61 protein-coding genes (2 of these 61 cut by a window edge) are annotated in these 57,671 nt (G+C 39.2%); 53 read left to right on the forward strand and 8 right to left on the reverse strand.

The features are described from left to right. From thiI to mbcS, 3 genes are all read left to right on the forward strand, one after another. Positions 1–1,191, forward strand: partial view of a tRNA uracil 4-sulfurtransferase ThiI gene (gene thiI, locus IQ283_RS06350; protein WP_276511810.1) — the 3' portion only. 12 nt of this gene lie to the left of the window's left edge; the window shows 1,191 of its 1,203 coding nt (coding positions 13–1,203); its start codon lies off the left edge, out of view; it ends in the stop codon at positions 1,189–1,191. 89 nt (positions 1,192–1,280) lie between these two features. Continuing rightward, positions 1,281–1,481 (forward strand): alpha/beta-type small acid-soluble spore protein, encoded by a 201-nt coding sequence (locus IQ283_RS06355; RefSeq protein ID WP_098444548.1) that lies wholly within the window; start codon positions 1,281–1,283, stop codon positions 1,479–1,481. A 115-nt stretch (positions 1,482–1,596) separates the two neighbouring features. Next, positions 1,597–3,180, forward strand: coding sequence for an acyl-CoA synthetase MbcS (mbcS, locus tag IQ283_RS06360; RefSeq protein ID WP_194219634.1), 1,584 nt, complete (start codon positions 1,597–1,599; stop codon positions 3,178–3,180). A 49-nt stretch (positions 3,181–3,229) separates the two neighbouring features. Here mbcS and IQ283_RS06365 read toward each other — a convergent pair whose 3' ends face one another. Further along, entirely contained in the window at positions 3,230–4,300 is a 1,071-nt protein-coding gene (locus IQ283_RS06365; protein ID WP_194219264.1) for an undecaprenyldiphospho-muramoylpentapeptide beta-N-acetylglucosaminyltransferase, read from the reverse strand. Positions 4,301–4,471: 171 nt separating this feature from the next. Between IQ283_RS06365 and IQ283_RS06370 the strand changes: the two genes are divergently transcribed. Further along, positions 4,472–6,079, forward strand: a complete 1,608-nt coding sequence (locus IQ283_RS06370) for an amidohydrolase (protein WP_194219265.1) — start codon at positions 4,472–4,474, stop codon at positions 6,077–6,079. Between the two features lie 170 nt (positions 6,080–6,249). Here IQ283_RS06370 and IQ283_RS06375 read toward each other — a convergent pair whose 3' ends face one another. Then, positions 6,250–7,047: an NAD kinase gene (locus IQ283_RS06375; RefSeq protein WP_194219266.1), complete on the reverse strand. Its 798-nt coding sequence runs from the start codon at positions 7,045–7,047 to the stop codon at positions 6,250–6,252. A 284-nt stretch (positions 7,048–7,331) separates the two neighbouring features. Between IQ283_RS06375 and sppA the strand changes: the two genes are divergently transcribed. The 10 genes from sppA (at position 7,332) to IQ283_RS06425 (ending at position 15,154) form a co-directional block, all read left to right on the forward strand. Next, positions 7,332–8,327, forward strand: a complete 996-nt coding sequence (gene sppA / locus IQ283_RS06380; RefSeq protein WP_194219267.1) for a signal peptide peptidase SppA — start codon at positions 7,332–7,334, stop codon at positions 8,325–8,327. Positions 8,328–8,340: 13 nt separating this feature from the next. Beyond that, positions 8,341–8,814, forward strand: a complete 474-nt coding sequence (locus tag IQ283_RS06385; RefSeq protein WP_194219268.1) for an RDD family protein — start codon at positions 8,341–8,343, stop codon at positions 8,812–8,814. 107 nt (positions 8,815–8,921) lie between these two features. Then, positions 8,922–9,521 (forward strand): DUF2953 domain-containing protein, encoded by a 600-nt coding sequence (locus IQ283_RS06390; RefSeq protein WP_194219269.1) that lies wholly within the window; start codon positions 8,922–8,924, stop codon positions 9,519–9,521. A gap of 31 nt (positions 9,522–9,552) precedes the next feature. Next, positions 9,553–10,086, forward strand: coding sequence for a GerW family sporulation protein (ytfJ, locus tag IQ283_RS06395; RefSeq protein WP_194219270.1), 534 nt, complete (start codon positions 9,553–9,555; stop codon positions 10,084–10,086). Between the two features lie 220 nt (positions 10,087–10,306). Further along, positions 10,307–10,804 (forward strand): thiol peroxidase, encoded by a 498-nt coding sequence (tpx, locus tag IQ283_RS06400; RefSeq protein ID WP_194219271.1) that lies wholly within the window; start codon positions 10,307–10,309, stop codon positions 10,802–10,804. Positions 10,805–11,028: 224 nt separating this feature from the next. Then, the gene (locus IQ283_RS06405; protein WP_194219272.1) at positions 11,029–12,021 is read left to right on the forward strand and encodes a class I SAM-dependent methyltransferase; all 993 of its coding nucleotides are present in this window, start codon (positions 11,029–11,031) and stop codon (positions 12,019–12,021) included. Positions 12,022–12,196: 175 nt separating this feature from the next. Beyond that, positions 12,197–13,384 (forward strand): acetate kinase, encoded by a 1,188-nt coding sequence (locus tag IQ283_RS06410; protein WP_194219273.1) that lies wholly within the window; start codon positions 12,197–12,199, stop codon positions 13,382–13,384. Between the two features lie 127 nt (positions 13,385–13,511). Then, positions 13,512–14,360 (forward strand): EcsC family protein, encoded by an 849-nt coding sequence (locus IQ283_RS06415; protein WP_194219274.1) that lies wholly within the window; start codon positions 13,512–13,514, stop codon positions 14,358–14,360. Then, the gene (locus tag IQ283_RS06420; protein WP_194219275.1) at positions 14,357–14,860 is read left to right on the forward strand and encodes a MogA/MoaB family molybdenum cofactor biosynthesis protein; all 504 of its coding nucleotides are present in this window, start codon (positions 14,357–14,359) and stop codon (positions 14,858–14,860) included. The genes IQ283_RS06415 and IQ283_RS06420 overlap by 4 nt, the downstream gene beginning before the upstream one ends. A gap of 135 nt (positions 14,861–14,995) precedes the next feature. Beyond that, positions 14,996–15,154: a hypothetical protein gene (locus tag IQ283_RS06425; RefSeq protein ID WP_194219276.1), complete on the forward strand. Its 159-nt coding sequence runs from the start codon at positions 14,996–14,998 to the stop codon at positions 15,152–15,154. An 84-nt stretch (positions 15,155–15,238) separates the two neighbouring features. Here the strand turns inward: IQ283_RS06425 and IQ283_RS06430 are convergent, their stop codons facing one another. After that, entirely contained in the window at positions 15,239–16,564 is a 1,326-nt protein-coding gene (locus tag IQ283_RS06430) for a purine-cytosine permease family protein (RefSeq protein ID WP_194219277.1), read from the reverse strand. A gap of 127 nt (positions 16,565–16,691) precedes the next feature. On the opposite strand from IQ283_RS06430, the gene IQ283_RS06435 reads away from it, so the two are divergent. The 13 genes from IQ283_RS06435 (at position 16,692) to IQ283_RS06495 (ending at position 26,046) form a co-directional block, all read left to right on the forward strand. After that, positions 16,692–17,066, forward strand: a complete 375-nt coding sequence (locus IQ283_RS06435) for a hypothetical protein (RefSeq protein WP_194219278.1) — start codon at positions 16,692–16,694, stop codon at positions 17,064–17,066. A 56-nt stretch (positions 17,067–17,122) separates the two neighbouring features. Beyond that, positions 17,123–17,494 (forward strand): fluoride efflux transporter FluC, encoded by a 372-nt coding sequence (locus tag IQ283_RS06440; protein ID WP_194219279.1) that lies wholly within the window; start codon positions 17,123–17,125, stop codon positions 17,492–17,494. Next, positions 17,494–17,832, forward strand: a complete 339-nt coding sequence (locus IQ283_RS06445) for a fluoride efflux transporter FluC (protein WP_194219280.1) — start codon at positions 17,494–17,496, stop codon at positions 17,830–17,832. The genes IQ283_RS06440 and IQ283_RS06445 overlap by 1 nt, the downstream gene beginning before the upstream one ends. Before the next feature lie 135 nt (positions 17,833–17,967). After that, on the forward strand, positions 17,968–19,086 hold the full coding sequence (gene ald / locus IQ283_RS06450; protein WP_194219281.1) for an alanine dehydrogenase: 1,119 nt from the start codon (positions 17,968–17,970) through the stop codon (positions 19,084–19,086). Positions 19,087–19,218: 132 nt separating this feature from the next. Then, complete coding sequence (locus IQ283_RS06455) at positions 19,219–19,686, forward strand: DUF3939 domain-containing protein (RefSeq protein WP_194219282.1); 468 nt, start codon at positions 19,219–19,221, stop codon at positions 19,684–19,686. 53 nt (positions 19,687–19,739) lie between these two features. Beyond that, positions 19,740–20,246: a DUF4178 domain-containing protein gene (locus IQ283_RS06460; protein ID WP_194219283.1), complete on the forward strand. Its 507-nt coding sequence runs from the start codon at positions 19,740–19,742 to the stop codon at positions 20,244–20,246. 14 nt (positions 20,247–20,260) lie between these two features. Further along, positions 20,261–20,932: a PspA/IM30 family protein gene (locus tag IQ283_RS06465; protein WP_194219284.1), complete on the forward strand. Its 672-nt coding sequence runs from the start codon at positions 20,261–20,263 to the stop codon at positions 20,930–20,932. A 26-nt stretch (positions 20,933–20,958) separates the two neighbouring features. Beyond that, positions 20,959–21,519, forward strand: coding sequence for a DUF4247 domain-containing protein (locus tag IQ283_RS06470; protein WP_194219285.1), 561 nt, complete (start codon positions 20,959–20,961; stop codon positions 21,517–21,519). Positions 21,520–21,537: 18 nt separating this feature from the next. Beyond that, the gene (locus tag IQ283_RS06475) at positions 21,538–21,933 is read left to right on the forward strand and encodes a DUF350 domain-containing protein (protein WP_194219286.1); all 396 of its coding nucleotides are present in this window, start codon (positions 21,538–21,540) and stop codon (positions 21,931–21,933) included. 29 nt (positions 21,934–21,962) lie between these two features. Then, positions 21,963–23,507: a polyamine aminopropyltransferase gene (locus tag IQ283_RS06480; protein WP_194219287.1), complete on the forward strand. Its 1,545-nt coding sequence runs from the start codon at positions 21,963–21,965 to the stop codon at positions 23,505–23,507. 99 nt (positions 23,508–23,606) lie between these two features. Further along, positions 23,607–24,287, forward strand: a complete 681-nt coding sequence (locus IQ283_RS06485) for a metal-dependent hydrolase (protein WP_194219288.1) — start codon at positions 23,607–23,609, stop codon at positions 24,285–24,287. 104 nt (positions 24,288–24,391) lie between these two features. Next, a complete protein-coding gene (locus IQ283_RS06490) occupies positions 24,392–24,628 on the forward strand; it encodes a hypothetical protein (RefSeq protein WP_194219289.1) in 237 nt (78 codons plus the stop codon). A gap of 107 nt (positions 24,629–24,735) precedes the next feature. Next, positions 24,736–26,046, forward strand: a complete 1,311-nt coding sequence (locus tag IQ283_RS06495; RefSeq protein WP_194219290.1) for a DRTGG domain-containing protein — start codon at positions 24,736–24,738, stop codon at positions 26,044–26,046. Between the two features lie 54 nt (positions 26,047–26,100). Here the strand turns inward: IQ283_RS06495 and IQ283_RS06500 are convergent, their stop codons facing one another. Further along, positions 26,101–26,406 carry a YtpI family protein gene (locus IQ283_RS06500; protein ID WP_194219291.1) on the reverse strand — a complete coding sequence of 102 codons (306 nt, stop codon included), beginning with the start codon at positions 26,404–26,406 and terminating at the stop codon, positions 26,101–26,103. Positions 26,407–26,514: 108 nt separating this feature from the next. Between IQ283_RS06500 and IQ283_RS06505 the strand changes: the two genes are divergently transcribed. Next, positions 26,515–27,453: a DHH family phosphoesterase gene (locus IQ283_RS06505; protein ID WP_194219292.1), complete on the forward strand. Its 939-nt coding sequence runs from the start codon at positions 26,515–26,517 to the stop codon at positions 27,451–27,453. A 64-nt stretch (positions 27,454–27,517) separates the two neighbouring features. Here IQ283_RS06505 and IQ283_RS06510 read toward each other — a convergent pair whose 3' ends face one another. From IQ283_RS06510 to IQ283_RS06520, 3 genes are all read right to left on the reverse strand, one after another. Further along, positions 27,518–27,709 (reverse strand): hypothetical protein, encoded by a 192-nt coding sequence (locus tag IQ283_RS06510; RefSeq protein ID WP_098444518.1) that lies wholly within the window; start codon positions 27,707–27,709, stop codon positions 27,518–27,520. 96 nt (positions 27,710–27,805) lie between these two features. Further along, positions 27,806–28,312: a sporulation membrane protein YtrI gene (gene ytrI, locus IQ283_RS06515; RefSeq protein WP_194219293.1), complete on the reverse strand. Its 507-nt coding sequence runs from the start codon at positions 28,310–28,312 to the stop codon at positions 27,806–27,808. Continuing rightward, a complete protein-coding gene (locus IQ283_RS06520) occupies positions 28,309–28,644 on the reverse strand; it encodes a YtrH family sporulation protein (RefSeq protein ID WP_194219635.1) in 336 nt (111 codons plus the stop codon). Before IQ283_RS06520 ends, ytrI begins: the two co-directional genes overlap by 4 nt. A 216-nt stretch (positions 28,645–28,860) precedes the next feature. On the opposite strand from IQ283_RS06520, the gene IQ283_RS06525 reads away from it, so the two are divergent. The 11 genes from IQ283_RS06525 (at position 28,861) to IQ283_RS06575 (ending at position 41,479) form a co-directional block, all read left to right on the forward strand. Continuing rightward, positions 28,861–32,214, forward strand: a complete 3,354-nt coding sequence (locus IQ283_RS06525) for a DNA polymerase III subunit alpha (RefSeq protein WP_194219294.1) — start codon at positions 28,861–28,863, stop codon at positions 32,212–32,214. A gap of 130 nt (positions 32,215–32,344) precedes the next feature. After that, positions 32,345–33,583: an NAD(P)-dependent malic enzyme gene (locus tag IQ283_RS06530; protein WP_408962578.1), complete on the forward strand. Its 1,239-nt coding sequence runs from the start codon at positions 32,345–32,347 to the stop codon at positions 33,581–33,583. Positions 33,584–33,756: 173 nt separating this feature from the next. Continuing rightward, positions 33,757–34,401 (forward strand): FadR/GntR family transcriptional regulator, encoded by a 645-nt coding sequence (locus tag IQ283_RS06535; RefSeq protein ID WP_194219296.1) that lies wholly within the window; start codon positions 33,757–33,759, stop codon positions 34,399–34,401. A gap of 36 nt (positions 34,402–34,437) precedes the next feature. Then, positions 34,438–35,295 (forward strand): acetyl-CoA carboxylase, carboxyltransferase subunit beta, encoded by an 858-nt coding sequence (accD, locus tag IQ283_RS06540; RefSeq protein WP_194219297.1) that lies wholly within the window; start codon positions 34,438–34,440, stop codon positions 35,293–35,295. Further along, complete coding sequence (accA, locus tag IQ283_RS06545; protein WP_194219298.1) at positions 35,295–36,272, forward strand: acetyl-CoA carboxylase carboxyl transferase subunit alpha; 978 nt, start codon at positions 35,295–35,297, stop codon at positions 36,270–36,272. The genes accD and accA overlap by 1 nt, the downstream gene beginning before the upstream one ends. A gap of 115 nt (positions 36,273–36,387) precedes the next feature. Beyond that, positions 36,388–37,347 (forward strand): 6-phosphofructokinase, encoded by a 960-nt coding sequence (gene pfkA / locus IQ283_RS06550; protein ID WP_194219299.1) that lies wholly within the window; start codon positions 36,388–36,390, stop codon positions 37,345–37,347. 124 nt (positions 37,348–37,471) lie between these two features. Further along, complete coding sequence (gene pyk / locus IQ283_RS06555) at positions 37,472–39,226, forward strand: pyruvate kinase (RefSeq protein ID WP_194219300.1); 1,755 nt, start codon at positions 37,472–37,474, stop codon at positions 39,224–39,226. Between the two features lie 180 nt (positions 39,227–39,406). Beyond that, on the forward strand, positions 39,407–39,799 hold the full coding sequence (locus IQ283_RS06560; protein WP_194219301.1) for an FxsA family protein: 393 nt from the start codon (positions 39,407–39,409) through the stop codon (positions 39,797–39,799). Between the two features lie 248 nt (positions 39,800–40,047). After that, on the forward strand, positions 40,048–40,482 hold the full coding sequence (locus IQ283_RS06565; RefSeq protein ID WP_194219302.1) for a MarR family winged helix-turn-helix transcriptional regulator: 435 nt from the start codon (positions 40,048–40,050) through the stop codon (positions 40,480–40,482). 27 nt (positions 40,483–40,509) lie between these two features. After that, the gene (locus tag IQ283_RS06570) at positions 40,510–41,145 is read left to right on the forward strand and encodes a nitroreductase family protein (RefSeq protein ID WP_194219303.1); all 636 of its coding nucleotides are present in this window, start codon (positions 40,510–40,512) and stop codon (positions 41,143–41,145) included. 37 nt (positions 41,146–41,182) lie between these two features. Beyond that, positions 41,183–41,479: a putative quinol monooxygenase gene (locus IQ283_RS06575; RefSeq protein ID WP_194219304.1), complete on the forward strand. Its 297-nt coding sequence runs from the start codon at positions 41,183–41,185 to the stop codon at positions 41,477–41,479. Positions 41,480–41,679: 200 nt separating this feature from the next. Here IQ283_RS06575 and ytvI read toward each other — a convergent pair whose 3' ends face one another. After that, complete coding sequence (gene ytvI, locus IQ283_RS06580) at positions 41,680–42,789, reverse strand: sporulation integral membrane protein YtvI (protein WP_194219305.1); 1,110 nt, start codon at positions 42,787–42,789, stop codon at positions 41,680–41,682. Positions 42,790–42,926: 137 nt separating this feature from the next. Between ytvI and IQ283_RS06585 the strand changes: the two genes are divergently transcribed. The 14 genes from IQ283_RS06585 to IQ283_RS06650 form a co-directional block, all read left to right on the forward strand. Further along, the gene (locus IQ283_RS06585) at positions 42,927–43,394 is read left to right on the forward strand and encodes a DUF441 domain-containing protein (RefSeq protein WP_408962568.1); all 468 of its coding nucleotides are present in this window, start codon (positions 42,927–42,929) and stop codon (positions 43,392–43,394) included. A 254-nt stretch (positions 43,395–43,648) separates the two neighbouring features. After that, on the forward strand, positions 43,649–44,764 hold the full coding sequence (gene citZ, locus IQ283_RS06590; protein ID WP_194219306.1) for a citrate synthase: 1,116 nt from the start codon (positions 43,649–43,651) through the stop codon (positions 44,762–44,764). 73 nt (positions 44,765–44,837) lie between these two features. After that, a complete protein-coding gene (gene icd / locus IQ283_RS06595) occupies positions 44,838–46,109 on the forward strand; it encodes an NADP-dependent isocitrate dehydrogenase (RefSeq protein WP_194219307.1) in 1,272 nt (423 codons plus the stop codon). Between the two features lie 47 nt (positions 46,110–46,156). Next, positions 46,157–47,095 carry a malate dehydrogenase gene (gene mdh / locus IQ283_RS06600; RefSeq protein WP_194219308.1) on the forward strand — a complete coding sequence of 313 codons (939 nt, stop codon included), beginning with the start codon at positions 46,157–46,159 and terminating at the stop codon, positions 47,093–47,095. 87 nt (positions 47,096–47,182) lie between these two features. Then, positions 47,183–47,662: a MaoC family dehydratase gene (locus IQ283_RS06605; RefSeq protein WP_194219309.1), complete on the forward strand. Its 480-nt coding sequence runs from the start codon at positions 47,183–47,185 to the stop codon at positions 47,660–47,662. A 196-nt stretch (positions 47,663–47,858) separates the two neighbouring features. Beyond that, on the forward strand, positions 47,859–48,575 hold the full coding sequence (locus tag IQ283_RS06610; RefSeq protein WP_194219310.1) for a response regulator transcription factor: 717 nt from the start codon (positions 47,859–47,861) through the stop codon (positions 48,573–48,575). Next, on the forward strand, positions 48,575–49,993 hold the full coding sequence (gene pnpS / locus IQ283_RS06615; RefSeq protein ID WP_194219311.1) for a two-component system histidine kinase PnpS: 1,419 nt from the start codon (positions 48,575–48,577) through the stop codon (positions 49,991–49,993). The genes IQ283_RS06610 and pnpS overlap by 1 nt, the downstream gene beginning before the upstream one ends. A gap of 325 nt (positions 49,994–50,318) precedes the next feature. Then, positions 50,319–52,946: a DNA polymerase I gene (gene polA / locus IQ283_RS06620; RefSeq protein WP_194219312.1), complete on the forward strand. Its 2,628-nt coding sequence runs from the start codon at positions 50,319–50,321 to the stop codon at positions 52,944–52,946. A 20-nt stretch (positions 52,947–52,966) separates the two neighbouring features. Continuing rightward, positions 52,967–53,797, forward strand: a complete 831-nt coding sequence (gene mutM / locus IQ283_RS06625) for a DNA-formamidopyrimidine glycosylase (protein WP_194219313.1) — start codon at positions 52,967–52,969, stop codon at positions 53,795–53,797. Between the two features lie 65 nt (positions 53,798–53,862). Next, positions 53,863–54,495 (forward strand): sporulation membrane protein YtaF, encoded by a 633-nt coding sequence (ytaF, locus tag IQ283_RS06630; protein WP_194219314.1) that lies wholly within the window; start codon positions 53,863–53,865, stop codon positions 54,493–54,495. A 16-nt stretch (positions 54,496–54,511) separates the two neighbouring features. Then, complete coding sequence (coaE, locus tag IQ283_RS06635; RefSeq protein WP_194219315.1) at positions 54,512–55,105, forward strand: dephospho-CoA kinase; 594 nt, start codon at positions 54,512–54,514, stop codon at positions 55,103–55,105. A 172-nt stretch (positions 55,106–55,277) separates the two neighbouring features. Beyond that, a complete protein-coding gene (locus IQ283_RS06640; protein WP_194219316.1) occupies positions 55,278–56,306 on the forward strand; it encodes a glyceraldehyde-3-phosphate dehydrogenase in 1,029 nt (342 codons plus the stop codon). A gap of 505 nt (positions 56,307–56,811) precedes the next feature. Next, entirely contained in the window at positions 56,812–57,201 is a 390-nt protein-coding gene (gene speD, locus IQ283_RS06645) for an adenosylmethionine decarboxylase (RefSeq protein WP_194219317.1), read from the forward strand. A gap of 152 nt (positions 57,202–57,353) precedes the next feature. Next, positions 57,354–57,671 carry the 5' portion of a cytosolic protein gene (locus tag IQ283_RS06650; RefSeq protein WP_194219318.1) on the forward strand. It continues 72 nt past the right edge of the window, so only the first 318 of its 390 coding nucleotides appear in the window; the start codon lies at positions 57,354–57,356; its stop codon lies off the right edge, out of view.

The raw sequence follows: 57,671 nt of genomic DNA on the forward strand, positions 1-57,671 counted from the left end.
GATCATATCATTCTTCGCTACGGGGAAATTTCACTTAAAGGTAAAAACAGAAAAGGATTTATCACTGCTTTGAAAAAAAGAGTGAAGCAGGTATTGTCTGACTATCCATCCATTGAGGTTCATCAATCTTTTGACCGAATGATTGTGAAGTTGAATGGAGAGGATCCAGATCCGATAATTATGAAGCTAAAAACGATTTTTGGCATTCACTCCCTTAGTGTCGCCATCAAGACAGAACACGATCTCGATCTTATTAAAGAAAAGGCATTACAGCTTGTTAAGGATCAAATGGGTAATGAAAGTATGACTTTCAAAGTAACAGTTAGGAGACCTTTCAAGCAATTTCCACACCGATCACAAGATATGAATCGCGATATAGGCGGTTATGTTCTTACTAACACAGAAAAATTAACGGTGGATGTCCACAATCCTGACATGGAATTGAAGGTAGAAGTGAAGCAAGATGGTGCTTATCTTAGTTGCGATAATTCAGAAGGTGCTGGAGGTCTTCCAACTGCTCAAGATAATAAGGTAATGTTGATGTTATCAGGTGGTATCGATAGTCCAGTCGCAGGTTATTTAACGATGAAAAGGGGAGTAAAAGTAGAAGCAGTTCATTTTCACAGCCCTCCTTTTACAAGTGAGCGTTCACGCCAGAAAGTAGAGGATCTTGTAAAAGTTCTCTCTCGATACGGTGGAGACATTCGCCTTCATATTGTGCCGTTTACAAATACACAGAAATCAATTCAAAAAGAAATGCCTGATAATTACAGCATGACAATTATGAGAAGAATGATGATGCGAATCACAGAAAAGTTAGCGGAAAAAAGTGGAGCACTTGCCATTGCAACAGGGGAAAGTCTTGGACAAGTAGCAAGTCAAACGATTCAAAGTATGAATACAATTAATGAAGTGACAAATTATCCTGTTCTAAGGCCTCTTATTTCTATGGACAAAATTGAGATTATGAGGATTTCAAGGGCTATTGACCTGTATGATATCTCGATTCGGCCATATGAGGACTGTTGCACGGTGTTCTTGCCAGATGCACCTAAGACAAAACCAAAACGGGAACATGCAAATAAATTTGAACAATACTTACCAATTGATGAATTAGTAGAAGAGGCTGTAAGTGGTGTTGAAACGATTGTTATTAAGGAAAAAGATGATTCATTTGATGACTTACTTTAATCTTCCAACATTTAACCATACTACCAATAGTTAATGAGAATAACCCTCCCTTCTCTATCAAATGATAGTGTCAAGGAGGTGAACAACTCATGGCTAATAACAGCTCAAACAACCTTGTTGTACCAGGTGTACAACAAGCTTTAGATCAAATGAAATACGAAATTGCTTCTGAATTTGGTGTGAATCTTGGTCCAGACTCAACTTCACGTTCAAACGGTTCAGTTGGCGGCGAGATCACGAAGCGTCTTGTTCAACAATCTGAACAGCAATTCGGAGGATACTCCAAATAATTTAATATTATGGCTTGGAGAAGGTGAATTAGACACCTTCTCCTTTTTTATCGGCAATAATGTTCAAAACTTTCATACTTTTATGTATAATGTAATTATTGCAGAATAAAGGGGGATAAGAATGCAGGACTTAATTGCACCTGAACATTACAATCTAACAAGCGAGATGGAGCGCTTTACTTCTAAAGAAGATAAAGTGGCCCTAAAATGGCGAAGTGATCAAGGCGAAGTTCAAGAAATTACATATAAACATTTATTTGAAAAGGCGAATCGCATCGCTGGCGCGTTAACTGCCCAGGGATTAACAAGTCAAGATCGTGTTTTGATCATGATGCCGAGGTTAATTGATACATATGCCGTATACATTGCCTGTTTGAAAGCGGGTCTTGTCGTAATTCCTTCTTCAGAAATGTTGAGAAAAAAAGATTTGATCTATCGAATTAATCATGCTGAAGCAAAAGCAGTTATCTGTGAAGCAGAACTTATTGAATCATTTGAAGGTGTAGAAGACGAAGCGCCTTCTTTAGAACATAGATTCATTGTAGGCAATCGTGCTAATGGATGGATATCTTTACTGGATGAAGCTAAAAATGAAAGCGCTTCTTTCGTTGGTGTGGCCACATCAAGAGAAGACATGGCATTCCTTTCCTATACGTCTGGAACAACGGGAAATCCTAAAGGCGTTGTTCATAGTCATGGTTGGGCATATGCTCATTTAAGAACTTCTTCAGCCTCATGGCTCGATATTCATGAGGGAGATAACGTTTGGGCAACTGCAGGACCAGGGTGGCAAAAATGGATTTGGAGCCCTTTTGTTGCCACATTATGTAGTGGCGCAACTGGTTTTGTTTATAGTGGTAAATTTGATCCAGAAGCGTACCTTGTTTTTCTTTCAGAATATGATATTAATGTTTTATGTTGTACACCAACAGAGTATCGCTTAATGGCAAAGGTAGATGATTTAACTAGGTACAAATTGCCTGCTCTCAGAAGCGCCGTTTCAGCTGGTGAGCCGCTTAATCGTGAAGTAATTGATACGTTTAGAAAATATTTTCAGGTTGATGTCAGAGACGGCTATGGTCAAACTGAGAATACATTACTTGTTGGCATTCTAAAAGGCATGGAAGTAAAGCCAGGTTCAATGGGGAAACCAACACCTGGTAATCAAGTGGATATTATTAATGAAGATGGTCAACCTGTCCAATTTGGAGAAGTGGGGGACATTGCCGTCCATAAGGATGTACCTGCTCTTTTCAAACGGTACTATAAGGATCAGGAGCGTACGCAAATGGCCTACAGAGGTGACTATTACTTAACGGGGGATAAAGCTTCCAAAGATGAGGATGGTTACTTTTGGTTTGAAGGTAGAGGTGATGATATTATCATTAGCTCCGGATATACAATTGGACCATTTGAAGTAGAGGATGCTCTTGTGAAACACCCGGCTGTACAGGAGTGTGCGGTCGTCGCAAGTCCTGATGAAGTTCGCGGTAATATAGTAAAAGCGTATATTGTACTGAAAGATCCCAATCAAGCGGGAGATGCTTTAGTTCGTACACTACAAGATCATGTGAAAGAGCTAACTGCGCCTTATAAATATCCAAGAAAAGTTGAATTTATTGAAGAACTTCCGAAAACAACTTCAGGTAAAATTAGAAGAATCGAACTTCGTCAAAAAGAAACTCTTGGGGCGTCTTAGAATAGAGGATACAGTAAAAAATAAGAAGAAGACCTTTGAGGTCTTCTTCTTATTTTTTTGCTTTATTTTTAATTAAAGCTTCAATCTTATTTGCCTGATCTCCTGCATTATCCTGTTCCATTGCTTTTATATATGTCGAGCGGTTCTCAAATGTTTCACGTACGGATTTTAAGAAAGAAGCGTCTGATAAATCTTCCTCCAATAGAACATTCGCATAGCCTGATTTCTGGAACGATTGGGCGTTCAAAATTTGGTCCCCTCTACTTGCAGCTCTTGATAATGGGATGAGCAACATTGGTTTTTTCAATGCAAGGAACTCAAAAATAGAATTTGAACCAGCTCTTGAGACAATTAAATCAGCCATGGCTAATAAGTGAGGAAGTTCATCTGTTACATACTCGAATTGCTTATACCCCTGCATTTGCAAATTTCCATCCACTTGCCCTTTACCGGTAAGGTGGAGAATATCATATGTTTGTAAAAGCTCATCTAACTGATTGCGAACAGCTTCATTGATTCGTTTTGCACCAAGACTTCCGCCCATAATTAACATAACAGGCTTTGTCCCAGTGAATCCGGCAAAAGAAAGGCCAGTGGAGCGTTTGCCACTTTTCAGTTCATCACGAACAACTGCGCCGATATATTCCGCTTTGCTTTCAGGTAAATGGTTTACCGTTTCAGGGAAAGTTGTACATACCTTTGAGGCGAAAGGGATGGCTACTTTGTTAGCGAGTCCCGGTGTTAAATCAGATTCATGAATAATGACAGGAACTCCATTCATCTTTCCGGCGATTACGACAGGTACAGATACAAATCCACCTTTAGAGAAAATGACAGAAGGCTTTTCACGTTTAATAATGGAAAAAGCCTCTCCTACGCCTTTAATTACTTTAAAAGGATCTTTGAAGTTATTCCAGTCAAAATATCTTCTTAGCTTTCCGGTAGCAACATGATGATAAGTAACCCCTTTGACAGGTTCAATTAACTGACGTTCAATGCCGTTCTCAGAACCGATATAATGGATATCCCAGTCGTCTTTTAAGAAACGAGGAATTAGTGCTAAATTAACTGTAACGTGCCCTGCAGAGCCGCCACCTGTAAATAAGATTTTCTTTTTCAACGAGATTTCCTCACCTTCAACAATTGTCTTGCATATACTCTTTGTTATTCTTATTGTATCATGATTGAAAAATCAACCAAGAGTTTGATGAAAAACCAGAAGATTCACAGTTTATATGAGGAATGATACAATTAGCTCACAATTTACATTTACATAAAGGAGAGAACATCAGTGGGAACGCTTTGGTTTGGTGGTAAGATCTATACGCTTGAACATGAAAATGAAACGGTAGAAGCCGTCTATACAGAAAATGGCCGTATCAAAAAGGTCGGGTCTAAATCAGAACTAACCTCTATGTTCGAGAAGGAAATGACAGAAAAGCATGATTTAAAAGGAAATGTCATGATTCCTGGTTTTGTGGATAGTCATCTCCACATGATTGGACATGGAGAAAAACTTCTGCGTCTCGATTTATCTGAGGCTACTTCAGCGGAAGAGATGAAAAGACATCTGATTAACAAAGTGAATGATACAGCCTCATTTGACTGGGTGATTGGGGAAGGTTGGAATGAAAACAACTTTCAGGACCGCAAAATCTTCCACCGTGATGAATTAGATGATATTGCTCCAAATAATCCAATGATGTTAACAAGAGTGTGTAGACATGCCATACTTGCGAATTCGATAGCCCTTGATCTTGCAGGTATAACGGATGATACACCAGATCCTGAAGGTGGCGTAATCATGAGAGATAATGAAGGCAGAGCAACTGGTTATTTATTGGATCGTGCCCAGGAACTAGTGAAGGATGCTATGCCTGAAGTAAGTACTGAATACCTTGAAAAAGCTCTGTCTTGCTCAGTCGATGACCTTGTAGCGAAAGGCGTTACGGGTGGTCATAGTGAAGATCTAAATTACTATGGTGGTTTTAAACGTACTTATGAGACTTTTGTAAATGTTATCAACGGACAACGTAAATTTAGAGCTAATTTATTAGTCCATCATGAAGTAATCGAGCAGATGCGCAAGCAAGGATTAGGTTTCGGTGATGGAACAAATTATGTGGAGCTAGGTGCGATGAAGATTTTTGCTGATGGCGCACTTGGTGGACGTACTGCTTTATTGAGCGATCCATACAATGATTCTCCTGATACGTCAGGAGTTGCGATTCATAGCATTGAAGGACTTGCCGAACTTGTGAAGAAAGCAAGGGTTCATGGTATGCCTGTTGCTATTCATGTGATTGGTGATCTGGCACTCGAGTATGCAATTGAAGCGATTGAACAGTATCCTGCTCCATATGGGCTTAGAGATCGCCTTATCCATACGCAGGTCATGCGTGATGATTTGTTGAAACGATTAAAAGAACTTTCAGTTATTCTTGATATTCAGCCAAGATTTGTCGCTTCGGATTTTCCATGGGTAATGGAGCGTCTCGGCGAAGCAAGAATGACATGGTCATTTGCGTGGAAAACGCTGCTTGATAGCGGCGTCCCAATTGCAGGTGGATCAGATGCACCGATTGAACCTGTGAATCCATTATTAGGTATTCATGCAGCAGTTACGCGAAAGCGTCCTGAGGAAACACATAGTGGATATTATCCTGAACAGAAATTATCTGTGTTTGAGAGCGTCTCACTTTTTACTAAAGGAAGTGCGTTTGCAATTGGAAGAGAACATGAAAGAGGTTTGATTAAAGAGAACTTTGAAGCGGATTTCACTGTATTAAATCGCGATATTTTTAATTGTGATCCAGACCTTATTCTTGAAACAGAGGCTGTTATGACAGTGATTGATGAAACAATTGTTTATCAAAAAGAGCGTGGTTCTCTCTTATAGAAAAATTCTTTACTAATAAAAATCTATGTGAGCTTATATTGTTGATAACTCGGTTTTTTAGCTTAAAGCGATTGGTTATCACCGATCGTAAATGAGCCGAAGTTCAACGATGTTCGTTAACATAGTCAATAAAAAAGAAGCGCCGCACATTTTTGCGGCGCTTCTTTCGTTTAGAGGAAACTTCTTTGAACTTTATGCCAGAAAGAATTGTTTTTAAGCTTAACCGTTTTAATGCGTTTTTCTGGGATATGAATTTGAATTTCCTGAGCATGCTGAATACTCATTGCTTCGTTGTCAATACCAATAACAGGATAATCATTACCATCCTGAATAACTTGAAGAGAAAGCGTTCTCTCATCACTCAATATAAAAGGAGAGCCAAGCGTTCGGTAATGATTATTGTTTAGTGAAGCGAGTTCACTTACTTGCATACAAGCAAGCTTAGGATCTACCACAGCACCGTTTACGGACTTGTTATACGCCGTGCTTCCTGTTGGTGTAGAAACAATGAGACCATCTCCACGAAATGTTTCAAAGTGAAAATCTTCCACATAAACTTCCATGGCAAGTGTCTTAATAATTGACGAACGAATGGTGCACTCGTTCAAGCAATAGAAGGATGATTCATTGTTCACTTTTACTTCAATCGTCGGGTAACGGCGAACTTCAATGCCTTCTGATAAAATGTCTCCCACCATATTTTGGATGTTATCGATGTGGAAATCACAATAAAATCCGAGCTCACCAGTAGAAATTCCTACATAAAGGCAATCTTCTCTGAAACCTGTTTTTCTAACGGCTTGAAGGAAAGCGCCATCTCCTCCAATACTTGCAATAATGCTTGCCTCTTCAGGGGTTTCTACGATATGAAAATCGTTTTTTTCTGCTAGTGCCTTTAAGGGTTCTACTTTCTCCTGAATTTCTTTTGACTGCTTATAGAAAAAAAACAAATTCCGTCGATTTGGCATGTGAATTCCTCCCTGTCTATCTGTTTGTCTTCTTTACTTTATCATTATCCCTTTTTAGAAAAAAGAAAAAATTATGATTTCGTTCGATTATTCAAGGCTATGAACGATTGCGGAAAGAAGAGTAAAGTGTACTTTCTATGGTTCCCTATCTCGTCACACTAAATTTGTTCAAACACTTCTAAGGAGTGCGATTCCTTATTTTGTATGGTATTCTCAAAAATATGAAACCAATAAGTTGGCTTCATCGTACATAAGATAGCATCAGGATATAGAGGAGGCTTACTATGAATGGAAAACGATGGATCGCCCTCGGCATTACCGTTGTTTTGATTATCGTATCAATCGGGTTTAATTTTGTTTCTAGTCTGGCATTTGGAGGATGGCAAGAAGAAATGAGCGCAACGGACCAATTTGCAGAGACGGTTATTGAAGAAGGTAGTAGTTCGAATAAGATTGCGGTTTTGAATGTGGAAGGAGTTATTCAAGACACTGGCGCAAACACTAGTTTTCTTCCACAGTCTGGATACAATCATGCTGTGTTTATGAAACGTTTGGAGCATGCTGGGGAAGACAACAGTGTTAAAGGCATCATTTTAAGACTTAATACGCCAGGCGGCGGGGTAGTAGAAAGTGAAGAGATTCATGATAAGCTCTTAGAGATTAAAGAGAAAACGGATAAACCCATTTATGTATCAATGGGAAGCATGACGGCTTCTGCGGGTTATTATATTTCAGCTCCAGCTGATAAAATCGTTGCGAGTCCTTCCACGATTACAGGTTCCATCGGTGTTATTATGCAGTCGATGAACTATGCAGAACTAGCTGAGAAGGTAGGAGTGAAGTGGGAGACAATTAAGAGCGGTCCACATAAAGATATTATGTCTCCTAGTCGTGAAATGACTGATGAAGAACGGGACATTCTCCAATCAATGATTGATAATTCATATGATGAATTCGTTCGGGTAGTTAGTGAAGGTAGAGGAATGGATGAAAGTAAAGTGAGGGAGCTTGCTGACGGAAGAATTTATGATGGAAGGCAAGCGAAGGAAGTTAACCTTGTTGATGACCTGGGAAATCTTGAAGATACAATTGCCGGTATGAAAGAAGACGTGGGGGATCGTAAGTTACAAGTGGTTCAATATAAGCAAAACTTAGGATTAAACTCTCTCTTTGAAATGACGGCGGCTAAGCTCATGGGACCTGATAAAGATCTCTTAGGCATCCAGCAGTTATTATCCACTCCACAATCCCCTGAGTTAATGTATTTATATTCTGAATAAGGAGGCAGGTAGAATGGATGAAACAATGAGTACGACTGCCTCTCCCGCATCGTTAGAGAAAGAAGTGAAGCACGAACGTTTTGCTGGCTTCTGGATGCGCTTTTGGGCATATTTAGTTGATATTATTGTTGTAGCAAGTTTGAATGGAATTCTGATTACTCCTATGATCAGAGGGTTTGATCTTCCTGCAAATGAACCTGCCTATCTGCCGTTACAGGCGATATTAACAGGTATCGTGTATTACGCTTATTTTATACTGATGACTAAGTTCTTATCTCAAACGCTAGGGAAAATGCTTTTTGGTTTAAGGGTAACCTCTGTTAAAAGTACGACTTTAACATGGGGAACGGTTATTTTTAGAGAAGGTATTGGACGATTTATTAGTAAGACAATCTTATTTGTTGGTTTCCTTGTCGTTGCTTTTACGAAAAAGAAACAAGGAATCCATGATTTGTTCGCTGATACAATTGTTGTGCACGAAGAATAGGAAGATACTGAATGAATAAACCTGTCCATATTGGGCAGGTTTATTTTATACTCTATTTTCATGAATACTGTCTCAAAATAGAAAGGTATATGGGAGGAGGCTATTCATTGATTATTATTATTGTTGCTATATTTGGCTTATTAGTGATCGCCTCCTTACCCCTTATTGTTTTTTCGACAGTAAGAGTAACGTTCACAATAGAACACTCTTCTTCAGTTGAAGAAATTCAAATAGCGGTGAAAGCCCTCTTCGGATTAGTTATTTATGAGACAACCATACCACTTGAAACGTTATTAGAAGGTGGGGAAGAGGCTGTCAAAGCAAGCAAAGAAGAAGAGGGGCTAAAAGGTGATCTCAAAGAGGTCATCCAGTTACTGAAAAAAACGCTTGGGGCTAAAACATCTGTTTTGTTTTTTCTTAGGAAGACGCGATTTCGAACGATTCAATGGGAAACAAATTTTGGAATGGGAAACGCGGCAAGTACTGCAGTAGTAGCTGAACTGATTATGAATACAAAAGTCGCTATCTTCACACTTCTATCACATTACTCTAATCTTCATTCAGTCCCTCAACTCATCGTAACACCAATTTATGAAGTGAAAACGATTCAAACTTATATACGATGCATGATTACATTTAAACTGGGGCATGCTATGATCGCGGCAATTAAATTAATGAAGTCTCAAAAGAATGTGCAGGAGGCTTAGCGGTTTAGTAAGTGAAGGAGGAAAACACAAAATGCCTGAACATCCAATTGAAGGACTTATGCAGACTGCAATGGAAAATCTGAAAGACATGATTGATGTAAACACGATTATAGGTGATCCTGTCGAAACCCCTGATGGAAGCGTCATTCTAACGGTGTCAAAGGTTGGATTTGGATTTGCTGCTGGTGGTAGTGAATTTATGCTAAAGCAACAGTCCAATCAGCGTGATCAGCAAGGGCAAAGCAAAGGCGATCCTTTTGGTGGAGGTAGTGGTGGTGGTGTTTCCATAACGCCAATTGCGTTTTTAATTGTAAGTGCTGGCGATATAAAGATGATACACCTTGATAACACCACACATCTTTATGAGAGATTGCTCGATCTTGCCCCACAGGCAATTGAAAAAGTACAAAGCATTCTTCAGAATATGAATCATGAGACTAAGGGGAGAAGAGGAAACGATCACCAAAGCGATTCACAATCTTCGCGACATACATCCCAAGGAAAACACCTCTTCCGTGGTCATAAGAGACAGCAGGATGACGATAAGCAGGATTTGGATTTTTAAGCTACTTTTAATTAAAGTAGCTTTTTTAAATGGTCTTTAGATTCGATTCTTCTGCCATTGTGGGTTATTCTAGAAAACTAAGTCGCATTAATCGAACATAAATACCTCTGATTCATAAAAACTGAGTTAGAAAGCCTTAGCTGATTTCTTGAAATCAGAAGCGATGGCATATATGATGAAAACAGTCGTACATACGACCAATTATGAAGGAGGTATGAACATGGCTAATATTACATTTAAAGAAACGCCGATGACACTTTTAGGGGAAGAAGTAAAAGCAGGGGACAAAGCGCCTGATTTTACTGTTCTTGCTAATGATCTATCTGAAAAAACGCTTGATGATTATGCAGGTATTCGTCTCATTAGTGTCGTACCATCACTAGATACAGGCGTTTGTGATGCTCAAACACGTAAATTTAACGAAGAAGCTGCTAAGCTTGATAACGTGAAAGTGTTAACAATTAGCGCTGACCTCCCATTTGCACAGAAGCGCTGGTGCGGTGCTGCTGGAATTGAAGATGCTATTACTTTATCTGATCATCGCGATCTTTCATTTGGTAAAGCTTTTGGCGTAGCGATGGAAGAGCTTCGTTTATTAGCAAGAGCTGTTTTCGTAGTAAACAGTAAGGACGAAGTTGTATACACAGAATATGTTAGTGAAGCAACAAATCACCCAGATTATGACGCTGCACTTAATGCCGCTAAGCAAGCTGAATAATGTAAACAAACATGGCAAGGACTTCGATGATATGATCGGAGTCCTTTTTTAAAGGAATTGTTTTGTGATCTATAATTCATAGACGTTAGTGTAAAAAACTCTCGATTAGCCATAAACTTTTGCAAAGTATAAATAGTCTCTCTCGTAACAGATGATCTTCCGATGTTGCGAAAGAACTCAAGACTGTTTACAATAGAGACGGCGAACTGATAGGAGGCCAATCAATGACCGAACTAACTGTAGAAAATTTATATAACGTGCTTGATGAATCGACGCTAGTTATTCAAAATAAATTGGAAATGTCGTATCTTGAAGCTCTCGTTGAGACAGGTTTGAACATATTCGAAAATAAAGTATTACAAGAGGAACTAGATACGGATACAGTTGTCCGTCTTAAAGCTCTTTATGATTCATGTGATCTTGATGGTGCTAAGAAAGAAACAGTGCGTAAAGGGATCCAGCTTGCACTTCTGAAAGGGATGAAGAAAGGAATTCAGCCTCATCATGCCATGACTCCAGATAGTGTTGCGCATTTAATCGGTTATCTTGTGAAAAAATATAAAGATGTATTAAATATAGAGGAAATGAAAATTCTTGATCCTGCAGTAGGAACAGGAAATTTACTCACTTCTGTTTTAAACCAATTAGAAGGTGAGAAAGTTGAAGCATTCGGGGCGGAACCAGATGATCTTTTATTACATTTAGGTTTTGTTAATGCGAATTTGCAAAAACACCAGGTAGAATTTCTTCACCAGGATAGCGTAAAGCCACTTTATATTCCCCAGGTTAATACGATCGTAACTGATTTACCTGTTGGTTACTATCCTCATGAGGAAGCAGCTACAAAATACGAATTAAAAGCAGAAGAAGGGATGTCTTACGTTCACCATCTTCTTATCGAACAAAGCTTAAATATGACGGAAGAGTCTGGTATGCTCTTCTTTATGATTCCAAACTTTCTCTTTGGAGATGATGGAGCAAAGCAAGTAAGGAGTTTACTAAACGATCGCTCTGTTATCCACGGCATTATTCAATTGCCTACAAGTTTATTTGCGAATGAGTCGCAAGCTAAAAGTATTCTTGTTACTCAGAAAAAAGGAGAACATACGTTAAAGCCTAAACAAGTCATGATGGCGAAACTTCCATCTTTCTCCAATCGTGAAGCGATGTTGAACATGATGCAGCAGATTAACGGTTGGTTTTCACAGCTTTCTTGAAGGTTATGAAACGTTTACAAATCTGAATTGACGGAATACTTGAATGTAAGCGGTTTTCTTCTTGAATAAAGTGATGGTGGGTGTTTAAATAATAAGAGTGCTAAAGATAGAAGGGTCTTACCCTTCTATTTTCGTGTCGTATTCTAATTTTATTGAATTAAAGGAGCTGTCACATATGGCGAAAATAATCGCAATCAACGCCGGTAGTTCTTCGTTGAAGTTTCAACTATTAAATATGCCGGAAGAAACTGTTATCACTAAAGGACTCGTGGAGAGAATCGGCCTTGATGACGCCATTTTTACAATAGAAGTGAACGGTGAAAAGAAAGAAGAAATCACAGATATCCCTGATCACGCAGTAGCAGTTAAAATGCTTCTAGACAAGCTGATTAGCTTTTCAATCATTTCTTCTTACGATGAAATTGAAGGTGTTGGACACCGTGTTGTTCACGGTGGGGAGAAATTTAATGATTCTGCATTGATTAATGAAGATGTGCTTGCTGGAATAGAAAAAGTATCAGAGCTTGCACCATTGCATAATCCAGCAAACCTTGTAGGGATTCGCGCTTTCCGTGAAATTTTGCCAGAGGTTCCATCTGTAGCCGTATTTGATACAGCTTTCCATCAGTCAATGCCTGAACAATCATTCTTATATAGTTTGCCATACGAATATTATGAAGACTATGGTGTTCGTAAGTACGGTTTCCATGGTACTTCCCATCAGTATGTTTCAGAGAGAGCGGCAGAAATGCTTGGTCGCCCGCTTGATCAATTGCGTCTTCTTTCTTGCCACCTTGGTAACGGTGCGAGTATTGCAGCTATTCAAGGCGGAAAGTCAATTGATACATCAATGGGCTTCACTCCACTAGCTGGTGTAACAATGGGAACTCGTTCAGGTAACATTGACCCTGCTTTGATTCCATTTATTATGGACAAGACTGGTCAAACAGCAGAAGAAGTTATGAATACATTGAATAAGAAAAGTGGTCTTCTTGGAGTGTCTGGTTTCTCAAGTGATCTTCGCGATATCACTAGTAAAGCAGAAGCTGGAAATGAACGTGCTGAATTAGCACTAGAAGTCTTTACTTCTCGTATTCATAAATACATTGGGTCTTATGCTGCGCGCATGTCAGGACTAGACGCTATTATTTTCACAGCAGGTATCGGTGAAAATAGTGACGCAGTTCGTGCACGTGTACTTCGTGGCCTTGAATTTATGGGCGTATATTGGGATCCAGCTCTAAATAAGGTGAAGGGGAAAGAAGCTTTCATTAACTACCCTCACTCACCTGTCAAAGTAATGATTATTCCTACTAATGAGGAAGTAGTCATTGCGCGTGATACAGTTAGGCTTTCAAAATAAACTTTAGAGGAACAGCGTATCTTAACAGATGCGCTGTTCTTTTTTTTACTCCTTATTCCACCTTTGTTGGAAGTTTTTGATTGGAAAAGCTACAATATAAGAAAGAGTTGTAAGGGAGTGAATTCGAATGGTGTGGACAGATAGAGAACAAAAAAGAATGAACGCCATAATTCAATGGGAGGAAGAGCACTTTACGCATCATGCAACGGACGTAGAGCGCACTTTCCAGAAATGGTATGACTATCAGCTTAATCAGCTAGAGTCACCAACGAAAAACCGTTTGTATGCTGTAATTGATTCAGCTCTTTTTCATATGCATTCGCTTATACAAAACTCACAATCGCAAGTGGATGCCAGTCATCGATTGTTAACGGATGCAAGGTTATTTGATCCTAGAATTGAACAAATTCAGGATATGAAAACCCTCTCAATTGATCACCTTGTTTACATAGCAGATCAACAAATTGCCCGTCAGCGAATGGTATCATTGGCTCAAGGAGGACTTGCTGGAACGGGCAGTTTTCTACTGCTCGGTCTTGATATACCTGCTGTACTTGCTATTAACTTGCGTACCGTTCAGCTAATAGCGATGACATATGGCTATCCAGTAAACTATCCTTCCGAAATGATGATCGCTCTTAAAGTATTTCACATGGCAACATTACCGAAAGTGCTACAAGAACAAGCCTGGAAAGCGTTAGAGGAAGAGATAAAGCATGAGCAAACGCATCCTTATTTTTATGAAGGACCTGAAGAAATTGCAGACGGAAATTGGCTACAAGGGCCAATGAAGCAAATTATAAAGGGAACTGTTCTTATGATGTTAAGGAAAAAAGTAATTCAAGGAATACCGCTTCTTGGAATTGCCATTGGAGCGGGAGTGAACTATAGATTTGCGCGAACGGTAAGTGAAACCGCACATAAATTTTATCAGAAACGGTTCTTGAATGAGCTTGAAAAGGGGGACGTAGGATGAGTTCAGAAGATCACAAAAAAGATGCGCCATCGATTCGAGCTCTCATTATAACAGTGAGTGATACAAGGACAGTTGAAACGGATAAAAGTGGAGATGTCATTTATTCCTTACTTGAAGATAACAGTCATATGGTTGGGCAAAGAAAAATTGTAAAAGATGAACAAGAAGAGATCCGCCATGCGATTCAAAAAGGTATAGATGATAAAGGCGTTGATGTTGTGCTTTTAAATGGTGGAACTGGAATATCCAAAAGAGATGTTACGTATGAAGTTGTTGAAGCTATACTCGAAAAGGAGCTTGCGGGATTTGGAGAACTATTCCGCATGATTAGCTATACAGATGATATTGGTACTCCAGCGATGCTTAGTAGAGCCATTGGTGGTGTGACAGGTGAAACGGCAATATTTGCTATGCCTGGGTCTTCAGGAGCAGTCAAATTAGCAATGTCGCGATTACTGCTACCGGAGTTGCCGCATATTGTCCGTGAGCTCCATAAATAAAGAATCTCTTGTAACGAAATTTATGTGACCATCCATTCCGATTTCAGATTCCAATCATCCTATTTCTAGAAGCATTTTTCATCCTTGCTTTGGAAACAATATAAGCGCAAGTCCGAAATGATAGGAGGATGTCTTATGGCTGATAAGAAAAAGGAACTGATTTACGATGAGAATGGCGAAATGGCCGTGCATCAGCAGTTGAGTGAATCATATCAGAGTGGTGTCATTGATCAAGAAGAAAATAAAAAAACAAAAGAATTACCACGGAAAGCTGACAGGAAAAGTTATTATTAAAAAGCAAAAAGTTCATGCTGAGCGCATGAACTTTTTTATTTATGATCGTTTTGGATTGCTGATTCGAATGGAACTTCACCATGATTAACGAACTGGGAAGTAACGAAAAGCGAGATAACATCCACCAGTTAGGAAAAATGAGAGAAAACCTGGTGAATAGGATGCAGGAAGAATAATGTAAAAGATAAGACCAATTAAAATGGCGACAAACCCAGGTCGATTCAAGAGATTGGCCTTCTCAGATAATTCCTGGAGCATTGCTGAAGTAAATCTTCCTTTTTTCACAATAATAAAATCAGTCACGATTACAGCTGATAACGGGATAACGAAGGCTCCAAGAAGTGAAATGAATGACTCGGCCTGGTTAACAAAAGTAGGGAATCCACTTAATATAACAGCGGCACAACCTAGTAATACCGCACTTTTTACTCGACCAAGAGAAGGGAATGTATTAAGCAGACTATATCCTCCTGTATAAGCATTGCTAATGTTAATCATAATCATCGAGCAAAGGGCTGAAGCAAAAATGAGTATCAATAGGAGTGGTGACTGTGTTTGTTGACTCGTGATTAAAAATGGGTTCCACGTGCTAGCTACTGAAGCGGTGTAGGCCCCGAGTAGTGCTGTTAATGTGAAACCAATCGTATTTCCTGAGAAGATTCCCCAGAATGCATGCTGAGTGGATTTTGCGTACCTTGCCATGTCTGAAGAACTACTAACACCTGATACATACTGCACAAAAGCGAGGCTGGCAAAGAAAAAGAAAGAGCCTAGTTCAGGACCGTGTTTAACTGATAGAACGGTTGAGTAACTGCTCCCGTTAATAGGAGTCTGAGAATACACAAAAAACATGGCAACTGCTCCGGCAAATAGAAGAGGGAGAAAGTACCTTGTGGCTTTTTTGACGGCATTGAATCCTATTAATGCAAGTAAAGCCATTACTGAAGCGAGAAATAGAGATGTTGGTAGAAAAAGAAGGTCGATTGAAAAAGCACGTTTCATCAGCTCTACAACCATATAAGTACCTCCAATGGTTTGGACAGCAAACCAATAGAGCGACGTGATGGTTCTTACGGGAGAGGCGAAGTATTGAGCTCCTTTCAGACCAACAAAAGCTCTTACTGCATACTGTGAAGGGATACCTCGACGTGCCCCTGGAAAAGAAAGGTAAGACACGAAAAGAAATGCAAGACTTGCTCCAAATACAGTGGCGAGAACTGCCCATACAAAACTAAGGCCGCCTTCGAGGACGGCGAGAGCTGGGACGAGAAAGTTACCGGCATTGACAGAAACGGTCATTTGAATCATGGCATACTCATACCATCTTGTTGTGCGTAATTTTTCTGGGACTGATTCAAGCCCATAACGCTCAATTTGAATAGTGGAAGAGGTTTTGCTTAGACTGCTCATATGATCTCCTTTAAAGTTACGGACTTATCTTTATTTTAGTTCGCAAAAAAGAATGAAGCAATCCTGATTGCTCGGTTAGGAATAATATTTGCTGTTTACACTCAGCATAAGGGTGAGGTGATTAATAATGAAAAAGTTTGTCGTCATAACCTTTGCTATTTACTTGTGTCTTTTTACAATTCGAGCAGAGGCTTCTACATTAGAAAACAGCTTCTCGTTTAAATGTATGGTAGTAACAAATGGAGTTGAACATGAATGGGAATTTTCCAGTCCGAACGAATTTGAGGTAGAGAATGGAACGGTCGTTGAGAAAGGTGATCGTGCAAAAGACGAAGTAGAGGCGTTATTTCAGCATTTGGAAGTAACTGAAATCGCGCGCGTAGAGGAATTAGTAAAGAAAATGGACACCTTTGGTTATAAAAATGCAGAGCGATTTGAGTTGAAATGGATGGATGCAAGTGGAAGATTATATACTTGGGTCTGGAACCAAAACGATCGGTAGACTTTGAATAGCGGTTTCGTTAAGATGAGGAAAGACGTGAAAGGAGCCGCATTCAAGTGAAGAATAGTTTTGCAGTCGTTTTAGGTGGTGCAATTGGTGCTACACTACGAGCGGTGGTGGGAACCATATTGAATGGCAGTCCCTTATCGACTTTTATAGTAAATATAGTAGGTTCCATTATCCTTGGTTTTTTCTATCAATACAATCAGTCAAACAATCGCTTTTCAGATCCAGCGAAAAAAATGATTGCCACTGGCATGATAGGATCATTTACGACTTTTTCAACCTACTCCCTTGATCTTTTGGTCTACATAAAAGATGGTCAGTTTATTAAGATGGGCCTTTATGGGGGCGGCACTATTGTAAGTGGAATTCTAAGTGTCTACCTTGGAGTCTTATTAGCTAAAAGAACGAGGAAGGTGACGTAATGGAGTGGTTAATGATTGCGATCGGTGGAGGTGTAGGGGCATGGCTTCGATATATAACGGCATTAATGGTTAATCGATGGAACACTTCTCAATTCCCGCTAGCCACTCTACTTGTTAACCTCATAGGGAGTTTCATACTAGGGATGGCTTTCGGAGCAGGCGATTGGGGGACTGGGATATCGACTGGATTTCTCGGAGCACTAACGACTTTTTCCACCTTTATGTACGAGGCTTTTGAACTAGGCTCAATAAAGCTTTGGCTTTCTGTCACATATATATCAATTAGCTTAATTGGCGGGTTGTTAATGGTGGCAGTGGGGTATATGATAATGGTGTAAAAATATTCCGATAACTAATACGATCTATTTATGAAATAGATTAACCCCTTAAGTCATTCCCTCATTTAATGGTATTAAATGTTATACAATAGAGGTAACAGTATATGGCTGGTTAGAGATAAAGGAGGAGTATCAATGCATATTGGAGTGCCTGTTGAGGTTAAAAACAATGAGAACCGTGTAGCAATGACCCCTGCTGGAGTACTGACCTTAACGCGGTTAGGTCATGAAGTTTATATCGAAAAAGGAGCGGGCGTTGGATCTGGTTTTGGGGATGATCAGTACCTTGAAGCTGGAGCTCATCTAGTAGAGACGGCCGCTGAAGCGTGGTCGAAGGAAATGGTCATGAAAGTAAAGGAACCACTTCGAGAGGAGTATGTCTACTTTCGTGAGGGTTTGATTTTATTTACATATCTTCATCTTGCTGCAGAATCAGAATTAACCAGGGCTCTTGTAGAAAAAAAAGTTATCGGAATTGCCTATGAAACCGTTCAGTTACCAAATGGCTCGCTACCTCTTTTGACCCCCATGAGTGAAGTTGCTGGTCGGATGGCGGCTCAAATAGGGGCTCAATTTCTTGAGAAACCTAAAGGAGGACTCGGTATTCTCCTGGGCGGGGTCCCTGGGGTTAAAAGAGGTAAAGTAACAGTTATTGGTGGAGGAGTCGTCGGAACGAACGCAGCGAAAATTGCGATGGGGCTTGGTGCCGATGTGACAATTATGGATTTAAGTCCAGAACGAATGCGTCAGCTTGATGACATTTTTGGTACTGAGATTAATACGATGATGTCCAATCCACTTAATATAACAGAAGCCGTGAAAGAATCAGATTTAGTGATTGGTGCAGTGCTTATTCCAGGGGCAAAAGCACCGAAGCTTGTAACAGAAGAGATGATCAAAGAAATGAAGGCGGGCTCTGTTATTGTTGATGTAGCAATTGATCAGGGAGGTATTTTCGAAACAACCGATCGTATCACAACTCATGACAACCCGACATACACAAAGTATGATGTTGTTCATTATGCGGTAGCGAATATGCCTGGAGCTGTTCCGCGTACATCAACCATTGCCTTAACGAATGTGACTGTACCTTATGCCGCTCAGCTTGCGAATAAAGGTTATAAAAAAGCCTGTCTTGAAAATGAACCTTTGCTAAAAGGAATTAATACGATGGACGGATTTGTAACGTACGAAGCAGTAGCTGAAGCCCATCAGCTCACATATGAAAATGCTCGCTCACTCCTTGAAAAATAGAAGTAGAAATAAAGCAGCTAACCGTTAGCTGCTTTATTTTTTTATCGTATTAAAAAGCTTAGAAATTTTCATCAGCGTTGAAGGGTTTTTATATAGTTATACGAATCATAAGAGAGGGAGGTGAATCATCAAATGGCTTTTTGGAATAAAAAAAGCATCAAAAACAAACCGCAACATTCAATCGGGATAATAGATGCAAGCCTTCATGAGATACGACAGGCTGTTGGAGCATTTGCTGAAAAGAAAAGAGATGGGATCTCGTTGAAAGTATTGGTAAAAGAAAATAATAAACTTGATTCTTCTCTCCTTGCTCCCCATCTTGGAGGCATTCCTTCTAAATCATTTTATATGTCAAAAGAGACATTCGAACTCTTCGAAGAGGAAAACCGTCACATTCCTTTTTGGATTGATGCAGTGCAAAGAGCGGTAGATGCATACATTCGTTCTGAAAAAGCACCTCCAATTATTGAAGGAGACCCGTATAAAAAAATTAGTTTTTTTAAGCTAGAGAGAAAAGCTCTTTTAACAGAACGACCGCCACTGGATTTCTATTTTACAGAACAGGAAAGTATGGTTTCACATAGAAGGCGGGAAAAATAACGGGAACATTTTTCTCGATCATTCGTATGAAAGAGAGGATGGGGGGGCGCGGTATGAGTTTTTTATCAAAGTTTTTTGGAAAGAAAGAAGAGAAGAAGGTAGAAGAAAGAACGGTTTTTACGATTCAGGTAGGAGATATCATCACATATGATCTTGAGGATTATGAGGTTGTGGGGACGCTAACATATCATAATAAAGGTTACAAATGGCAAGCATACCAGTTAATCTCAGGATCATCTTCGATCTGGCTTAGTGTTGAAATGGATGATGAACTAGAGCTAGGCATTTATCGAAATGTAAAAGAAAAAATCTCGAAACCAATTCCTGAAGAAATAAGCATTGATTCCGTTACTTATTATAAAGAGGAACATGGTTACGCGAAGGTGACGGGCAATGGACGAGGAAGTAATCTAGATGGACAGGAAGTCGAATATTATGATTTTTCCAATGAAGATGAATCAAGTTATTTATCCATTGAAGTCTGGGGTTCCGAAGTAGAAGTGAGTAAAGGTTACGCGATTGAAGATTATGAAATCAAAATTCTTGCTGGAAGCAAATGAGAGGATGAAAGCGAATGTTTAAAATGTTTAAAAGAGTAAAAACGATTATGTCTTCTGAATTAAACGCTGCACTTGATAAAGCGGAGGATCCCGTAAAAATGCTAGAGCAATTTATGAGGGATATGGAAGCGGATATAAGAGAAGCAGAAACCGCTGTTGCAAAACAAATCTCTAATGAAAAGATGTTAAAGAAAAAATGGGACGATGCTAATTCTATGGTGACTAAGCGTCAGGGGCAAGCTGAGAAAGCTCTCCAATCTGATAACGATGATCTTGCAAGAAGAGCGCTTCAGGATAAGAAAGACCATGAAGCCAAAGCGGAAACATTAAAGGTATCGTACGAAAGAGCAAAAGCTGACGCCGATTCTCTTCGCTCAAAACTAGATGAAATGAAAGAAGAATATCGTCAAATGCAGCTGAAGAAAGATAGTTTGAAAGCTCGAGCTGAGTCAGCTAAAACAAAAACAAAAATAAATCGCGCCATGTCTGATATTGGTGGTGATGATTCTAAACGAGGATTTGAGCGTATGGAAGAAAAGGTTCTTCAATATGAGGCAGAAGCAGAAACAAGTGAAGATATGCGTTCCAAAAATCGTTCGCTTGATGATGAGTTTGAGGCCCTCGATAAAAATAATGGAATCGATGATGAATTAGCTGAGCTAAAGAAAAAAATGGGGAAAGAATAACCTTTCCCCTTAAATGGGGTGGAAGAATGAAATGGCTAATAGGATTGCTGACAGCATTCATTCTGCTCTTATCGGCATGTGGGATTACGAAGGATATTCTCGAAATTGTTGAAGACCGCTATCAGCTTGAAGATGTTGTAGCGAGTAGCGTGGATTCAAACGATACCTCAAAGGTCTATCTTGCTGAGGAAGATATTTCTTCTGTTGCCACCTATCTTAAGGAACAAATAAAGCCGAATGAAGTCAGTGAATTAAAAGAAGGTAAGCAAATTCTTGTTTATGATGACTATATCGTTACATTAGAAGAAAGTGATGAGCCATCAAACACACTAGTTGAAGTTGCGACAGTTGGCTTTGTGAGAGATAATTACCAGCCGGATTTCTTTGATGGGTTGCTAGCTTACTACATTCTTGATGAAATACTTGATGTAGACGACTGGGGCAAAAAGCAGAAGAACCGCTGTCAGAGCGCTAGCGGAAATTGTTATGGCGGTTATGGATCTACTGGAGGTTCATATAAAGGACCGGCCACGATTCCATCATTCCGAGGATCTAATCGTGGGGGCGGACCTGGAACAGGAAAATAAACAAAGGAGGATCATGACATGGGGCCATTTCTATTAACATTTTTTTATTTTATAGCGGCGATTGTCGTTGTTGTTGTTGGATTGATTGTGTTTGAATTGATCACGACGAAATATAAGGACTGGGAACAGATTGAGAACGGGAACACGGCCGTTGCACTTTCAATAGGTGGTAAGATAATCGGGATTTGTTTAATACTAGCATTCTCTATTTACCATAGTTCGGATGTTCTCGAAACAATTATCTGGGGAGCGTATGGTGTAGTGCTTCAACTAGTTGCCTATTATATTTTCGATTTTCTTACTAGACGATTTTCAGTTGAACAGAAGCTTAGTGAAGGTGTCGTATCTGTAGGCATTCTATCGATGTGTGTTTCAATAGGACTAGGCTTAGTAGTAGGAGCATCAATTACGTAAAAAGAAATGATCAGCTGAAGGTGGATTTCATGAGCAAGACGTTAAGTAAAAGCAGTCAATTGTACTGGGCTTCAGGAATTGTATCCATTTGCGGTATTATTTTTGAAGTGCTGTTCGGCGCACTGGGTTCTTACATACTCGGAGACGGGGTTAAGCAATACACGTTAACTATTTCGCTCTTTCTAACAGGTATGGGTATTGGCGCATCATTGAGTGAAAAGGTAGTTAAAAACCTGATTACGAGATTCATTGCAATTGAGCTTCTTATTGGCTTAATTGGAGGGTTTTCAAGTTTTGCTGTGTTTGGAATTACAGCTTTTGCGGGAGAAGAAGCAACAGCCATTGTACTCTATTCCATTATTCTCATTGTTGGTGGACTAACTGGCCTTGAATTACCCATTCTTATTCGGAAAGCGAATGAGATTGGCGTTGAAATGAACAAAAGCACGGCCAGGGTGCTCTTCTCTGACTATGCTGGGGGACTTGTAGGAGGAATGTTATTTGCTTTTTACCTTCGTCCGGAATTCGGTCTAGTAAAATCAGCCTTCCTTGTAGCCATTGTAAATATTCTCGTTGCATTTTGGATGATTTATTCATTTAGAAAAGAGATCGTCTATCAAGGAATCTATGTTGGAATAGCCTTTCTTTTGTTTGTACTAATGATTGGTGGGACTTTATTTGGAGAGGAGATGGCGTTCTCGTTTGAGCAGCGCCTATACAAAGACCCCATCATTTACTCTGAGGAAACATCCTATCAGAAAATCACCTTAACGAAGGAGCAGGGAGATCTAAGACTTTATTTAGATGGACAGCTTCAGTTTAGCTCAAGTGATGAACATAGGTACCATGAAACACTTGTGCATATTCCTATGGCTGCTGTTAAAGAAGCGGAGGATGTTCTTATACTTGGCGGTGGAGATGGACTTGCGGTTAGAGAGCTACTTAAATATGACGATCTGAAATCCATTACGGTAGTGGATCTAGATCCGGAAATGGTAAAACTAGCGAAGAATCATCATTTATTAACGGAATTAAATGAGCATTCACTTGAAGATAAACGTGTCGATATTCATAATGAAGATGCATTTCAATACATTGAAAAACAGAAAAAAATGTTTGATGTCATCATATCTGATCTCCCAGATCCAAATAATGAGTCTTTGAATAAGCTTTACACGTGGGAGTTCTACTCTTTATTGCGCAATCATTTAGATGTAGATGGGGCGCTAATGGTGCAGGCGACTAGTCCCTTATTTGCGAGGGAAGCTTATTGGACGATTGATCGAACGATTTCAGAAACTGGACTACGAACGTCAAATTATCACGTTGAAATTCCAAGTTTCGGGAACTGGGGTTTTGTTATGGCAACAAGGAATCCTGTAGCTCAAGAGGACTTGGATATTTCAGTTCAAACCGATTATCTTTCAGACGAGATGATTCCATCTCTTACTGTATTTGGTAAAGATGAGGACAGTCACATGCTGAAGGATGGCAAAAAAATCAGCCTTGAACCTAATACTCTAATTCGCCCTCATTTAATTGAAAAATATGAGAATGCCTGGTTGTATTATTAGTTTAGAACGTTTATCAAAGGGAACGTAATAAGTAGACAACTCACCTCCTAGCGTTTTAGGGAAGGTAGTGAAACCCAATTATTAAAGGAGCGATAACAAATGAAAGTTACATTTCATGGTCATTCAGTTGTAGAAGTTGTTACGAACAAAGCAAAAATTTTAATTGATCCTTTTATTTCCGGTAATGGTCAGTGTGATTTAGATGCGGATCAAGTTACTTGCGATGTGATATTGCTAACACATGGACACAATGATCACGTTGGTGACACAGTTGAAATTGCAAAGCGAAACGATGCATTAGTCGTAGCTCCATTCGAACTTGCTACATATCTTGGTTTCAAAGGTGTTAACACGCATCCTATGGCAATCGGTGGGGCACATGAGTTTGAGTTTGGTAATGTGAAGCTTACTCAGGCATTCCATGGTTCGAGCTACACTGAAGAAGAAAACCAGCAAATCATTTACACAGGGATGCCAGCGGGGATTCTCTTTAGCGCAGAAGGTAAAACGGTCTACCACGCGGGTGATACTGGGCTTTATTCTGATATGAAGCTATTATCTAATAAGCAAATTGATCTTGCGTTTCTACCCATTGGTGATAATTTTACTATGGGTCCTGAAGATGCAGCTATCGCTGCAAAATGGATAGGAGCTGAAATAACCGTACCAATTCACTACAATACTTTCCCGCTTATTGAACAAAATGGCGAGGCGTTTACTGAAAGCCTTGAAGGTACAAAAGGTAAGGTTCTTCAAACAGGAGAAACAATCGAATTGTAATCAAACACAAAACCGATGCCTTGCATCGGTTTTGTGTTTGATAAGCGTATTAATTAAGCGGACTTGAACATACCCTTTTAGAAAGACCATGAGGGGGAATCATTGTGAAACAACGATTGTTTTTATCTGTCTTATGCATTCTGTTTTTGATGTATGATGCTATGCCGCGCTTTCAAATTGACTTAACGCTAGAAGGTGCTTTTTTTAGTCTCTGGCTTTTATTTGCCATTATGGCACTTGGTGGAAATCTTTCTGGATTATTTTTTGGAAAGCAAGAGAGAAAACCTATGACAGTTAATGATTCAGTAGAAGAATTAAGAAAAAAACAATACGGTCGTTGAAGTTATAGGTCTGTGTTATGTATAATGAAGTCAATTCAAACACCACTATAACAGAAGTAGTTTAGCTACTGATACAGATGTGCATGTAGAAAGTATGGTGAAAGAAATTGACAACGAAACATGAACAGATCCTCTCTTACATTGAAACGCTAGAAGTAGGAAGTAAAATATCCGTGCGTCAAATTGCTAGAGAATTAAAGGTTAGTGAGGGTACAGCATACAGAGCAATTAAGGATGCTGAAAACAAAGGGACGGTCAGCACGATTGAACGGGTTGGGACGATCCGAATCACAAAAAAAGAGAAAGAAAATATCGAAAAACTCACGTATGCTGAAGTAGTGAACGTCGTCGATGGGCAGGTGCTTGGAGGAAGAAATGGTTTACATAAAACCCTTCATAAGTTTGTTATCGGTGCGATGAAGCTAGAGGCGATGATGCGTTACGTCGATCCTGGTAGTTTGCTCATAGTCGGTAATCGCGACAACGTGCATAAAATTGCACTAGAAGCCGGGGCAGCTGTCCTTATTACTGGTGGTTTTGATGCGCAGGATGATGTGAAGAAAATGGCGGATGCATATGATTTGCCGATTATATCTACCTCCTATGACTCCTTTACAGTGGCAACAATGATTAATCGTGCGATATATGATCGATTAATTAAGAAAGAAATAGCCCTAGTAAGTGACATATTAACGCCGCTTACGAAAACGAGCTTTCTTGTGACAACAGAAAGTGTAGGTCGCTGGCATGAGCTAAATGAATCAACATTGCATAGTCGCTATCCGGTTGTGGATCCAAATATGAAGGTTCAAGGCATTGTGACATCTAAAGATATTTTAGGTGAGCAGCATGAAACGTCAATAGCTAAGGTGATGACAAAACACCCGCTCACTGTTAATGAGCAAACGTCCGTCGCTTCTGCAGCTCATACAATGATCTGGGAAGGGATAGAGATGCTTCCTGTTCTCGATCAATACCAGCGACTTATCGGTATTATTAGTAGACAGGATGTACTCAAGGCTCTTCAAATGATTCAGCAGCAGCCACAGATAGGGGAAACCTTTGACGACCTTATCACGAGTCAAATCAAAGATATTTCCACTGGATCGGAAAGTCGCTATAGCTGTGAAGTAACACCTCAAATGACGAGCCTACTTGGAACGTTATCTTATGGTGTTGTAACAACCCTTGTCACTGAAGCTGGGAGTCGAGTTTTGAAGAAATACAAAAAGGGTGATTTAGTAGTAGAAAACATTACACTTTATTTCATCAAACCGGTTCAAATTGATCATACAATTGAAATTGTACCTAAAGTTCTCGAGGTATCAAGGAAATTTGGTAAAGTAGATGTTGAAATTTATCATGAAGGTGCGGTCGTAGGAAAGGCCCTTATGATGGCGCAATTGATTGATCGATAATAAAAAACCGCCAGAAATAAATCCGTGGCGGTTTTACAAGTAAACATAGCGCTGTTAGTTTAGTTTCATATCCTTTGCTTCTTCGATTGCAAATGGAAGATAGTGTCGATACTTTTTATAGCCGACTGTAACGTTTACAAGACCAAGTAAAATAAAGACAGCGGCAACAATCACAGTGACCGTTGATAAAGAAACGGTAAGCGTATTAATGGCAAAAAAGATAAGGAAAAGTCCTAGTGCAATGCTTGCTTTTGAATTAAGCCATTGAGTTGTTGCGACACCGTTATGTCGAACAGCTTTTACTCGATAAAACAAATAGAAAACGATTGAAAAGACAATTAATATGACAAAGATAGGCATGACTGTTTTCCTCCATAATTCAAGGTTCTTTTCTATTGTATAGAATTTAGTACTGAAAATCTATGACATATACGTAACAATTGGGAAGCGGTCGAAAGGAGAAAGTTGATGAAGGAACAAATATTAGATGCTATCGAACAATATGAGACCATTATAATTCATCGTCATGTGCGCCCAGACCCTGATGCACTTGGCTCACAGGGAGGACTTGCCGAGCTTATACAAACTTCTTTTCCAAAGAAGCGTGTGTTTACGGTTGGTGAAGAAGAACCATCACTTACATTCCTGAACCGAATGGATGAGGTTCAGGATGAAACATATCATAACGCACTTGTCATTGTTTGTGATACGGCGAATCAGCCTAGGGTTAGTGATAACCGATATCGTAATGGCAAGTTCTTAATTAAAATCGATCATCATCCAAATGAAGACCCTTATGGTGATCTTCTCTGGGTAGACACTTCTTCAAGCTCTGTTAGTGAAATGATTGTAGATTTGTACCTTACCGCTAAGGAACGAGGGTACAAGCTTTCTGAAAAAGGAGCTTTTCTTCTTTATGCAGGTATAGTAGGTGATACTGGACGTTTTATGTTTTCCAATACGACTCAGCGTACCTTTATGTATGCAGGTGAGCTTTTGAAGTTTGGTGTAGACACAGGCTCTCTATATAAGGAACTATACAAAACGGAACAGCATATCGCTCGATTAAACGGATATGTCTTACAACATTTTGAAACATCAGAAACTGGTGCTGGATGGATGAAAATCACAAAAGAAACAGTTGCTTCATATGGCGTAACGGCTAGTGAGGCATCACAGCTAGTGAATACTTTCTCTAATGTAGCGGGTTTGAAGGCGTGGGTTTTCTTCATTGAGGAACCAGATCAAATTCGTGTTCGTCTTCGTTCTAAAGGGCCTGTTGTGAATACAATTGCTGCTCAATTTAATGGTGGCGGACATCCAATGGCTGCGGGGGCAACTGTTTATTCGTGGGCAGAGGCTGATGACGTCCTTGCGGAGCTAGACAAAGTGTGCGAAGAAGTATAATAACAAACTAAAAGACCGGGGTCTCCTTTTTTTGAGAGAGCGCCGGTCTTTGTTGTTACCACATTTACACTTGATCATGCGATTTAGGTATAAACCATGAACCAAAGCTTGTCACGTCTTCGTGCACGTCGATGTTAAGTGATTGCAATTCCTTTTTAATTAGAGCAGTCATTTCGTGTGACTCTGCGTAAGCGGATCGCCCATTCATTAAATCAGCAATTTTCGCTCTCGCGATTTGTTTGCGATCAATAACCATCGCGCCACCTCCCAATTTTCTATACTCTTATCATATACTACACCTAAGAAAATTGCGACTTGTCTGACAAAAGGTCACAAAATAGTTTTATTTTCGCTATTGAACGAGTTCAATCGTAAGCACCACCTCGACTGTTGTCCAAAGAATAAATTGCTTCACTTTAAAACCATATTTAATATTGTCAATCATGAGCGTTTTATTTTCGAGGGATTGAATGATAAAGCTTCTGGTTCTAGAAATCGCTCCGAGATCCTTGTTGAGAAGATCATTTAATTCGGTTTGAATTTCTTTCTTTAACTCGTGGCGCGTTAATGAGTTTAATGGTAGGTCATTATCTTTCTCGAAAGTGACTTCGATTTTTTTGACGAGAAGAGTTTTTTCGATTTCTTTATTATTATAATTTACTTGATCATCGAGCAATGTTTGATTTTGGGTTTTTAAGTCCGAGATTTCAATTTTTTGTTCTTTAATCGTTGTGATCTGCTTTTCGTACATAATGCCGAATAGCATCAGAAAGAATAACCACCCAAAGATGACTCCTACAGAAAGACCTGCAAGAAATCGTTGCCACCCTTTTCTAGAATAAATTTGCGGAACTCTCATAAGGAAGAGCGTTCCTGAGTAAGCCAGTTAATGATCTCCATACCTGCCTGCGCCCCACCAAGCGCACAGAAAATCCATAAAAATTGACGCATGATTTCATCTGGAGAACCACTGAGAAAACTTCTTTCCATGTTATTTATCGTATCAAATGTTCCGCCAATTGCTGCGGCAATCGCCCAGATTTTTAATCTTTGTGCAACGATATAGATCCAGTGTAGTGGTGGCTCACCAGAAAGGAATGCCCCGATTCCTCCGATAATTGACCCTCCAACAATCACACCAAATGCAACGAAAAAAGCGATAATTAATGTTACGAGCGTTACTCTCTCCATTTTGATTCCTTCTTTCGTATCAAATTTCATGAAGTAACTTTTTCTTTACAACACATAAAAGGTTGAAGAAAAAGTGTGTGATTATAAATCAGCCTATTTTTCGCTTTTAGTACAGCCTATGCAATTAGGAGAGAGGGATATGCTTGATAATGTTTGTTTGAGAAGGTGGAAGTATTTATAATAGAAAGTAATAGCAAATTGAGAGTGGGATTATATATGGAATTTGTGCATCTTCGTGTTTACAGTGAATATAGTCTGCTAGATAGCCCAAGTCGAATTGAATCACTTGTTGAATCTGCAATACAAAAAGGATTTCAGTCTATGGCTCTGACAGATAAAGGAACAATGTATGGGACAATTCCATTCTATAAAGCATGTCAAGCAAAGGGAATAAAGCCAATAATCGGACTAGAGGTAAGCGTTGGGAATGAGTCTTCTCTCCATCAGCGGGACCAACATTTGGATAACCTTGTTCTACTTGCTGTTAATACGGAAGGTTATGAGAACTTATTGAATATCAGTACGCAAATGCAAAGTACAGGGGGGCCAGAACCATATATAGATAAAACAAATTTATTTGAAAGATCAGATGGTCTCATTGCCTTATCTGGGACCCTTCATAGTGAAATTGGAAAAGCCCTTCTTTATGAAGAAGAGACGGTCGCCTTACAAATGGCAATGGAGTATCAACGTGTTTTCAAAGAGGGATTCTATCTCGAAATGCAGGATCATTCTCTTAGAGAAGAAAGACACCTTAACTTGTTAATTTCTAAGCTTGCCAATAAAGCGAACATTCCATTAACCGTTTCAAATGCGGTTCACTATATTAATCAAGAAGATGGGGAAGCACATGATTGCTTAAGGTGTATTGATACAGGGCAACGTTATGAAGAGAAAGACAAGGTGGCCTTACCTAATCATGAATATTATTTAACCTCTGAGGAAGAAATGAGAGAGCGGTTTAAGGGTTATGAGGAAGCTCTTGCAAACACAACTAAGATCGCCGCAAGATGTTCTGTCGAACTGAATTTCGAACAAACGCACTTACCCGTTTATCCAGTTCCTGACGGAAAATCGGCTTTTGAGTTCTTGAAGGAGATATGTATAAACCATTTAGCTGAGCGATATCACGATCCAGGTATACATGTGACGGACCGATTAGATTACGAACTTTCAATTATCAATGAGATGGGGTTTAATGATTATTTCCTAATTGTTTGGGATTTCATGAAATATGCTCATGATCATCATATGATTACAGGTCCGGGGAGAGGATCGGCGGCTGGCTCTCTCGTTGCTTACTTATTGCATATAACAGATGTGGATCCTATCGAACACAACCTTCTATTTGAGCGCTTCTTGAATCCAGAACGAGTTACGATGCCAGATATTGACATTGACTTTCCTGATGTAAGAAGAGATGAGGTCATTGAATACGTTTACGAGAAATACGGACATGACCGAGTAGCCCAAATCGTAACATTCGGTACGCTTGCTGCAAAAGCTGCAATTCGTGACGTTGGAAAAGTATTAGAAGTAGATACGAAGCTTCTGGATGCGATGTCTAAAGCAGTTCCTTCAAGACCTGGAATGACGTTGAAACAGGCAAAAGAAGAGTCAAAAGCACTCATGGATCTCATATCATCTACCTCTGAAGGAAAACAGGTTTTTGACATAGCAAGTACGATTGAAGGGCTACCACGTCATACATCAACACATGCCGCAGGAATTGTTATTTCAGCTGAGCCGCTTACGAAACATGTACCTTTACTTGGTGGTCATCATATTAGTTTGACGCAGTTTCCCATGAACGATTTAGAAGAAGTAGGTCTTTTGAAAATGGACTTTCTTGGACTTCGAAATTTAACTTTAATTGAAGGGATATTAAATGATATCGAAAGTGAAACAGGCGTGCGCCCTTCGCTTTCTACAATTCCAATGGATGATCAACCTACCTTCTCACTGCTGCAAAAAGCTGACACAACAGGTGTTTTTCAACTTGAATCTGATGGCATGCGTCAAGTGCTGAGGAGGCTGAAGCCGACTGAATTTGAAGATATTGTTGCTGTTAATGCTTTATATAGGCCGGGTCCAATGGAAAACATTCCGCTCTTCATTTCAGGTAAACATAAAGAACGTTCAATTGATTATCTCCATCCAGATCTTGAACCAATTCTAAAATCAACTTATGGAGTTATCGTGTATCAAGAGCAAATCATGCAAATTGCATCAAAATTAGCAGGTTTTTCTCTTGGAGAAGCGGATTTATTAAGAAGGGCCGTATCTAAGAAGAAGCGTGAAGTTCTTGAATCTGAAAGAGAGCATTTCGTTAGTGGTTGTCTTGCAAAGGGATATCCTAAAGAAACTGCTGTTAAAGTATATGAGTACATTGTCCGTTTTGCGGATTACGGATTTAATCGGAGTCACGCAGTAGCTTATAGCGTGATTGCTTATCAACTAGCTTATTTAAAAGCTAACTATTCACGTTACTTCTTTTCGAGTCTATTAACTTCTGCAATCGGAAACCAAGATAGACTTGCTATGTATTTATCAGAAGCAAGACAAAAAGGCATGACGGTTCATCCGCCGTCAATCAACAAAAGCAAAGAAACCTTCACTGTTGAAAATGAGGCCTTGAGATTCGGTTTGCTTCCCGTAAAAAATGTAGGTAAAAATGCTATAGAAGAAATCTTGGATAAGAGGAATCACTTTTATAAAAGCCTTTTTGATTTATGCGCAAGAATTTCACTGAGAATAGTAAATAAGCGTGCACTTGAATCGTTGATCTTTGCTGGTACGATGGATGAGTTCGGGGTAAGTCGTTCCTCTATGCTCGCTTCACTCGAAGGAGCCATGAACTATGGGTATGAACAAAATGGACAAAAAGGTTTTTTTGAAGATGGTGAGGCTGAACCAGCTTACGAGAGCGTTCCCCCTTTTGATGAAAAAGAAATGCTTGCTTTCGAGAAAGAAGCAATTGGGTTTTATTTAACAGCCCATCCTCTTGATCCCTATTTAGAGAATTTGAAGGGATACGTAAGAGATGTTACGAGAGACGCAATCACTGCTTCAGATCGAGCCCCACTAAGGTTAGCTGTAGAGGTATTGAAGGTCAGAAGTATTCGCACGAAGAAAGGACAAATGATGGCTTTTCTAACGTTTGGTGATGAAACGGGAGAAATAGAAGGAGTCGCTTTTCCTGATGTTTGGGAACAAATGGAGAGTCTTTTATCGAAAGGGCAATTTCTTTACGTTGATGGTGTAGGGCAGAAACGAAATGATCAAACGAATATTATTATTTCTCGAGCGATGAAGCTAAGTGATGTTCAACCAAAGAAAGAGAAGAAAACCTTATTTCTGAAAGTTGAGCCTCACCATAAAAGTATGCTAAGTGAAGTGAAGGAAGTGCTTCGAAACTATGAGGGTGATGCAGAGGTCGTAGTTTATTATAGTGAAACAGATAAAACCGTAAAGCTTGGTAAAGAATGGCTGGTAAACCCTGATACTGACTGTCTTCAAGCCTTGAAAAAATTACTTGGTGAAAACAATGTTGTGAAAAAGCCTCGATGAAAATCTTTACAGCTAATGGTGATTTGTTATAATGGTGAAAATAGAGTGGTCTGACCACTGCCCAATTGTACTAGGGAAATTGTTAACATCATCTAATGCTTCTGAAAAAAGGAGAGTGGGTTTATTGTCCATTACGAGAGAAGAAGCTCTACATATTCACAGAGTGAGACAAGGAAAACTAGAATCTAAATCGAAGGTGCCGGTTCGAAACGCTACGGATTTAAGTCTAGCTTATTCACCAGGTGTTGCAGAGCCTTGTAAAGAAATTTATGATGACAAGAATAAAGTATATGAATATACGATGAAAGGAAACATGGTTGCCGTCGTATCCGATGGCACAGCCGTTCTTGGACTTGGAAATATTGGGCCGGAAGCAGCACTTCCTGTAATGGAAGGGAAAGCAGTGCTTTTCAAAAGTTTTGCTGGTGTTGATGCATTTCCTATTTGCTTAAATACGACTGATGTTGATCAAATTGTGCAGACAGTAAAGTTAATGGAACCTACTTTTGGTGGTATTAACCTTGAAGATATTGCTGCCCCTAATTGTTTTGTTATCGAAGAAAGATTAAAAAAAGAAACAAATATCCCTATTTTCCATGATGATCAACACGGCACTGCCATTGTTACGGTAGCAGGGCTTGTCAATGCTTTGAAACTATCAGGTAAGAAAATGAGTGAAATTAAAGTAGTTATCAATGGTGCTGGAGCTGCAGGTATCGCCATTATTAAGCTTTTGAATCGTTTTGGTGTCAAGGATATCATTATGTGTGATTCGAAAGGTGCTATATACGAAGGCCGTTCTTATGGAATGAACGACGTGAAGGCAGAAGTTGCGAAGTATACAAATCGTGACAAAGCAGAAGGGTCACTGAAAGAAGTTATTTCAGGCACAGATGTTTTCATTGGGGTTTCAGTTGAGGGAGCACTGACAAGAGAAATGGTCGAATCTATGAATGATGATCCAACTATTTTTGCAATGGCTAACCCTAATCCTGAAATCATGCCAAATGATGCAAGAGAAGCGGGAGCTAAGGTTATTGGTACTGGGCGATCAGATTTCCCAAATCAAATAAATAATGTTCTAGCGTTTCCTGGAATTTTCCGAGGCGCACTTGATGTTAGAGCAACTCATATTAACGAAGATATGAAGGTCGCTGCTGTACATGCTATTGCAGAACTTGTTGCTGAAGAAGATTTGAGCGCTGACTACGTTATTCCCGCACCGTTTGATCCACGAGTAGCACCTGCTGTTGCTGCTAGTGTAGCGAAAGCTGCGATGGAGACGGGTGTGGCTCGTATAAACGTAGATCCTGAAGCAGTTAAAGAAAAGACACGTGCTCTCGCTATTATTGAAGAAGATAACGAGTAAGTGGGGAAGAGCTTGACTTTCTCACTTTTTTCTTGCATTTTATTTATGGAGAACATGAAAAACAGCTTATCTTCTGAACATTCATTTTGGTTAAGAGGCATTCACGGTTCCAAACCGCAAATGTCTACTGTTCCTATTTGTTTTCAGCCAGGAAAGGGTGTTGATTTCCCATGATGAGTCAGGGGAAAGTTTATCAGAATATCCTTCAGAAAATAAAAGCGATTATTTATAACGATGGTTTACAAACCGGTGATAAGCTCCCTTCGGAAAGGGAGCTTTCTGAGCGCTTAAATGCCGGAAGATCTTCCGTAAGAGAAGCGTTAAGATCAATGGAAATGCTTGGTCTAATTGAAACTCGTCGAGGAGAAGGGACATTTATTGCAAATGCTAGAGATCATCGGCTTGTAGAAGTCATTGCCTCCTTTATTCTAAAAGATACAAAGTCTAAAGAAGATCTGTTAGAAACTAGAAGGTTAATTGAAAAAGATATTCTAAGGGTGGCTTGTGATCGAATCTCAGATGAATATCTTGATCGATTAAGAACTATGATGGAATATAAGGACAACTCTTCCGGTCGAAATATTTTTTCAACTGAATTTGATACAGCTTTCTTCCGAGTTATTGTTTCATCAACTCATAATCATCTACTCATGAGGTTATGGGGAGAGCTTGCAGATTACCATCAGACAATTTGGCACCAGTTAACTTTCCGCCCTAAAGAGTATTATGAATCCATGATTGATGCATTGACTTCTAGGAATAAGGAAAGTGCCATTTGTTTATTTGACACGTATGAAATAAAAAAAACGGAAGAATAGCAAATATGTTTGATATTGTGAAAGGGATGGTCAACTTTGTTAAAAGATCTATTCAACAAGAAGAAGAAGTATGCGACGGTTCCCTCAGATAAAATAAAACAAGATGTACCTGAAGGCATTATGACAAAGTGTCCAGGGTGTAAAAGTATTATTTATACGAAAGAGCTGGAAAAATCGCATAAGGTTTGTGTGAAATGTGGGTATCACCATCAAATGTCAGCCCCTGAAAGATTAAAGGATACGCTTGATTCAGGTTCTTTTACAGAACTGGATGCAGATATGATTTCAGAAAACCCGCTCTCTTTTCCCGATTATGTTGAGCGTTTGGAAAAGGATCAAAAGAAATCCTCATTGAATGAAGCGGTTGTAACGGGTGAAGGAACAATAGATGGCTACCGAACAGCTATTGCAGTAATGGATGCACGTTTTCGAATGGGAAGCATGGGTTCAGTGGTAGGAGAAAAAATCACTAGAGCGATTGAGCATGCGCATAAAGAAAAAATTCCGTTTATTGTCTTTACTGCCTCAGGCGGTGCTCGAATGCAAGAGGGTGTTTTGAGTTTGATGCAAATGGCGAAATCCAGCGTGGCGCTTAAAAGGTTTAGCGATGACGGTGGACTATTCATTTCTATAATGACACATCCTACAACTGGTGGTGTATCAGCGAGTTTTGCTTCTGTAGGCGATTTTAATTTCGCTGAACCTAAGGCTTTGATTGGCTTCGCTGGTAGACGAATTATTGAGCAAACGATTCGTGAAGATCTTCCAGAAGATTTTCAGACGGCTGAATTTCTCCTTCATCATGGTCAGTTGGATCGCGTGATTCATCGAGCTGATATGAAGAAGATACTCGGTCAGGTACTAATGATTCATGGAAATGGAGGTGAAGAATAATGGCACAGAGACTTGATTTTGAACGACCTCTCCAAGAGTTAGAAGATAAAATTACTGAATTACATTCTTTCATGGAAGAAAAGAATGTGGATCTTAATGATGAAGTTTCTCGTCTTCAAAAAAGACTTTCAAAAATGGAAGAAGAAATTTACGAGAATTTAACAGCGTGGAACCGTGTCCAATTGGCTAGACACCCTGAACGTCCCACAACTTCTGATTATATCGAGCGTATTTTTGAGAACTTTCTTGAATTGCATGGTGATCGACTGTTTGGTGATGACGAAGCGATTGTAGGTGGTATCGCAACCTTTGAAGGAAAAGCTGTAACGGTTATCGGCCATCAGCGTGGTAAAGATACAAAAGAGAATCTTAGACGAAATTTTGGTATGCCACATCCTGAAGGCTATCGTAAAGCGCTTCGTCTCATGAAACAAGCTGAAAAATTTCAACGTCCCGTTATTTTTCTTCTAGATACTAAAGGAGCGTTTCCTGGTAAGGCAGCGGAAGAAAGAGGGCAAAGTGAAGCGATTGCACGAAACCTGATTGAAATGGCGGGGCTAACCGTTCCTATCATTTGCATTGTTATAGGAGAAGGTGCGAGTGGAGGAGCGTTAGCGATTGGCGTAGGTAATCACGTGCACATGCTTGAAAATTCATGGTATTCCGTTATTTCTCCTGAAGGAGCTGCGGCTTTGTTGTGGAAGGATTCTGGTTTAGCTCAGCAGGCTGCTGATACTATGAAAATCACGGCGCCAGATTTGAAAGAACTAAATGTCATTGATGAGATTATCCCTGAAGTAAAGGGAGGGGCTCATCGAAATATGGGAGAACAGGCGAAGGCGATTCACTCGGCCCTTGTCAAATCACTTGAAGAACTGACACAACTTTCCAAACAGGAGCTTGTGAATCAACGCTATGAAAAATACAGAAATATTGGACAATATACGTTTGTAACCGATACCATTGGCTTAAAATAAGGAAAGTGCTTTCTCGTTATAGAGAAAGCACTTTTTTGCGATGTAGCTTAGCTATTGTATTCAACGACCGTATTTGATATTTTAATAACACAAAGAATTAATGAGGTGAACAGTTATGAAACGTATTGGTGTACTAACCAGCGGAGGAGACTCACCAGGAATGAACGCTGCTATTCGAGCTGTCGTTCGAAAAGCTATCTACCATGATATTGAAGTTTATGGGATCTACCACGGATATACCGGGTTGATTAATGGAAATATACAGAAAATGGAAATCGGTTCTGTAGCTGATATTATCCATCGTGGCGGTACAATGTTATATTCTGCTCGCTGCCCTGAATTTAAGACACTTGAGGGTCAACTGAAGGGTGTAGAGAACTTAAAGAAATTTGGTATTGAGGGTCTAGTTGTAATCGGAGGAGATGGATCCTACCGTGGAGCTCAGAAATTAACTGGTCATGGCTTCCCGACGATTGGAATTCCAGGAACGATTGATAATGACATCCCTGGAACAGACTTTACGATTGGTTTCGATACAGCACTAAATACAGTTATTCAAGCTATTGATAAAATTCGTGATACGGCGACATCTCATGAGCGTACATATGTGATCGAGGTAATGGGACGTGACGCAGGAGATATCGCTCTTTGGTCAGGACTTGCTGACGGTGCTGAATCAATCCTCATTCCTGAGGAGAAGTTCGAGTTGTCAGATATCTTGAGTCGTTTGAAGCGCGGCCATGATCGCGGAAAACGTCACAGTATTATTGTTGTTGCTGAAGGTGTTGGAAGTGGTGTTGAAATTGGGAAACAAATCCAAGAAGAAATGAACATGGAAACACGTGTAACCGTTCTTGGTCACGTTCAACGTGGTGGTTCACCAACTGCTTCGGACCGAGTTCTAGCAAGCCGTCTTGGAGCACGTGCTGTTGAACTTCTACTTGAAGGAGCAGAAGGGCGAACAGTTGGTATTCAGAACAACCAAATTGTTGATATGGATATTAACGAAGCACTCGCTCTGCCACATGAAGTCAATCAAAAAATGTGTCAGCTTGCAAAGGAATTATCTATTTAAAAAGACGTTAAGTGGTTCACCCCTTTAAACTTAAGGGGTGTATCGTAATGTCTGAAAATATTACATAACATAGTTGTTATGAAGAAAACTAATTGAAGCATAGCTTTTAGGAGGAGACAGACCCATGCGCAAAACTAAGATTGTCTGTACGATTGGACCAGCAAGTGAAAATGAACAAACTCTAGAAAAATTGATTAATGCAGGGATGAACGTTGCTCGTTTAAATTTCTCACATGGTGACTTTGAAGAACACGGGAATCGTATTAAATCAATCCGTGCAGTTGCTGAAAAGCTAGGAAAAAACGTTGCGATCCTTTTAGATACAAAAGGCCCGGAAATCCGTACGAACAATATGGAGAACGGTGGAATCGATCTTGAAGCTGGTCAACAGCTTATCGTTTCAATGGAAGAAGTACTTGGTACAACTGAGAAAATCTCTGTCACATATCCTGAACTTGTTAATGATGTTCACGTTGGATCTAAGATTCTACTTGATGATGGATTGATTGAACTTGAAGTAAAGCAAATTGAGAAGAATGAACTTTATACTGAGGTTCTAAATAATGGAACATTGAAAAACAAAAAAGGTGTTAACGTACCTAACGTGAGCGTTAACCTTCCTGGTATTACAGATAAGGATGCTGCAGATATTGAATTCGGTATTGAACAGGGTGTAGACTTTATTGCTGCGTCATTCGTTCGTCGAGTATCCGATGTTCTTGATATCCGTAAACTTCTTGAGAAGCATAAAGCAACTGACATTCAAATTATCCCTAAGATTGAAAACCGTGAAGGTGTTGATAATATCGATTCCATCCTTGAGATTTCAGATGGTTTAATGGTTGCTCGCGGTGATCTAGGTGTTGAAATTCCTGCTGAAGAAGTACCTCTTGTACAAAAGCAGCTTATTAAAAAGTGTAATGCACTTGGAAAGCCAGTTATTACTGCAACACAAATGCTTGATTCTATGCAGCGTAATCCTCGTCCAACTCGTGCGGAAGCGAGTGACGTTGCCAATGCTATTCTTGATGGCACAGATGCAATCATGCTTTCAGGTGAAACAGCGGCAGGATCTTATCCGGTAGAAGCTGTTCAAACTATGCATAACATTGCTTCTTATACTGAAAAATCATTGAACTTCCGTGAGCTTCTTTCTGTAAGAAGTAAAGAAACAGAAACAAATACAACAAATGCGATTAGTGAATCAGTAGCTCACACAGCTTACAACTTAAATGTGCCAGCAATTATTACAGCTACTGAGAGCGGACATACAGCGCGTATGATTGCTAAATACCGTCCGAAGGCACCGATTGTAGCTGTAACAAATACGGCTAGCGTTTGCCGCAAGCTTGCTCTTGTATGGGGCGTTCATGCACAAGAAGGACACAAAGTATCAACAACAGACGAAATGCTAGAAGTTGCAGTTGATGCTTCAATCCAGTCTGGAATTGTAAATCACGGAGATACAGTTGTTATTACTGCTGGTGTTCCAGTTGGAGAATCTGGTACAACGAACTTGATGAAAGTTCACGTTATCGGTGATATTCTTGCAAAAGCTCAAGGAATTGGGAAAACATCTATTTCAGGAAGAATCGCAATCGCAAAAAATGCTCAAGAGGCGATTGATAAAGCAGATGGAAACACAATTCTAGTTACAATTGGCTCTGATAAAGATATGGTTCCTGCTCTAGAGAAGGCAGCAGGACTTATTACAGAAGAAGGCGGACTTACTTGCCATGCTGCAGTTGTAGGTCTTAGTCTTGGACTACCTGTCGTAGTTGGTCTTGAAAATGCGACACAACTATTCGAAGAAGGTCAACAAGTAACACTTGATGCAACGACTGGAATTATTTACAACGGGAAAGCAAGCATTCTATAAGCAAGATTGAAACTTTTAAAAGGCTGTCGAGAAAATCGACAGCCTTTATTATTTAACTTATTTTGGGTATTCTTCACTGGGGATTAGGTTAATGGTGCAATTGAGTTCGAAAATTATTTTAAATCACGTATAATAGTGTTAACGGGACAATTTCCCGATTATGATTGAGGGAGCTATGTCATGTTTCGTATTTTGTTGCTTTTTATTATTATCGTTCCAGCTCTAGAGATCGCTTTGTTACTTCTATCAGGAAGAACACTGGGACTTATTCCGACAGTATTATTGATTATTGGTACAGGGATTCTAGGAGCGTGGCTTGCGCGTAAAGAAGGGGCAGAAACGATCCAAAAGGTTAACAGACAAATGCAATCAGGCCAGATGCCTGGAGATGCTATTTTAGATGGTCTATGCATACTCGTAGGTGGTGTCGTTCTACTCACACCAGGCTTCATCACAGATGCAACAGGATTTTTACTTCTCATCCCGGCAACGAGAAAACCTTTTAAGAGATGGATTAAGAAATTCCTTGAACGTCGAATGAATAATGGTCAGTTTATGTTTATTAGAAGGTAAAAATTCTGCCTTAGAAACGTATAATGAAATGTCCTTAAGGAGCTTGAATACATATTCAAGCTCCTTTTCTATTGGAAGAAATAAAGTGTGATTTGACATTTATAAAATAGTAAATTATATTAATTGATAGATCAATGATTGAGCTATCAATTAATTAAGGTTTTATTGTTGACATCAAGGAACTCATCTAGTATATTAGTTGATGAGTCAACGATTGACCCATCAACTGATTGAAGGAGGAGGATGCGTTGAAGAATTCTTGTTCAAATGAAGGCGAAATTTTATATCAGTTAAATGATATTTACAAGCAAATGAGCCCTAAATTCGAACGATGCACCGGCATCAGTCAGTCTCGCTTAGAGCTCCTGCATAAATTGTTTGAGGTTGATGAAATTAGCCAAACAGCATTGCAGAAAGAAGTGAATATTGATAGCGCTGCTGTAACGAGACATTTAAAGCAGTTGGAAGTGAAAAAAATGGTTGCTCGTCGTAAAAATCCAGACGATAACCGGTTTACCTTCGTGAGGTTAACAGAAGAAGGCAGAGATCGAATTGCATCTTTTCGGAAAGAGAAAGAGCAATTCATTCAAAAGGTACTAAAAGATTTTACTGAGCAGGAACAATCAGAATTATCGAATATGCTTAACCGTATTCAAAGTAACATTAAAGAAATTCAATACTAACTAGAAAAGTACTAAGGAGAATTAACGATGAATGCAACGAAAATAAATGACTTTAACGAAATTATTACAGGGCGCCGCTCAATCCGCCATTATGATCCATCCGTGAAAATAAGTAAAGAAGAGATGACTGAAATACTAACTGAAGCAACACTCGCACCCTCTTCAGTGAACCTTCAACCATGGCGTTTTGTCGTTATTGATAGCGAAGAAGGAAAGGCGACATTAGCACCACTTGCTAAATTCAACCAGTCTCAAGTTGAAACTTCTTCAGCAATGATTGCCGTTTTTGTTGATATGAACAGCTTGGACTATGCTGATGAAATTTATGACACTGCTGTACAAAAAGGGTATATGCCTGCAGAAGTTAGAGATCAGCAGCTTCCAGCGATTAAAGGGTTGTTAGAAGGAATGTCAACAGAGCAGTTTAGAGAAATGAACCTCATTGATGGTGGTTTGGTATCCATGCAGTTAATGCTTGCTGCACGTGCACACGGTTATGACACCAATCCAATTGGAGGATATGAGAAAGCTCAAATCGCTGAAGCTTACGGTATGGATAAAGAGCGTTACTACCCAGTTATGTTGCTTTCAATTGGTAAAGCAGCAAATGAAGGCTACAAATCTGTACGCTTACCTGTTGAATCGATTGCAGAGTGGAAATAAAAAAATAAAAATAAAAATTGAAAAGAGGAAATGAACAATGATTATTATTCACGCAGGATTACAAATTAACCCGGCTAAAGAAGAAGAATTTCTTAAAGAAGTGACAACTTTGATTGAAGCGGCTAGAAATGAAGAAGGTAACATTTCTTATACACTTTCAAAAGAAGTTGAAAAAGAGAACACTTATAAAATGATTGAAGCTTATGAAGATATGGCTGCAGTCGAAGCGCATAACCAAAGTGCTCATTTTCAAGCTTTTGTAGGTAAAGCACCAGAATATCTAGTTGCACCTTTAGAAGTTAAAGTTTATGACGCTACTGAGATACAAAAATAATAACTACTAGATAGCGACAAGCTTTCGGCTGTAGCATGGGAACAACGTCCAAATGAGACGTTGCTCCCATGCTTTTTTTTTGCTCCATTATTAAAGGAGATTTGATATAGTCGCTCAGACTGATTTTTCTATTAGTGATTCATCCAATTGGTTTCTAGCGACGCCTGTACGAACCACTAAAGTTAACAGCGTAATTAGACTCATGCTCCTTTGATAAAACCCCAAATGTCCTTGAAAACATTTGCATGATAAAGAGTTTTTAGTACAACGAGAAGTACTGGGCCGATGATTAGACCAATGAACCCAAATAGTTGGAAGCCTACAAAGAGAGCAATCAATGTTGCGAGAGGATCGAGTCCAATATTCGATGATAGCACTTTAGGCTCCATGACTTGACGTTGAATCACGACAACTCCATAAAGAATAGAAAGTCCTATGGTCAATCCGTAGTTTCCGATTAAAAAGGAATAAATCATCCATGGCACGAAAATTGCGCCTGTACCAAGGTATGGTAGTAAATCGACAAGCCCAATGATAATCGCTATGGTAATCGCATAATCTACCCGTAAAATAAAAAGACCAACTAAAACAATGATCGCTGTCATTGAAATAAGGGTAAGCTGTGCTTTCAGAAAGCCAAATAGAGCGCGTCTTAAGTCAATATAAACGGTGCTAATACTTTCTTGGATATCAGTTCTTACTTTTAATTTCATCCAATTTATGAACTTATACCAGTCTTTACTAATAAAGAAAGTGGCAAGCATAGAAAAGACAAGAACTGTTAGGATCGTAGGTAAGCTGACGATAAACGAGCGGATTCCTTCAACAAGAGATTGAAGTATATTCGTAAGGGTAGTTGTAATGGTTGTTCCAATGGATTGGATATTATCGAGTACAGTGGTTTGTTGATCTTTGTTCAAATCCTTAAATAATTCTTCAAGCTGATAATAAAGTGGCATGACGTGAGACACGAAAAGATCTTCTATGAATAAGACAATTTCCTGAAAATTTCCTGGTAATACATTTGCGATATATACAACGCCTTGTACAACTTCATTTACTAGCAGAGCAATAAAGGCTGCAAGGACTCCTATAAGGAATAGAATTGATAGGGCTACAGCGAGCGGTCTCGGTATTTTCGCTCGGTTTTCTAATAAATCTACGAGAGGGTTAATTAGAAAAGCGAGCAGCAGAGCGATGACAAATGGATAAGCAAGATGCCAGATATAATAAAAGGAGATCAGAGAAACAATAATAAGAAGAATGACAAGTAGAAAGCGTAAGATTCTATGTATGTACTTCCAATTCATTTGAATCCCCCTTATGTCTTTCCTATATTTTACACCGGTTGCTTCGTGACAATCAATTGGGATTGAGATGATCCGTGCTTAAATTCATAAAATTTGTTATACTATAAGAGTTCTGTTAGTGTGAAAGAGGGAGTTATATGACAATTATTTCACAGCCTACCATCTTTTTGCTTATCTTACTTGGGATCGCACTTGTAGCGAAGAATAGCTCACTGATCATTGCGGTAGTCGTTTTATTACTAATCAAAGCAGTGGGATTAGGTGATAAAGTGTTTCCGATATTTCAATCCAAAGGCATTTCATGGGGCGTAACGATTATAACCATTGCCGTACTCGTTCCAATTGCTAGTGGTGAAATAGGGTTTAAGCAACTTGGAGAAGCTGTAAAATCTTCCTATGCCTGGATTGCGATGGGGGCAGGAGTGTTTGTAGCCATCATAGCTTCAAAAGGCATCGTCTTACTTCAGAATGATCCGCATATTACGACAGCACTTGTATTTGGTACTATTCTTGCAGTTGCCGTTTTTCAAGGGATTGCTGTAGGCCCATTAATAGGAGCTGGAATTGCCTACATGGCTATGAAAATTGTCGAATTTTTTAACTGAACGACTGTTCAGGAAGGGGTGCTTGTGCATTATTTCTTTGATTATCAATTCAGATTTTCGGCATATGAGAAAAAAAGGAATTGATGAAATTATGCATATTCATTCACAAATATCAGAGAATTGTTTATAATGAGAACTGACGCACCAACTTGTACATAGGTTCTTATTTTTTTTGGAGCGTTTTAAAAGCGTTATCAAAGCAGAATTTTTAGAAAATAACAGAGCCAATAATATGGAAAAGGAGAGGGAGACGTATGACGACTACACGCGGATTAGAAGGCGTAGTTGCAACAACATCATCGATTAGTTCTATCGTTAATGATGTCTTAACATACAGAGGATATAACATCGATGACCTCGCTGAGAATGCTAGTTTTGAAGAAGTAATTTATCTTTTATGGAATGATAAACTTCCAAATAAGACAGAACTTGAGGAATTTACAGCTGATTTTGCCAAAAATGCAGCTATTCCTGAAGAAATCGTTGCTCAAATGAAGTCTTATCCAAGTGATAAAGTACATCCGATGGCAGCTCTTCGTACTGCTGTTTCTACACTTGCTTTATATGACGAAGAAGCAGATGATATGAGTGAAGAAGCGAATTATCGTAAGGCGATTCGTCTTCAAGCTAAAATACCTACTGTTGTAACCGCTTTTTCCCGGGTTCGTGAAGGAAAAGATCCAGTAGAACCTAAGAAAGATCTAAGCTTTGCAGCTAACTTTTTATACACATTAACTGGTGAGCTTCCGGAAGATGTGGCTGTGACAGCTATCAATAAAGCCCTAGTCCTTCATGCAGACCATGAACTGAACGCTTCCACTTTTACCGCTCGCGTATGTGTAGCTACTTTATCTGATATGTATTCAGGTGTCACTGCAGCGATTGGTGCTCTTAAGGGACCTCTTCACGGTGGGGCAAATGAACGCGTGATGGCTATGTTAAGTGAAATCGGCAGCGTTGATAATGTCGAACCTTATTTGCAAAATGCATTTGATAACAAAGAAAAGATCATGGGCTTTGGACATCGCGTTTACAAGACAGGTGACCCGCGTGCGAAGCATTTACGAGAGATGTCACGTCAGTTAACTGACCTTACAGGTGAAACAAAATGGTATGAGATGTCAACGAAGATGGAAGAAATCGTTACAAGTGAGAAAGGTCTTCCACCTAACGTAGACTTCTATTCAGCTTCTGTTTACCATAGTCTTGGCATTGATCATGACCTGTTCACGCCACTTTTTGCAGTGAGTAGAGTTTCTGGTTGGATTGCTCATATCCTAGAGCAATATAGTAACAATCGCCTCATTCGTCCGCGTGCAGAATATATTGGTTCAACGAATCAGACATATGTAAAAGTAGAAGACAGATAGAAGAAAACTCAGGGAGGATCATTTCTTCCCTGCTTAGCTAACATAAAAGTTATTTCAATAGGAGGAATACAGAATGGCAAATGGAGAGAAGATTACCGTAAATAATGGTGTACTAAATGTTCCAGATCACGCAATTATTCCGTATATTGAAGGAGATGGGACTGGTCCCGATATTTGGGCAGCTGCCTCTAAAGTTATCGAAGGTGCCGTAGACAAAGCTTACGGAGGAAAGAAGAAAATTGTATGGAAAGAAGTATATGCAGGTCAAAAAGCCTACGATAAAACAGGTGAATGGCTACCAGCAGCTACTCTTGATGCAATTCGTGAATACATAATTGCAATTAAAGGGCCACTTACAACACCTGTAGGAGGAGGCATTCGTTCTCTTAACGTTGCACTTCGTCAAGAGCTTGATTTATTTACTTGCCTTCGTCCAGTTCGTTATTTTAAAGGAGTTCCTTCTCCAGTAAAACGCCCTGAAGATACAGATATGGTTATTTTCCGAGAAAATACAGAAGATATCTATGCTGGAATCGAGTTCCAAAAAGGATCAGATGAAGTGAAAAAAGTGATTTCATTCCTTCAAGATGAAATGGGTGCAAAAAACATTCGTTTCCCTGAAACTTCAGGTATTGGTATTAAGCCAGTTTCTGAAGAAGGAACGAAGCGTCTTGTTCGCGCAGCGATTCAATACGCTCTTGATGAAGGTCGTAGAAATGTAACGCTTGTTCATAAAGGGAACATCATGAAGTTCACAGAAGGCGCATTTAAAAACTGGGGCTATGAAGTGGCTGAACAAGAATTTGGAGATAAAGTCTTTACTTGGGCTGAATACGATCGTATCGTTGAAGAAAAAGGTAAAGATGCTGCGAACGAAGCTCAATCTAAAGCAGAAGGTGAAGGCAAACTCATCGTGAAAGATGCGATTGCGGACATTTTCTTGCAACAAATTCTTACTCGTCCAGCTGAGTTCGACGTTGTCGCTACAATGAACCTTAACGGTGATTATGTATCGGATGCTCTTGCAGCGCAAGTTGGTGGAATTGGTATTGCTCCAGGAGCCAATATCAACTATGAAACTGGTCATGCTATTTTTGAAGCAACGCATGGTACAGCTCCAAAATATGCTGGTCTTGATAAAGTGAATCCATCATCTGTTATTCTGTCAGGCGTTCTTATGCTTGAGCACATTGGATGGAATGAAGCAGCTAAGCTAGTTCTTGATTCCATGGAAAAATCAATTGCGAATAAAGTTGTAACATATGACTTTGCGCGACTAATGGACGGCGCAACAGAAGTGAAAACATCTGAATTTGGTGATGAACTAATCAACAATATGGACTAATTCAACAGACCACCAATTTTGAACTGGATTAAAGGAGTGGCTATTAAATGACAATGAAACGTAAGAAAGTTTCCGTAATTGGTGCAGGATTTACAGGTGCAACGACGGCTTTTCTACTAGCTCAAAAAGAACTTGCTGATGTAGTACTTGTAGATATCCCGAATCAAGAAGGTCCGACAAAAGGAAAAGCTCTTGATATGTTTGAAGCAAGCCCAGTTCAAGGATTTGACTCTAAAATCACAGGGACTTCAAGCTATGAAGATACAGCTGATTCAGATATTGTCGTTATCACTGCTGGAATTGCAAGGAAACCAGGGATGAGTCGCGATGATCTTGTGAATACTAATGCCAAAATCATGAAGAGCGTTACTCAAGAAATCGTAAAATATTCTCCTGAAACGACAATAATTGTTCTAACAAATCCTGTAGATGCCATGACGTATACGGTATTTAAGGAGTCAGGTCTCCCTAAAAACCGTGTCATTGGGCAATCAGGCATTCTTGATTCTGCACGATTCCGCTCATTTATTGCTGAAGAATTAAATCTTTCTGTGAAAGATATTACCGGTTTCGTACTTGGTGGTCATGGTGATGATATGGTACCACTTGTTCGCTATTCATTTGCTGGAGGCATCCCTCTTCAAAGCCTTATTTCTGAAGACCGACTTAATGAAATTGTAGAACGTACACGTAAAGGTGGCGGGGAAATTGTGAGCCTGCTTGGAAATGGTAGTGCTTATTATGCTCCTGCTGCATCTCTTGTTGAGATGGTTGAAGCCATTTTAAAAGATCAACGCCGTGTGCTTCCTACAATCGCTTATCTTGAGGGTGAATATGGCTATGATGGTCTATACCTTGGTGTGCCAACAATACTTGGCGGTGGTGGGATTGAAGACATCATCGAATTAGATTTAACTGACGAAGAAAAGAAAGAGCTGGATAAATCAGCTGAATCTGTTCGTAAAGTTATGACGGTATTAGGTTAATAAAGCCAATAAAGTAGATCCGGTGTTAACCGGATCTCTTTTACAATATTACAGGAAAGCGCTTTCTTATATAAAGGGGGGGGAGCTATGCTTTTAGGAAAAAAACGAAAAATTGGGCGAATGATTGAAGAGATCTCTGTTGGTGAAAAGCTTGAGGTATCAGAAAAGATAGAGGATCGAGATCTTCTTCTCTACCTTGGAATTTCCAATGATAACAATCCTCTATTCATTCAGCATGATTATGCCTCCATGACGCCTTTTAAAAAGCCGATTGTTCCGCAAATTATGCTCCTTGCTATCGTAACAGGTGCTATTTCTAAATATTTGCCAGGACCCGGAAGTAGTCTTAAGAAACATGAAGTGATATATGAAAACCCTGTGCATCATTATGAGACGCTTCACTTCAAGTTTGAAGTCACAAACGTGTCTAAAGAAGCACATGAAGTCGTCATAGCTGTTAAGGGTGTAAACGAATCGGAGGATTCCATTTTAGACGGAACTTTCACTGTCAGCCCTCCATATCCTGCTAAACCATTAACAAAGTCAACTTCATTTGATAATTTTTAGAGCCCATTTTGGGCTCTTTTTTTGTATCGAAATTTCATACGTATGGAAAACGGTTAATATCGTGGATAGCTTAAGTTTTTCTTTTGCCTTTGTGAAAAAAATAGTATGATGAAGGTATTCAGGCTAAAATAAAGAAAACCGCCTGGTATAAGAATCGGTATTGATGAATGGGGAAATTCGTTAGGGGGATTTGACAATGGCTCAAAAAATACTAGTTGTTGATGATGAAATATCAATTTTAACATTGCTTCAATTTAATCTTGAACAGGCAGGATACGAAGTCGTCACTGCTGAAAACGGTGCTGAAGCATTAGAAGTCGTGATTGAGGAAAAGCCGAATTGCATTATCCTTGATCTCATGCTACCTGAAATGGATGGATTAGAAGTATGTAAAGAATTGAGACAACGTCATATTCACACACCTGTGCTGATGTTAACTGCAAAGGATGATGAATTTGATAAAGTGCTTGGTCTTGAACTAGGTGCTGATGATTATATGACGAAGCCATTTAGTCCAAGGGAAGTAGTGGCCAGAATCAAAGCTATTCTCAGACGAGTGAAGCAACTTGAGGAATCAAAGGCTTCTAGCCAAATGGAAGAATCCGAAAAAATCCAAGTTGGAGAATTGGAAGTATACCCCAATAATTATGAAGCATTCTTCCAAGAAGAAATTATGGAGGTAACCCCGAAAGAATTTGAGTTACTCGTTTATCTTTTACGTCATAAAGGACGTGTACTTACAAGAGAGCAGCTGTTAAGCGCTGTATGGAATTATGATTTTGTTGGAGATACGAGAATTGTTGATGTGCATGTTAGTCACTTACGTGAAAAGATCGAACAGAATACGCGCAAACCTGAATACATTAAAACAATCAGGGGTCTTGGGTATAAGTTAGAGGAGCCCTCAATTTAATGAAAAGATTTCGTTCACGCTTTCTTAATGCTCAATTTGTTATCCTCTTTATCGTATTTTCTATGATGATCGTTTTCCTTGGCAATTTATTTGAAGGAATTCTATTCGAGAGTGCTAGTCAGGAAGCTCTATCGAATATGTGGCTGATATTGATTTTTTCTTTTGCAGCTGCTTTTTTTATCATTATATATATTAGTCTTCGTATCTCCAATCAGCTAACGAAGCCCCTGGAGGGAGCATTAAAGGTTGCGAATGAACTAGCTTCTGGAAATTTCAAGGCAAGAACATATGAGTATAAACTAGACGAGACAGGACAACTTAGTCATGCTTTAAATATACTTGCTAGAAATTTGCAAACCATGACGACATCTTATGAAATTCAGCAAAATCGTTTAATGACACTCATTGAAAACATGGATAGCGGCTTAATTCTTATTGATTCAAAAGGTCATATTAATTTAGTGAACCGCTTTTATAAAGATACCTTTCAAATCCAAGTAAATGATTATATGGACTTGCTTTATTATGAGGCTATTCCTTATCGAGATATTATTCGTATTGTTGAGGAGACACTTCTTGTAGAACAAACAGTGCGTAAGCAGGTTGAGTTAGAAGTGGGAATTGAAATAAGGCATTTTGATGTGTCTGGTGCACCAATTCTTGATCAGGACAATAAGCTGAAGGGTGTTGTCCTTGTTTTTCACGATATTACAGAATTGAAGAAGCTCGAACAAATGCGCAAAGACTTCGTAGCAAACGTTTCTCATGAATTGAAAACGCCGGTGACTTCGCTCAAAGGGTTTGCTGAAACATTATTAGATGGCGCTATGGAAAATAAAGCTTTTAGAACTCGTTTTCTTACCATTATTCTAAATGAGAGTGATCGACTTCAAAGTTTAATTCAGGATCTTCTCGATTTATCTAAAATGGAACAAAAGCATTTCTCATTAAACTGGCAAGTTGTGGACTTAAAAGAGGTTATTGATGATTGTTTGTTAATGACTCAAAGCAAAGCAGAAAAAAAGGGCATTGAAGTGAATGTCCAATATGAGGGGAATCTTCATATTAAAGGAGATACAAATCGTTTAAAACAAGTGTTTCTGAATTTAATTGCCAATAGCATTACGTATACACCGGAAGAAGGCAAAGTTACGATTTCTGTTAAAGAGTCAAGTGACATTGTTCAGTTCATTATTTCGGATAACGGAATTGGCATTCGTAAAGAAGAACTTCCTAGGATATTTGAACGTTTCTATCGAGTGGACAGGGCTAGAAGTAGAAATTCAGGCGGAACGGGTCTTGGGCTTGCTATAGTGAAACACCTTGTTGAAGCACATCATGGTCGTATTGATGTGAAGAGCGAACTTGGAGACGGGACAACATTCGTGATTACACTTAACAAAGAGAGACATTTCTAAACTTTACGATTTCTTTACACTCTATTTATATGTCCTTTAAACTATTTCTGTAAAGTAACAATTGACCCCTTCATCATGACGAGAGCATATTTTTGAGACGAGTATAACTCGTCTCTTTTTTTTAGCTCATATTATGGAATGCTTTCTATACAAAATCAAAACTTTATTGAATATGTTAAGTCGTAATTTTCTTATGCTTTTTTTGTTTATTGGCGCTTGTTTTTCTTTCTTTTTGCCATCGTGGTAAAATGAAAGGAGCAGGCGTCGCTTTTTATAATTTTAGCGATAATAAAACGTCTATATGAATGAAACGGGAGGATTTCGATTGAAAAACAAATTAGTATTAATTGATGGAAATAGTATTGCTTATCGTGCATTTTTCGCATTGCCATTGCTAAACAATGATAAGGGTGTATATACGAATGCGGTGTTAGGTTTTACAACGATGTTGCTGAAGATTATTGAAAATGAATCACCAACTCATATGCTCGTAGCGTTTGATGCAGGAAAAACCACGTTCCGTCATAAGACATATACAGAATACAAAGGTGGTAGACAAAAGACTCCTTCTGAATTGAGTGAACAGTTTCCTGTCATTCGTGAGGTGCTAGATGCCTTTAATATTAAGAGATATGAAATTAAGAACTATGAAGCAGATGACATTATTGGAACGGTATCAACCATTGCGAGTAAGGAAGATTGGGAAGTTAAAATATACTCCGGTGATAAGGATCTTCTTCAGCTAGTTTCAGATAACGTTCATGTTGCTTTAACTCGTAAAGGGATTACAGATATTGATACATATGACCCTGCATTTCTTAATGAAAAATATGGACTTTCTCCAGATCAAATTATCGATATGAAGGCGCTAATGGGTGATAACTCGGATAATATCCCTGGGGTACCAGGGGTTGGAGAAAAAACGGCTCTTAAATTATTGAAGCAGTTTGGCACAGTTGATGCGGTTTATGAGTCGCTTGATAAAGTGTCGGGCAAAAAGCTTAAGGAAAAACTTGAAGAGAACCGTGATCAGGCCATGATGAGTAAGGAACTCGTAACAATATTTAAGGAGACGCCTCTTGAGCTTGGAATAAATGATCTGTCATATAGAGGATATGAACATGATGCTGTAGTTTCATTATTTAATGAGCTCGGCTTTAAAAACCTTCTTAGTCGAATTGGTGGAGAGCAAAATGAGGAACAAGAAATAGATGAATTGTCTTTTGATTTGGTTAAAGAAATTGAAGAGCATCATTTAATCAGTCCTTCTGCCATGATCGTTGAGGTAATGGAAGAAAATTATCACAATGCGGAAATACAAGGTATTTCTATTGTAAATGAAAATGGGAATTATTTCATACCAACCGAAGTCGCAATGTCTTCTAAGCTATTAAAAAACTTCCTTGAAGATCGATCTCAGAAGAAGTGGGTGTTTGATGCGAAGCGAGCAGTTGTTGCTCTAGGGTGGAAAGGGATTGCGCTAGAAGGCATTACGTTTGATTTAGTAATTGCTTCTTATTTACTGAATCCCTCTGAGTCAACGCATGATATATCTGCTATTTCTCGTCGAGAAGGCTTTTCAATCGTTTCCTCTGATGAATCGGTTTATGGTAAAGGGGCAAAACGCAAACTTCCAGAACAAGACGAGCTTGCAGACCACCTTGTTCGAAAAGCTTTCGCTGTTTTCCAATTAAAAGAGACACTTGAAGAACAGTTAAAAAAGAATGAACAATATGAGCTATTTCACGATCTTGAAATGCCGTTAACCCTTGTTCTTGGTGAAATGGAAACAAAAGGTGTATCCGTTGATACGAAATTCCTTGAGAAAATGGGTGCAGAGTTAAATGAGAAATTAAGCAAAATCGAAGCAAGGATTTTTGAACTTGCAGGTACAGAGTTTAACATCAATTCGCCTAAGCAACTCGGTGAGGTTCTATTTGATAAGCTAGAGCTTCCGGTGATTAAGAAAACAAAAACTGGATATTCAACTTCAGCTGATGTACTCGAAAAGCTTGAAAGTAAACACGATGTTATTCCAGAAATTCTTCTTTACCGTCAATTAGGGAAGTTGAATTCAACATATGTAGAAGGATTACTAAAAGTGATCTATTCTGATACTGGGAAAATTCATACAAGGTTTAACCAGGCTCTCACGCAAACAGGTCGACTTAGCTCTACAGACCCTAACTTACAGAACATTCCGATTCGTTTAGAAGAAGGCCGTAAGATTAGAAAAGCTTTCATTCCATCTAATGAAAACTGGGTTATGTTTGCGGCAGACTATTCGCAAATTGAACTAAGAGTCCTTGCACACATCGCTCAGGATCAAAACTTAATCGAAGCTTTCCAACAGGATGAGGATATTCATACGAAAACAGCGATGAATGTGTTCAACGTTAACAAGGATGACGTTACGTCGAATATGAGAAGACACGCGAAAGCTGTTAATTTCGGAATTGTTTATGGTATTAGTGATTATGGTCTTTCTCAAAGTATTGACGTTTCGAGAAAGGAAGCTGGCGAATTCATCGATCGGTACTTAGAGAGTTTCCCAGGGGTAAAAAATTACATGGAAGATGTAGTTGTTAAGGCGAAAGAAGATGGGTATGTATCAACAATGCTCCAGCGAAGAAGATATCTGCCCGAAATTAACTCAAGGAACTTTAATCAAAGAGGGTTTGCTGAAAGAACGGCAATGAACACACCGATTCAAGGAACGGCTGCTGATATTATTAAGCTTGCAATGGTTCAAATGGATACGCGATTAAAAGAAGAAAATCTAAAAACGCGTATGCTACTTCAAGTACACGATGAATTAATTTTTGAGGCACCAGAAGAAGAAATTGAAACGTTAAAACGCATCGTACCTGAAGTGATGGAATCTGCAATCAAACTGGATGTACCGCTGAAAGTTGATTATGAATATGGCTCCACCTGGTATGATGCGAAGTAGGCATCAAAGGAGAGGGAATAATGCCTGAATTACCAGAAGTAGAAACAGTTAAACGCACGCTCGAAGAATTAATCGTAGGGAAACGGATTACAAATGTAATAGTAAAATGGCCAAAAATCATCAAGAAACCTGATGATGTCGAAGCATTTAAAATGAAGGTGATTGGACAGACATTTAAGGGTGTAAGAAGAAGAGGGAAGTTTCTAAAACTTATACTCGAGGATGATGTGATTGTTTCGCATCTTCGAATGGAAGGGAAATATAAGTTAACATCTATAGAAGAAGAGTTTGATCATCATACTCACGTATTCTTCACTTTTGATGATGGGACAGAACTTCGATACCATGATGTACGTAAATTTGGCACGATGCACTTGTTTCCGATTGGAATAGAAGAAAATGAGTTGCCGCTTGCTCAGCTAGGTTATGAACCATTTTCTGATCAGTTTACCCCAGAAGTTTTACAACAGGGGTTTAAAAAGACTTCTAGGAAAGTAAAAACGGTATTATTAGATCAAACAATCGTTGTGGGATTAGGAAATATTTATGTGGATGAGGCATTGTTTAAAGCTGGTATTCATCCTGAGCGAGTGGCTTCAACGTTAAAAGAAAACGAAATTGAAGAGCTTCATGCTGAGATTGTGAATACGTTAAAAGATGCTGTAAACAAAGGTGGAAGTACAATACGTTCCTATGTAAATAGTCAGGGAAAAGTTGGAACTTATCAGGACAGTTTATTTGTCTATGGTAGAGCAGGTCAAGAGTGTAAGAGGTGCAATGGAGAACTTTCCAAAATCGTAGTCGGTGGGCGCGGTACGACATTTTGTCCCGCCTGTCAGATAAATGAGTGATTCGTAGCGTTGGATGGGCTGCTTTCATATACTATTTAAGATTTTAGTATGGAAGGAGCTCGCCTATGTACTGGGTTTCTCTTTGTTTCTTAGCACTTGCAGTAAGTGTAGATGGATTTGGGGTCGGCTTAACTTATGGCTTACGAAGAATGAGGATTCCTTTTAAGTCAATTCTCATTATTTCAATCTTTTCGGCGGTCTCCATGTTGGTCGCTATGGGGTTTGGGTCACTTTTACAATTATGGATATCAGATATATTAGCCCAGCGTATTGGAGGCGGCATCCTTATTGCGCTTGGTGGCTGGGTGCTGTATCAAATGTTTCGTAACAATAAAGAAGCAGAAAAAACTGTTTCAGAGCGAATCCTTCTTCATTATGAAATTCGCTCGCTTGGAGTGGTCATCAGTATATTAAGAAAGCCGACAACAGCCGATTTTGATGACTCCGGTACGATTACAGGTATTGAAGCTATCATGCTCGGTGCAGCATTGTCGCTTGATGCCTTTGGAGCAGGGATTGGTGCGTCAATGGTTGGGTTTCCACCAATTGAAACTTCTCTTTTAATCGCATGTATGAGTTCGTTATTCCTGCTTTTAGGTCTTAAGTTTGGTAACTTCACTTCAAATATTAAATGGATGGATAAACTTTCTTTTTTACCAGGGTGTTTACTCATCATTCTGGGCTTTATGAGAATGTAGGAAAGGAGAAGATACGATGGATATAGGACTTACCGGTGGAATTGCTAGTGGAAAAAGTACTGTGGCAGAAATGATTCGCCGATATAACATACCAATAATTGATGCAGATGTGATGGCAAGAAAAGTGGTTGAACCTGGTGAGCCAGCTCTAGAAGAGATTTTTCGTTTGTTTGGAGAGGAAATGAAGGATGATAATGGTGGGCTTGATCGGAAGAAGCTTGGCTCTGTTATCTTTAAGGACGATGACAAGCGTAAGCAATTAAATCGTGTTCTTCATCCTGCTATTCGAAAAGGAATGCTTGACGAAGCTGCAGCTTATAAAGAACAAGGAAACGCTCACGTAGTATTCGATATTCCGCTGTTATTTGAAAGTAAACTGACTCATATGGTAGATCAAACACTTCTTGTCTATGTTAATGCTGACGTTCAGTTGAAACGATTAGTGGAGCGAGACGGTAGTACAGAAGAAGAGGCAACCGATCGCATACACTCTCAATTGCCTATCGAACAGAAGAAAAAGCTTGCTGATGAAGTGATTGATAATATGGGAACACGTGAAGAAACAGATAAGCAGCTTAGGAACATTCTAACTAAATGGAAAATTATTTAAAAAAATACGCCTTTTCTGGCGTGTTTTTTTGCATTTATTTAGACGGTTGCTCAGATATATGACGATTTACAAAAATAGTGTAAATTAATCTTTTCAATTGCATATTATATGTTATACTAATTTTGTGATAGGGGAAATAAGTATAACACATATATGGCAGGAGGAACGCTGGATGAAATCAAGAGTAGCGATTAATGGCTTTGGAAGAATTGGGCGTATGGTATTTAGAAAGGCAATTATGGAAGATAGTTTAGAAGTTGTGGCAATTAACGCTAGCTATCCGCCGGAAACGCTCAGCCATTTAATTAAATATGATAGCATTCACGGTACATTTGATGGAGAAGTAGTCCCTGTTGAAAACGGGATAAAAATTAATGGTAAAAAAGTTGTTGTTTTAAACAACCGTGATCCGAAAAGTCTTCCTTGGAAGGATATGGGGATCGATATTGTGATTGAAGCCACTGGTAAATTCCGTACAAGAGAAGAAGCAGCTTATCATATTGATGCGGGTGCTACCAAGGTAATCATAACAGCTCCTGGTAAAAATGAAGATCTTACAATTGTTATGGGCATAAATGAAAGCGAATACAAGAATGAGGAACATCACGTTCTTTCAAACGCTTCTTGTACAACCAACTGTCTTGCTCCTGTAGTACAGGTGCTTGATAAATCCTTTGGTGTTGTCTCGGGAATGATGACAACTGTGCATGCGTATACGAATGACCAAAAAAATATCGACAATCCACATAAAGATTTGAGAAGAGCTCGCGCTTGTGGTCAGTCAATCATACCGACTTCGACAGGAGCGGCAAAAGCAATTTCTAAAGTTTTACCACACCTTGAGGGGAAACTTAACGGCATGTCACTTCGTGTACCTACACCAAATGTCTCACTTGTAGATCTTGTAGTAGATCTTGAGAAGGATGTGACAATTGATCAGGTTAATGATGCTTTAAAGGCTGCTTCCGAGGGACCGCTTCGAGGAATTCTTGGCTACTCTGATGAACCTCTCGTTTCCATTGATTACAACGGAAATGATCATTCATCGATTGTCGATGGACTTTCTACAATGGTCGTTGAGAATAAGAAAGTAAAGGTTCTTGCCTGGTACGATAATGAATGGGGTTACTCATGCCGAGTTGTTGATATGGCGAAGTATGTGGGAGAAAGAATACCCGAGAGATTGAAAGCAATCGTATAGAAAGAGGGAGAAGAAGCGGTATCTCACCGCTTCTTTTTTATAAGCTTGTGTTATTGATATCTCGATTATTGTTCGAATCAATGGGTTGACCCAGCGCGTAAATACTACAAAAATCAACAAGGCTCGTTAATATAGTCGGTATGTAAAAAAAAGAAATGATAGTAATCGCGGAATGCACATCTTAGTTAACGGAGCAGTTAACGATAAACCAAATATATTTGAATGATTGATTCATACTAAAGCTAATAGGATAAAATTAGTCATATGAGAGTTTAAGGAGCTTTAATGCTCTATAAAGACGAATTAACAAAAAGGTTCTCTAATTTATTCTTGCAAATCTATTTTAAAAGCCTTATACTATTTTTCGTGAACTTCTTTTATAGCAATTTGGCATTGAAAACTACTTAAAGGGTTAGGACCTCATCGGACTAACTTTCCCCCGTGGTGGATTTTCGATACCGCATGCTAATCAATGCATGAGTAAATTTAAAGGGGGAATTTTGCTATGGATACAATGGGTCGTCACGTCATTGCTGAACTATGGGGCTGTGACATTGAAAAATTAAACAACATGAAATTTATTGAAGAAACGTTTGTTGAAGCTGCTCTTAAGTCTGGTGCTGAGGTTCGTGAAGTTGCATTTCATAAATTCGCTCCACAAGGCGTTAGTGGTGTTGTTATTATTTCTGAATCACACTTAACGATTCACAGTTTTCCTGAACATGGTTATGCAAGTATTGATGTATATACTTGTGGAGATCTTGATCCTAACGTTGCGGCTAACTATATTGCTGATGCTCTAGGTGCAGATTCACGAGAAAACATTGAACTTCCTCGAGGCATGGGTCCGGTCAAACCTAAAGTTAGAGAAGAACAGTCAGCGTTTACTTCATAATAATACAATGATTGAAAAGGGTGCTCAGTGCACTCTTTTTTTATATTCACTAAGAAGACATCTCGCTTTTCCTAACGGTCCTATTCCTTTCATTGTGATTGATTTATCAGTCATTTATTGCTATTCTTAAAAAAAATAGAGGAGGACCTGGGGTGGGAATAAAAGAATTTTTTAGCAACCGTTCTGAAACTGGGGAAAGACATCCGAATGATGCACTTAAAACCCATTATTTTAAAGCGACAAAGGAACAGGCTTTTACAGAAGCAAAAGCCGTCCTTCAACAGCACTATAAAGGTGAAATCGTTACGAATTCTCCGGAGCGTGGAGAATTTGTTTTTCAAGTGAAAGGTCCTAAAAAGGCTCTTATTGTTGTAACAGTTGTCACGGTTCGTGCTTATAGAACTGCAGTCGATTTCTCTGTTTCAACAGAGACGCCTCTTCCGGTTGATTTTGGATACAGTAAGAAAGTG

This window comes from Pseudalkalibacillus hwajinpoensis, from assembly GCF_015234585.1.
In the GTDB taxonomy this organism is placed as follows: domain Bacteria; phylum Bacillota; class Bacilli; order Bacillales; family Guptibacillaceae; genus Guptibacillus; species Guptibacillus hwajinpoensis_B.

Bases quoted from the DNA above. Each gene is read 5' to 3' on its own strand.
- IQ283_RS06355 (WP_098444548.1), top strand. From the start codon at position 1,281: ATGGCTAATAACAGCTCAAACAACCTTGTTGTACCAGGTGTACAACAA.
- IQ283_RS06375 (WP_194219266.1), bottom strand. From the start codon at position 7,047: ATGCCAAATCGACGGAATTTGTTTTTTTTCTATAAGCAGTCAAAAGAA.
- sppA (WP_194219267.1), top strand. From the start codon at position 7,332: ATGAATGGAAAACGATGGATCGCCCTCGGCATTACCGTTGTTTTGATT.
- IQ283_RS06385 (WP_194219268.1), top strand. From the start codon at position 8,341: ATGGATGAAACAATGAGTACGACTGCCTCTCCCGCATCGTTAGAGAAA.
- ytfJ (WP_194219270.1), top strand. From the start codon at position 9,553: ATGCCTGAACATCCAATTGAAGGACTTATGCAGACTGCAATGGAAAAT.
- tpx (WP_194219271.1), top strand. From the start codon at position 10,307: ATGGCTAATATTACATTTAAAGAAACGCCGATGACACTTTTAGGGGAA.
- IQ283_RS06405 (WP_194219272.1), top strand. From the start codon at position 11,029: ATGACCGAACTAACTGTAGAAAATTTATATAACGTGCTTGATGAATCG.
- IQ283_RS06410 (WP_194219273.1), top strand. From the start codon at position 12,197: ATGGCGAAAATAATCGCAATCAACGCCGGTAGTTCTTCGTTGAAGTTT.
- IQ283_RS06415 (WP_194219274.1), top strand. From the start codon at position 13,512: ATGGTGTGGACAGATAGAGAACAAAAAAGAATGAACGCCATAATTCAA.
- IQ283_RS06420 (WP_194219275.1), top strand. From the start codon at position 14,357: ATGAGTTCAGAAGATCACAAAAAAGATGCGCCATCGATTCGAGCTCTC.
- IQ283_RS06425 (WP_194219276.1), top strand. From the start codon at position 14,996: ATGGCTGATAAGAAAAAGGAACTGATTTACGATGAGAATGGCGAAATG.
- IQ283_RS06430 (WP_194219277.1), bottom strand. From the start codon at position 16,564: ATGAGCAGTCTAAGCAAAACCTCTTCCACTATTCAAATTGAGCGTTAT.
- IQ283_RS06435 (WP_194219278.1), top strand. From the start codon at position 16,692: ATGAAAAAGTTTGTCGTCATAACCTTTGCTATTTACTTGTGTCTTTTT.
- IQ283_RS06445 (WP_194219280.1), top strand. From the start codon at position 17,494: ATGGAGTGGTTAATGATTGCGATCGGTGGAGGTGTAGGGGCATGGCTT.
- ald (WP_194219281.1), top strand. From the start codon at position 17,968: ATGCATATTGGAGTGCCTGTTGAGGTTAAAAACAATGAGAACCGTGTA.
- IQ283_RS06455 (WP_194219282.1), top strand. From the start codon at position 19,219: ATGGCTTTTTGGAATAAAAAAAGCATCAAAAACAAACCGCAACATTCA.
- IQ283_RS06460 (WP_194219283.1), top strand. From the start codon at position 19,740: ATGAGTTTTTTATCAAAGTTTTTTGGAAAGAAAGAAGAGAAGAAGGTA.
- IQ283_RS06465 (WP_194219284.1), top strand. From the start codon at position 20,261: ATGTTTAAAATGTTTAAAAGAGTAAAAACGATTATGTCTTCTGAATTA.
- IQ283_RS06470 (WP_194219285.1), top strand. From the start codon at position 20,959: ATGAAATGGCTAATAGGATTGCTGACAGCATTCATTCTGCTCTTATCG.
- IQ283_RS06475 (WP_194219286.1), top strand. From the start codon at position 21,538: ATGGGGCCATTTCTATTAACATTTTTTTATTTTATAGCGGCGATTGTC.
- IQ283_RS06480 (WP_194219287.1), top strand. From the start codon at position 21,963: ATGAGCAAGACGTTAAGTAAAAGCAGTCAATTGTACTGGGCTTCAGGA.
- IQ283_RS06485 (WP_194219288.1), top strand. From the start codon at position 23,607: ATGAAAGTTACATTTCATGGTCATTCAGTTGTAGAAGTTGTTACGAAC.
- IQ283_RS06500 (WP_194219291.1), bottom strand. From the start codon at position 26,406: ATGCCTATCTTTGTCATATTAATTGTCTTTTCAATCGTTTTCTATTTG.
- IQ283_RS06505 (WP_194219292.1), top strand. From the start codon at position 26,515: ATGAAGGAACAAATATTAGATGCTATCGAACAATATGAGACCATTATA.
- IQ283_RS06510 (WP_098444518.1), bottom strand. From the start codon at position 27,709: ATGGTTATTGATCGCAAACAAATCGCGAGAGCGAAAATTGCTGATTTA.
- ytrI (WP_194219293.1), bottom strand. From the start codon at position 28,312: ATGAGAGTTCCGCAAATTTATTCTAGAAAAGGGTGGCAACGATTTCTT.
- IQ283_RS06520 (WP_194219635.1), bottom strand. From the start codon at position 28,644: ATGGAGAGAGTAACGCTCGTAACATTAATTATCGCTTTTTTCGTTGCA.
- IQ283_RS06525 (WP_194219294.1), top strand. From the start codon at position 28,861: ATGGAATTTGTGCATCTTCGTGTTTACAGTGAATATAGTCTGCTAGAT.
- IQ283_RS06535 (WP_194219296.1), top strand. From the start codon at position 33,757: ATGAGTCAGGGGAAAGTTTATCAGAATATCCTTCAGAAAATAAAAGCG.
- accA (WP_194219298.1), top strand. From the start codon at position 35,295: ATGGCACAGAGACTTGATTTTGAACGACCTCTCCAAGAGTTAGAAGAT.
- pfkA (WP_194219299.1), top strand. From the start codon at position 36,388: ATGAAACGTATTGGTGTACTAACCAGCGGAGGAGACTCACCAGGAATG.
- pyk (WP_194219300.1), top strand. From the start codon at position 37,472: ATGCGCAAAACTAAGATTGTCTGTACGATTGGACCAGCAAGTGAAAAT.
- IQ283_RS06560 (WP_194219301.1), top strand. From the start codon at position 39,407: ATGTTTCGTATTTTGTTGCTTTTTATTATTATCGTTCCAGCTCTAGAG.
- IQ283_RS06570 (WP_194219303.1), top strand. From the start codon at position 40,510: ATGAATGCAACGAAAATAAATGACTTTAACGAAATTATTACAGGGCGC.
- IQ283_RS06575 (WP_194219304.1), top strand. From the start codon at position 41,183: ATGATTATTATTCACGCAGGATTACAAATTAACCCGGCTAAAGAAGAA.
- ytvI (WP_194219305.1), bottom strand. From the start codon at position 42,789: ATGAATTGGAAGTACATACATAGAATCTTACGCTTTCTACTTGTCATT.
- IQ283_RS06585 (WP_408962568.1), top strand. From the start codon at position 42,927: ATGACAATTATTTCACAGCCTACCATCTTTTTGCTTATCTTACTTGGG.
- citZ (WP_194219306.1), top strand. From the start codon at position 43,649: ATGACGACTACACGCGGATTAGAAGGCGTAGTTGCAACAACATCATCG.
- icd (WP_194219307.1), top strand. From the start codon at position 44,838: ATGGCAAATGGAGAGAAGATTACCGTAAATAATGGTGTACTAAATGTT.
- mdh (WP_194219308.1), top strand. From the start codon at position 46,157: ATGACAATGAAACGTAAGAAAGTTTCCGTAATTGGTGCAGGATTTACA.
- IQ283_RS06605 (WP_194219309.1), top strand. From the start codon at position 47,183: ATGCTTTTAGGAAAAAAACGAAAAATTGGGCGAATGATTGAAGAGATC.
- IQ283_RS06610 (WP_194219310.1), top strand. From the start codon at position 47,859: ATGGCTCAAAAAATACTAGTTGTTGATGATGAAATATCAATTTTAACA.
- pnpS (WP_194219311.1), top strand. From the start codon at position 48,575: ATGAAAAGATTTCGTTCACGCTTTCTTAATGCTCAATTTGTTATCCTC.
- mutM (WP_194219313.1), top strand. From the start codon at position 52,967: ATGCCTGAATTACCAGAAGTAGAAACAGTTAAACGCACGCTCGAAGAA.
- ytaF (WP_194219314.1), top strand. From the start codon at position 53,863: ATGTACTGGGTTTCTCTTTGTTTCTTAGCACTTGCAGTAAGTGTAGAT.
- coaE (WP_194219315.1), top strand. From the start codon at position 54,512: ATGGATATAGGACTTACCGGTGGAATTGCTAGTGGAAAAAGTACTGTG.
- IQ283_RS06640 (WP_194219316.1), top strand. From the start codon at position 55,278: ATGAAATCAAGAGTAGCGATTAATGGCTTTGGAAGAATTGGGCGTATG.
- speD (WP_194219317.1), top strand. From the start codon at position 56,812: ATGGATACAATGGGTCGTCACGTCATTGCTGAACTATGGGGCTGTGAC.